54 protein-coding genes (2 of these 54 cut by a window edge) are annotated in these 57671 nt (G+C 71.8%); 32 read left to right on the forward strand and 22 right to left on the reverse strand.

From position 1 onward, the window contains the following. On the reverse strand, positions 1-45 hold the 5' end (the start) of the coding sequence (locus tag ABD366_RS06215; RefSeq protein ID WP_324772058.1) for a Cof-type HAD-IIB family hydrolase. 789 nt of this gene lie to the left of the window's left edge; 45 of the gene's 834 nt are visible here — the first part of the coding sequence; the start codon lies at positions 43-45; its stop codon lies beyond the left edge, outside the window. 168 nt (positions 46-213) lie between these two features. On the opposite strand from ABD366_RS06215, the gene ABD366_RS06220 reads away from it, so the two are divergent. The 5 genes from ABD366_RS06220 (at position 214) to ABD366_RS06240 (ending at position 4080) form a co-directional block, all read left to right on the forward strand. After that, a complete protein-coding gene (locus ABD366_RS06220) occupies positions 214-1026 on the forward strand; it encodes an alpha/beta fold hydrolase (RefSeq protein WP_324772057.1) in 813 nt (270 codons plus the stop codon). Positions 1027-1036: 10 nt separating this feature from the next. Next, a complete protein-coding gene (locus tag ABD366_RS06225; protein ID WP_324772056.1) occupies positions 1037-1804 on the forward strand; it encodes an IclR family transcriptional regulator in 768 nt (255 codons plus the stop codon). A gap of 94 nt (positions 1805-1898) precedes the next feature. After that, complete coding sequence (locus ABD366_RS06230) at positions 1899-2921, forward strand: aromatic ring-hydroxylating dioxygenase subunit alpha (RefSeq protein ID WP_324772055.1); 1023 nt, start codon at positions 1899-1901, stop codon at positions 2919-2921. Continuing rightward, entirely contained in the window at positions 2918-3157 is a 240-nt protein-coding gene (locus tag ABD366_RS06235; RefSeq protein ID WP_324772054.1) for a hypothetical protein, read from the forward strand. Before ABD366_RS06230 ends, ABD366_RS06235 begins: the two co-directional genes overlap by 4 nt. Next, on the forward strand, positions 3154-4080 hold the full coding sequence (locus tag ABD366_RS06240; protein WP_324772053.1) for a PDR/VanB family oxidoreductase: 927 nt from the start codon (positions 3154-3156) through the stop codon (positions 4078-4080). Before ABD366_RS06235 ends, ABD366_RS06240 begins: the two co-directional genes overlap by 4 nt. Here the strand turns inward: ABD366_RS06240 and ABD366_RS06245 are convergent. The 3 genes from ABD366_RS06245 to ABD366_RS06255 form a co-directional block, all read right to left on the reverse strand. Beyond that, the gene (locus ABD366_RS06245) at positions 4064-5599 is read right to left on the reverse strand and encodes an MFS transporter (RefSeq protein ID WP_324772052.1); all 1536 of its coding nucleotides are present in this window, start codon (positions 5597-5599) and stop codon (positions 4064-4066) included. The genes ABD366_RS06240 and ABD366_RS06245 overlap by 17 nt on opposite strands. 115 nt (positions 5600-5714) lie before the next feature. Continuing rightward, on the reverse strand, positions 5715-6197 hold the full coding sequence (locus tag ABD366_RS06250; RefSeq protein WP_324772051.1) for a GNAT family N-acetyltransferase: 483 nt from the start codon (positions 6195-6197) through the stop codon (positions 5715-5717). A gap of 65 nt (positions 6198-6262) precedes the next feature. Continuing rightward, positions 6263-6472, reverse strand: coding sequence for a hypothetical protein (locus ABD366_RS06255; RefSeq protein ID WP_324772050.1), 210 nt, complete (start codon positions 6470-6472; stop codon positions 6263-6265). A 421-nt stretch (positions 6473-6893) separates the two neighbouring features. Between ABD366_RS06255 and ABD366_RS06260 the strand changes: the two genes are divergently transcribed. After that, positions 6894-7052, forward strand: coding sequence for a hypothetical protein (locus ABD366_RS06260; protein WP_324772049.1), 159 nt, complete (start codon positions 6894-6896; stop codon positions 7050-7052). Between the two features lie 165 nt (positions 7053-7217). Then, positions 7218-8093, forward strand: a complete 876-nt coding sequence (locus ABD366_RS06265) for an SGNH/GDSL hydrolase family protein (protein ID WP_324772048.1) — start codon at positions 7218-7220, stop codon at positions 8091-8093. 150 nt (positions 8094-8243) lie between these two features. Here ABD366_RS06265 and ABD366_RS06270 read toward each other — a convergent pair whose 3' ends face one another. Further along, positions 8244-8390 (reverse strand): hypothetical protein, encoded by a 147-nt coding sequence (locus ABD366_RS06270; RefSeq protein WP_324772047.1) that lies wholly within the window; start codon positions 8388-8390, stop codon positions 8244-8246. 206 nt (positions 8391-8596) lie between these two features. On the opposite strand from ABD366_RS06270, the gene ABD366_RS06275 reads away from it, so the two are divergent. Continuing rightward, the gene (locus ABD366_RS06275; protein ID WP_344441242.1) at positions 8597-10222 is read left to right on the forward strand and encodes a penicillin-binding transpeptidase domain-containing protein; all 1626 of its coding nucleotides are present in this window, start codon (positions 8597-8599) and stop codon (positions 10220-10222) included. Positions 10223-10259: 37 nt separating this feature from the next. On the opposite strand, the gene ABD366_RS06280 is transcribed toward ABD366_RS06275, so the two are convergent. Beyond that, positions 10260-10703: a glycoside hydrolase family 88 protein gene (locus ABD366_RS06280; RefSeq protein ID WP_324769837.1), complete on the reverse strand. Its 444-nt coding sequence runs from the start codon at positions 10701-10703 to the stop codon at positions 10260-10262. Between the two features lie 197 nt (positions 10704-10900). Between ABD366_RS06280 and ABD366_RS06285 the strand changes: the two genes are divergently transcribed. Further along, entirely contained in the window at positions 10901-13183 is a 2283-nt protein-coding gene (locus ABD366_RS06285) for an FUSC family protein (protein ID WP_425576944.1), read from the forward strand. Between the two features lie 6 nt (positions 13184-13189). Here ABD366_RS06285 and ABD366_RS06290 read toward each other — a convergent pair whose 3' ends face one another. Further along, entirely contained in the window at positions 13190-14518 is a 1329-nt protein-coding gene (locus ABD366_RS06290) for a S28 family serine protease (protein WP_324769833.1), read from the reverse strand. 200 nt (positions 14519-14718) lie between these two features. After that, positions 14719-15216, reverse strand: coding sequence for a peptidylprolyl isomerase (locus ABD366_RS06295; protein ID WP_324769834.1), 498 nt, complete (start codon positions 15214-15216; stop codon positions 14719-14721). Positions 15217-15415: 199 nt separating this feature from the next. Here ABD366_RS06295 and ABD366_RS06300 point away from each other — a divergent pair, with 199 nt between their 5' ends. Further along, positions 15416-15697, forward strand: a complete 282-nt coding sequence (locus ABD366_RS06300) for a zinc ribbon domain-containing protein (protein ID WP_324769835.1) — start codon at positions 15416-15418, stop codon at positions 15695-15697. Positions 15698-15716: 19 nt separating this feature from the next. Here ABD366_RS06300 and ABD366_RS06305 read toward each other — a convergent pair whose 3' ends face one another. Beyond that, positions 15717-16919, reverse strand: a complete 1203-nt coding sequence (locus ABD366_RS06305; RefSeq protein ID WP_324769836.1) for a Gfo/Idh/MocA family protein — start codon at positions 16917-16919, stop codon at positions 15717-15719. A 626-nt stretch (positions 16920-17545) separates the two neighbouring features. Here ABD366_RS06305 and ABD366_RS06310 point away from each other — a divergent pair. The 5 genes from ABD366_RS06310 (at position 17546) to ABD366_RS06330 (ending at position 21942) form a co-directional block, all read left to right on the forward strand. Beyond that, the gene (locus tag ABD366_RS06310) at positions 17546-19222 is read left to right on the forward strand and encodes a sensor histidine kinase (protein WP_344441245.1); all 1677 of its coding nucleotides are present in this window, start codon (positions 17546-17548) and stop codon (positions 19220-19222) included. Positions 19223-19327: 105 nt separating this feature from the next. Then, a complete protein-coding gene (locus ABD366_RS06315; RefSeq protein WP_324768285.1) occupies positions 19328-19747 on the forward strand; it encodes a roadblock/LC7 domain-containing protein in 420 nt (139 codons plus the stop codon). After that, complete coding sequence (locus ABD366_RS06320) at positions 19744-20100, forward strand: DUF742 domain-containing protein (RefSeq protein ID WP_324768286.1); 357 nt, start codon at positions 19744-19746, stop codon at positions 20098-20100. The genes ABD366_RS06315 and ABD366_RS06320 overlap by 4 nt, the downstream gene beginning before the upstream one ends. Continuing rightward, the gene (locus tag ABD366_RS06325; protein ID WP_324768287.1) at positions 20081-20695 is read left to right on the forward strand and encodes a GTP-binding protein; all 615 of its coding nucleotides are present in this window, start codon (positions 20081-20083) and stop codon (positions 20693-20695) included. Before ABD366_RS06320 ends, ABD366_RS06325 begins: the two co-directional genes overlap by 20 nt. Next, positions 20692-21942: a cytochrome P450 gene (locus ABD366_RS06330; protein ID WP_324768288.1), complete on the forward strand. Its 1251-nt coding sequence runs from the start codon at positions 20692-20694 to the stop codon at positions 21940-21942. Before ABD366_RS06325 ends, ABD366_RS06330 begins: the two co-directional genes overlap by 4 nt. A 42-nt stretch (positions 21943-21984) precedes the next feature. On the opposite strand, the gene trpS is transcribed toward ABD366_RS06330, so the two are convergent. The 3 genes from trpS to ABD366_RS06345 form a co-directional block, all read right to left on the reverse strand. Continuing rightward, a complete protein-coding gene (gene trpS / locus ABD366_RS06335) occupies positions 21985-23052 on the reverse strand; it encodes a tryptophan--tRNA ligase (protein ID WP_324768290.1) in 1068 nt (355 codons plus the stop codon). A gap of 182 nt (positions 23053-23234) precedes the next feature. Next, on the reverse strand, positions 23235-24458 hold the full coding sequence (locus ABD366_RS06340) for a cytochrome P450 (protein ID WP_324768291.1): 1224 nt from the start codon (positions 24456-24458) through the stop codon (positions 23235-23237). 138 nt (positions 24459-24596) lie between these two features. Continuing rightward, a complete protein-coding gene (locus ABD366_RS06345) occupies positions 24597-25637 on the reverse strand; it encodes an NAD(P)-dependent alcohol dehydrogenase (RefSeq protein WP_324768292.1) in 1041 nt (346 codons plus the stop codon). A gap of 529 nt (positions 25638-26166) precedes the next feature. Between ABD366_RS06345 and ABD366_RS06350 the strand changes: the two genes are divergently transcribed. Together ABD366_RS06350 and ABD366_RS06355 are read left to right on the forward strand one after the other, a co-directional pair. Then, positions 26167-27420 carry a cytochrome P450 gene (locus ABD366_RS06350; protein ID WP_324768297.1) on the forward strand — a complete coding sequence of 418 codons (1254 nt, stop codon included), beginning with the start codon at positions 26167-26169 and terminating at the stop codon, positions 27418-27420. A 5-nt stretch (positions 27421-27425) separates the two neighbouring features. Then, positions 27426-27623: a ferredoxin gene (locus tag ABD366_RS06355; RefSeq protein ID WP_411293681.1), complete on the forward strand. Its 198-nt coding sequence runs from the start codon at positions 27426-27428 to the stop codon at positions 27621-27623. A gap of 64 nt (positions 27624-27687) precedes the next feature. On the opposite strand, the gene ABD366_RS06360 is transcribed toward ABD366_RS06355, so the two are convergent. From ABD366_RS06360 to ABD366_RS06370, 3 genes are all read right to left on the reverse strand, one after another. Further along, on the reverse strand, positions 27688-28563 hold the full coding sequence (locus ABD366_RS06360; protein WP_324768294.1) for a universal stress protein: 876 nt from the start codon (positions 28561-28563) through the stop codon (positions 27688-27690). A gap of 62 nt (positions 28564-28625) precedes the next feature. Beyond that, positions 28626-29978: a polysaccharide deacetylase family protein gene (locus ABD366_RS06365; RefSeq protein ID WP_324768295.1), complete on the reverse strand. Its 1353-nt coding sequence runs from the start codon at positions 29976-29978 to the stop codon at positions 28626-28628. 182 nt (positions 29979-30160) lie between these two features. After that, on the reverse strand, positions 30161-31546 hold the full coding sequence (locus tag ABD366_RS06370; protein WP_411293679.1) for an FAD-binding oxidoreductase: 1386 nt from the start codon (positions 31544-31546) through the stop codon (positions 30161-30163). A gap of 143 nt (positions 31547-31689) precedes the next feature. On the opposite strand from ABD366_RS06370, the gene ABD366_RS06375 reads away from it, so the two are divergent. After that, positions 31690-32559, forward strand: coding sequence for a SigB/SigF/SigG family RNA polymerase sigma factor (locus ABD366_RS06375; RefSeq protein WP_411293680.1), 870 nt, complete (start codon positions 31690-31692; stop codon positions 32557-32559). A 65-nt stretch (positions 32560-32624) separates the two neighbouring features. On the opposite strand, the gene ABD366_RS06380 is transcribed toward ABD366_RS06375, so the two are convergent. Further along, complete coding sequence (locus ABD366_RS06380; protein WP_324768296.1) at positions 32625-33068, reverse strand: ATP-binding protein; 444 nt, start codon at positions 33066-33068, stop codon at positions 32625-32627. Positions 33069-33234: 166 nt separating this feature from the next. Between ABD366_RS06380 and ABD366_RS06385 the strand changes: the two genes are divergently transcribed. Both ABD366_RS06385 and ABD366_RS06390 read left to right on the forward strand, forming a co-directional pair. Next, positions 33235-35184, forward strand: a complete 1950-nt coding sequence (locus tag ABD366_RS06385) for a hypothetical protein (RefSeq protein ID WP_344441249.1) — start codon at positions 33235-33237, stop codon at positions 35182-35184. A gap of 490 nt (positions 35185-35674) precedes the next feature. Then, complete coding sequence (locus ABD366_RS06390; protein ID WP_324774465.1) at positions 35675-37048, forward strand: cryptochrome/photolyase family protein; 1374 nt, start codon at positions 35675-35677, stop codon at positions 37046-37048. Here ABD366_RS06390 and ABD366_RS06395 read toward each other — a convergent pair. After that, a complete protein-coding gene (locus tag ABD366_RS06395; RefSeq protein ID WP_324774467.1) occupies positions 37023-38027 on the reverse strand; it encodes a MerR family transcriptional regulator in 1005 nt (334 codons plus the stop codon). The two genes, ABD366_RS06390 and ABD366_RS06395, sit on opposite strands and share 26 nt — an antisense overlap. 156 nt (positions 38028-38183) lie before the next feature. On the opposite strand from ABD366_RS06395, the gene ABD366_RS06400 reads away from it, so the two are divergent. Together ABD366_RS06400 and ABD366_RS06405 are read left to right on the forward strand one after the other, a co-directional pair. Next, positions 38184-38819: an RNA polymerase sigma factor gene (locus ABD366_RS06400; protein WP_324774469.1), complete on the forward strand. Its 636-nt coding sequence runs from the start codon at positions 38184-38186 to the stop codon at positions 38817-38819. Between the two features lie 162 nt (positions 38820-38981). Continuing rightward, on the forward strand, positions 38982-40214 hold the full coding sequence (locus ABD366_RS06405) for a GNAT family N-acetyltransferase (RefSeq protein ID WP_324774471.1): 1233 nt from the start codon (positions 38982-38984) through the stop codon (positions 40212-40214). An 11-nt stretch (positions 40215-40225) separates the two neighbouring features. Here ABD366_RS06405 and ABD366_RS06410 read toward each other — a convergent pair whose 3' ends face one another. Further along, a complete protein-coding gene (locus ABD366_RS06410; RefSeq protein WP_324774473.1) occupies positions 40226-40639 on the reverse strand; it encodes a hypothetical protein in 414 nt (137 codons plus the stop codon). A 246-nt stretch (positions 40640-40885) separates the two neighbouring features. Between ABD366_RS06410 and ABD366_RS06415 the strand changes: the two genes are divergently transcribed. The 4 genes from ABD366_RS06415 (at position 40886) to ABD366_RS06430 (ending at position 45080) form a co-directional block, all read left to right on the forward strand. Further along, positions 40886-41386 (forward strand): mycothiol transferase, encoded by a 501-nt coding sequence (locus ABD366_RS06415; RefSeq protein ID WP_324774475.1) that lies wholly within the window; start codon positions 40886-40888, stop codon positions 41384-41386. 198 nt (positions 41387-41584) lie between these two features. After that, entirely contained in the window at positions 41585-43294 is a 1710-nt protein-coding gene (locus tag ABD366_RS06420) for a chitinase (protein ID WP_324774477.1), read from the forward strand. A 146-nt stretch (positions 43295-43440) separates the two neighbouring features. After that, the gene (locus tag ABD366_RS06425) at positions 43441-44103 is read left to right on the forward strand and encodes an HD domain-containing protein (protein WP_411293860.1); all 663 of its coding nucleotides are present in this window, start codon (positions 43441-43443) and stop codon (positions 44101-44103) included. Next, positions 44100-45080 carry a GlxA family transcriptional regulator gene (locus ABD366_RS06430; RefSeq protein ID WP_324774479.1) on the forward strand — a complete coding sequence of 327 codons (981 nt, stop codon included), beginning with the start codon at positions 44100-44102 and terminating at the stop codon, positions 45078-45080. Before ABD366_RS06425 ends, ABD366_RS06430 begins: the two co-directional genes overlap by 4 nt. 74 nt (positions 45081-45154) lie before the next feature. On the opposite strand, the gene ABD366_RS06435 is transcribed toward ABD366_RS06430, so the two are convergent. Together ABD366_RS06435 and ABD366_RS06440 are read right to left on the reverse strand one after the other, a co-directional pair. Further along, a complete protein-coding gene (locus tag ABD366_RS06435; protein ID WP_324774481.1) occupies positions 45155-45595 on the reverse strand; it encodes an OsmC family protein in 441 nt (146 codons plus the stop codon). A 99-nt stretch (positions 45596-45694) separates the two neighbouring features. After that, positions 45695-46555, reverse strand: coding sequence for a GntR family transcriptional regulator (locus ABD366_RS06440; RefSeq protein WP_324774483.1), 861 nt, complete (start codon positions 46553-46555; stop codon positions 45695-45697). A gap of 184 nt (positions 46556-46739) precedes the next feature. Between ABD366_RS06440 and ABD366_RS06445 the strand changes: the two genes are divergently transcribed. From ABD366_RS06445 to ABD366_RS06465, 5 genes are read left to right on the forward strand one after another with little or no spacing between them, the layout of a single operon-like run. Then, the gene (locus ABD366_RS06445; protein WP_324774485.1) at positions 46740-48008 is read left to right on the forward strand and encodes an extracellular solute-binding protein; all 1269 of its coding nucleotides are present in this window, start codon (positions 46740-46742) and stop codon (positions 48006-48008) included. 49 nt (positions 48009-48057) lie between these two features. Continuing rightward, on the forward strand, positions 48058-49026 hold the full coding sequence (locus ABD366_RS06450) for a carbohydrate ABC transporter permease (RefSeq protein WP_324774487.1): 969 nt from the start codon (positions 48058-48060) through the stop codon (positions 49024-49026). After that, entirely contained in the window at positions 49023-49859 is an 837-nt protein-coding gene (locus ABD366_RS06455) for a carbohydrate ABC transporter permease (RefSeq protein ID WP_324774490.1), read from the forward strand. Before ABD366_RS06450 ends, ABD366_RS06455 begins: the two co-directional genes overlap by 4 nt. A 35-nt stretch (positions 49860-49894) precedes the next feature. After that, positions 49895-51460, forward strand: a complete 1566-nt coding sequence (locus tag ABD366_RS06460; RefSeq protein WP_324774492.1) for a beta-N-acetylhexosaminidase — start codon at positions 49895-49897, stop codon at positions 51458-51460. Beyond that, the gene (locus ABD366_RS06465) at positions 51457-52890 is read left to right on the forward strand and encodes a cellulose binding domain-containing protein (protein ID WP_324774494.1); all 1434 of its coding nucleotides are present in this window, start codon (positions 51457-51459) and stop codon (positions 52888-52890) included. The genes ABD366_RS06460 and ABD366_RS06465 overlap by 4 nt, the downstream gene beginning before the upstream one ends. A gap of 291 nt (positions 52891-53181) precedes the next feature. Here ABD366_RS06465 and ABD366_RS06470 read toward each other — a convergent pair whose 3' ends face one another. Both ABD366_RS06470 and ABD366_RS06475 read right to left on the reverse strand, forming a co-directional pair. Next, on the reverse strand, positions 53182-53679 hold the full coding sequence (locus ABD366_RS06470) for a hypothetical protein (protein ID WP_324774496.1): 498 nt from the start codon (positions 53677-53679) through the stop codon (positions 53182-53184). 47 nt (positions 53680-53726) lie between these two features. Then, positions 53727-54524, reverse strand: coding sequence for an alpha/beta fold hydrolase (locus tag ABD366_RS06475; RefSeq protein ID WP_324774498.1), 798 nt, complete (start codon positions 54522-54524; stop codon positions 53727-53729). Positions 54525-54690: 166 nt separating this feature from the next. Here ABD366_RS06475 and ABD366_RS06480 point away from each other — a divergent pair, with 166 nt between their 5' ends. Next, positions 54691-57671: the 5' portion of a discoidin domain-containing protein gene (locus ABD366_RS06480; protein WP_324774500.1), read on the forward strand. 1339 nt of this gene lie beyond the right edge of the window; 2981 of the gene's 4320 nt are visible here — the first part of the coding sequence; the start codon lies at positions 54691-54693; its stop codon lies off the right edge, out of view.

Here is a 57671-nt window from a genome sequence, read left to right on the forward strand (position 1 = left end):
GTCGGTGACGACGAGGCGGATGTCGGGCCGGTGGTGCGTGTTCAAGGTCGTTCCTCAGTACGGGTGCCGTCCAGTTTAGTGAGGACGCCCGCCGGAGGAGAAAGGCGGTCCCAGGGACTCGATCGGGCCGGTAATCCTCTTGATCGGAACACGGCGCTCGGCCTAGCGTGCCGCCACCGACCCAGCGGCGAACGATCACGTCAGGAGTGTCCGATGGATCAGCTCACGGTGGCCGGCGCCGTCCTGCGCCACGACGACCACGGGCCGTCGGCGGGGGTCGCGGTCGTCCTGGTCCACGGCCATCCGTTCGACCGGACGCTGTGGCGTCCGCAGGTGGAGGCGCTGGTCGCGGCCGGGTACCGCGTGATCACGCCGGACTTGCGGGGCTACGGCGCGAGCGACGTCACGCCGGGCAGTGTCCCGCTGTCCCGCTTCGCCGACGACGTCGCCGCCCTGCTCGACCACCTCGGGATCGGGCGCGCGGTGGTCGGCGGCGTCTCGATGGGCGGGCAGATCGCCATGGAGTTCCATCTGCGCCACCCGCGGCGGACCCGCGCCCTCGTCCTGTCCGACACGTCGGCGCCCGCCGAGACCGCCGAGGGCAGGGCGCTGCGCAACCGGCTCGCCGACCGGCTCCTCGCCGAGGGCATGAACGGGTACGCCGACGAGGTCATCGACAAGATGCTCGCCGACTACAACGTGACCGCGCTGCCGGACGTCGCCGCGCACGTCCTCGCCATGATGCGCGCCACCGATCCGCGGGGTGCGGCCGCCGCGCTGCGCGGGCGGGCCGAGCGGCCCGACTACCGGGACAGTCTCGCCGCCGCCCGGGTGCCCGCGCTGGTCGTGGTCGGCGCCGACGACGCCTACACACCGGTCGCCGAGGCGGAGTCGATCGCCCGGCTCGTCCCGGACGCGACGCTCGCCGTCATCGACAAGGCCGGGCATCTGCCGGGCGCCGAGCAGCCCGAGCGGTTCAACAGCGTGCTGCTGGACTTCCTGCGTACCCACTGCCCGACCCCGTAGGACGGCTGCCGTGCACCGCTCCGCGGCCGACCGCCTGCTCGACGTGCTCGGCGCGTTCGACCAGGACTCACCGGCCCTCACGCTCACCGAGGTCGCGTTCCGCGCCGATCTGCCGCTGCCCACCGCGCACCGGCTCGTCGGCGCCCTGACCCGGTGGGGCGCCCTCGAACGCGACGACGCAGGCCGCTACCACGTGGGGCTGCGGCTGTGGGAGATCGCCGCGCTCGCCCCGCGCGGTCTCGGCCTGCGGCAGGCCGCGCTGCCGTACTTGGAGGACCTGTACGAGGCGACGCACGAGAACGTGCATCTCGCCGTGCGCGACGGCCAGGAGGTCGTCTACATCGAGCGCCTGTCGGGCCGTTCGGCGGTCGGCGTGCACTCGCGGGTCGGTGCGCGCTGGCCGCTGCACGCCACGGGAGTGGGTCTGGTGCTGCTCGCCCACGGAGACCTGGTGCTCCAGGAGCGTTACCTGGCAGCCGAGTTGACCGCCTTCACCCCGTACACCGTCACCGATCCGGAGCCGCTGCGGCGGATCCTGGCCGACGTGCGGCGCGGTGGCGTCGCGGTGAGCGACCGTCAGATCACCGACGACGCGGTCTCGGTGGCCGCGCCGGTGCGCGGGCCGCGCGGGGACGTCGTCGCGGCGGTCTCCGTCGTCGTCCCGGTCACCGGCCCCCGGACACCCGTCCTGATTCCGGCGGTCCAGCTGGCCGGACGCGGCATCTCCCGGGCCCTGGGCTGGCAGCCCGTCTCGCCCCGCCCCTCGGCTTCCGCCTGACGGAAGTGCCGTTGAGGGCTGTGACGCGGGTCACCACTGTGGTGGGCGACGCGCGGCGACGGTGCCGCGCGCGGTGACAGGAGGGACACCTGCCATGGCCGCACACCCGTCTCATTCGGCCTTCGCCCGCGACCACTGGTACGTCGCCGCCTGGGCCTCGGAGGTCGGGCGCGAGCTGCTCGGCCGGACCGTGCTCGGCGAGCCGATCGCCCTGTACCGCACGGAGGCGGGCGATCCTGTCGCCCTCGCCGACCGGTGCGTGCACCGCAGGTACCCGCTCTCGGCGAGCGGCCTCGACGGCGACCGGGTGGTGTGCGGGTATCACGGCTTCACCTACGACACGAGCGGTACGTGTGTGTACGTACCAGGGCAGAAACGTGTGCCGCGTACGGCGCGGGTGCGTGCGTACCCGGTGGCCGAGGTCGACGCGATGGTGTGGGTGTGGCTCGGCGATCCGGCGGCGGCCGACGTCGCGGCGATCCCCCGCGCCCCGCATCTCGCGCAGGACGGCTGGGTCACCGTGCAGGGCATGGAGCCGATCGACGCCGACTACATGCTCCTCGTCGACAACCTGATGGACCTCTCGCACGAGACGTACCTGCACGGCGGCTACATCGGTACGCCCGAGGTCGCCGAGACGCCGATCACGACGGAGGTCGACGAGGCGGCCGGGATCGTCCGCGTCTCGCGGCACATGGCCGACGCCGAGTGCCCGCCGTTCTACGCCCGGTCCACCGGGATCGAGGGACGGATCCAGCGCCTCCAGGACATCGAGTACCACGCGCCGTGCCTGTACCTGCTGCACAGCCGCATCAGCCCGGCGGGCGCCGACAGTCCGCAGTTCCGTACGGAGATCACGTACGCCATCACGCCGTCTGCGCCCGGCAAGGTCTACGACTTCTGGGCGGTCTCCCGGAACTTCGCCGTGGAGAACGACGAAGTCACCACCTTCCTGCGGGACTTCAACCACACGGTCGTCATGCAGGACGTGGACGCGCTCAACCTGCTTCAGCGCACCCTGGACACCGAGCCCGCCGGTTATCAGGAGCTCAGCATCAACATCGACACCGGTGGTCTCGCGGCGCGCCGCATCCTCGGGAAGCTGGCCGCCGGATGAGTGCGCGTACGGGGTCCCAGGTCTTCCGCGTCGCATGGCTGCCCGGCACGGACCAGTTGAGCGGGCGCTGCCATTGCGGTGCGCTCCACACCTGCCAGGACCCGGTGGCGATGTGGGAGTGGATGCTCGCCCACCCCGACCACCCAGACCAGCCCGGTACGGAGAGCCACCCCGGCACGGGAGTCTGCCCCGGTACGGAAGATCGACTCAGCGCAGAAGAGGACCGCACCCCGTGACCGACTCGCTCACCACACTCGCCACGTTCGACCTCCTTGTCGCCGAACGCCGCCAGGAGACCGCCGACGTCGTCTCCCTGCTCCTGCGCCGCCCGGACGGCGCGCCCCTGCCCGCATGGGAGCCGGGCGCGCACATCGATCTGCTGCTGGGCGAGGGCCTCGAGCGGCAGTATTCGCTGTGCGGCGGCGACGACCGCTCCTGGCGGATCGCCGTGCTGCGGGAGCCGGCCGGCCGGGGCGGCTCGGCGCATGTGCACGACGCACTCCGGCCCGGCAGCCGTGTCCCGGTACGCGGGCCGCGCAACCACTTCCCGCTCGAGCCCGCGCCCGCGTACCGGTTCGTCGCGGGCGGCATCGGCATCACCCCGATCGTGCCGATGCTGGCGGCGGCCCCGCAGTGGTCGCTGTTCTACGGCGGCCGGTCGCTGGACTCCATGGCGTTCGCCGAGGAGTTGGCCGCCCTGTACCCCGCCGAGCGGCTCCACCTGTGCGAGGGGCCGCTGGATCTGGCGGCCCGGCTGGCCGGACTGCGGCCCGGTGAACTCGTCTACGCCTGCGGCCCCGAGTCGCTGCTCCGCGCGGTCGAGGCGCTGGTGCCGACCGGGGCGCTGCGTACGGAACGCTTCACACCCACGGCGGCGGACACCGGCGGCGACCGGCCCTTCGAGGTGGAACTGGCCCGGTCGGGGCGGACGGTGACGGTGCCGGCCGACCGGACGATCCTCGCCACGGTGCGGGACGCCGGGATCGAGGTCCTCTACTCCTGCACCGAGGGCACGTGCGGCACCTGCGAGACCGAGGTGCTGGCCGGCGAGGTCGAGCACCGCGACAGCGTGCTGAGCGAGCAGGAGAAGGCCCGCAACGACACGTTGATGGTGTGCGTGTCCCGCGCGAAGGGGGTCAGGATCACGCTGGATCTGTGACGGGGACGGCCACCGGCGCAGCTCCGCGTTCGGCGCGGCGCAGCAGCGTCGCCGCGACCAGACCGCCGATCAACACGGCTGCCGCGCCCACGAGTTGACCGGTCTCGAGCGCCGAGCCGAACGCCCGCGTCACCGTGGCGCGTTCGGCGCCGGAGTCCGCCGCCGCGAGGGCGGCCGGGAGCGAGGCGGCGGTCACCGGGACCAGCGCGGAGAAGCGGGCGCTGAGCACCGCGCCGAGGACGGCCACGCCGAGGCCGCTGCCGAACTCGGTGACCGTGCCCTCGATGCCCGCACCGGCGCCGGCCTTCTCGCGCGGCATGGAGCCGAGGACGGCGACGGCCATCGCCGGGTTGGCGAAGGCGCAGCCCACCCCCATCAGGACGAGCCCGGCGAGCAGTCCGCCGTACCCGTCGACGAGGCGTCCGGCGACGGCGACCGCTGCCAGTCCGCAGGCCAGCAGCGTCATGCCGAGAGCGACGGCGCCGGGGATGCCGAGGCGTGTACTGAACCGGGCCGATATGCCGGTGAAGTTGAGCAGGACGACGGTCAGGGCGAACGGGGCGGTCCGCAGCCCCGCCTCCAACGGGCCGTATCCGAGGACGAACTGGAGCTGCTGCGTCAGCAGGAACAGGGCGCCGCCGCTGCCGAACGTGATGAGCAGCGCGCCGAACACGGCTCCGGTGAAGGTCCGGTTGCTGAAGAAGCTCATGTCCAGCATCGGGTGCGGGAAGTGGCGTTCCCAGGCGACGAAGGCGGCCAGGGCGCAGGCGCCGACGACCGCGCCGAGCAGGACCTGGGCCGAGCTCCAGCCGTGTTCGGGCCCGGAGACGACGGCGTACACGAGCGCGGTCATGGCGACCGTGGAGAGCAGGGCGCCGGGCAGGTCGGGGCGGTGGCTCTGCTCGGCCCGGCTCTCCGGCACGAGGACGGCGACGGCGCACAGGCCGAGGACGACCACGGGCAGGTTGACGAGGAAGAGGGCGCCCCACCAGAAGTGGTCGAGGAGGACGCCGCCGACGAGCGGTCCCGCGGCGAAGCCGAGGGCGTTGACCGCGGCCCAGATGCCGATGGCCCGCACCCGTTCGTCCTCGTCGAAGACCTGGACGGCGACGGCGAGCGTGGTGGTCAGGAGCAGGGCGCCGCCGACGCCCATGCCGGCGCGGGCGGCGATCAACTGGGCGGTGCTGTGGGCGAGTCCGGCCGCCAGGGATCCGGCGCCGAAGACGGCGAGTCCGGCGAGGAGCAGCCGCCTGCGGCCGTAGCGGTCGGCGGCGGCGCCCGCCGCGAGCAGGAGCCCGGCCTGCACGAGGACGTAGGCGTTGATGATCCACTGGATGTCGGCCGTCGTCGCGCCGAGGTCGTCGGTGAGGGTGGGGACGGCGACGTTCAGGATCGTGTTGTCGAGGATGACGACGAGTTGCGCGAGGCAGATCACGCCCAGGATCAGCCAGCGGCGCGGATCCCGGGGCCGGGCGGGCGCGAGGGCGGGCGGCTGCTCGGCGGCGGGCGTCGCCGTCATGCGGGCTCCTTCGGTGCAGGCGCGGGGAGAACGACGGGGACGCCCCGCGAAACCACGAGGACACCCCTTAAGTTAGGCAAGCCTAACCCGACGGGGTGTCCTCGGTGGAGGGGCCCTACAGCGCGCGGTGCATGATGTGCAGCCCGACGCGGCCGTGGCGCGGGTGGTCATAGGCGTCCGGCACGGTGCCGAGGATCGTGAAGCCGAGCGAAGTCCACAGGCCCACGGCCGGGTTGGTCTCCACGACCGCGTTGAACACCATCGCGCGGTAGCCGTCCGCCGCGGCCTCGGCCAGGACGTGCTCGGCCAGGGCCCGGCCGTAGCCGTGCCCGCCGTGCGCCGGGTCGACCATGAACCCGGCGTTCGCGACGGCCGCCGCCGGCCCGCCGTAGTTGGCCTTGACGTACGCGCTGGCGACGACCGTCCCGGCGTCGTCCGTCACGACGAACACCCGTCGGCCCGGGCCCGTCCACAGCGCACGGGCCTCGGGCTCGGTGGTCTCCGGGTCCCAGGTGTAGGTCTCACCGGCGCGGACGATCCGCTGCCAGAACGGCCATATCCGCTCCCAGTCGCCGTCCCGGGCATCTCTGATCTTCATGCGTCCGAGTCTGGCACGGCCCGGTGACAGGGCCGTGAGCTGCGGTCATGGGCGGGACCGCGCGTTCACCCGCCCCACGAGGAGATGCTGGTCGCGAGCTGGTTGACCCCACTGGTGATGGCCTGTCCGAACGAGGTCGGAGCGATGAGCACACCGAGTATGAGGACGAGCGCCATCACGAGAGCGGTGTCCCCGCGGCCTCTCGCGGCGACCGGTCGGCGCAGCAGCATGATGGCGATGATGATGAGTATCAGGGTGACGCTGAGTGTGACCATCCGACGGCCCTCCCCTGTCCACCGCGGGGCCTCGCTTCCACCTTTCTTATGTAGCGGGAACACGGATTCGTGTCCGGGGGACGGACACACTTGGCCCGAAGCGGCCCCGGACGCGGGCATCCTCCGGGCGTCCGCGCTACTCGTCCGCCACTCCGGTACGCGTACGGACCAGACCTCCACGCGCGCCGGCGTGTTTTGGCCAGCCCTCCCCCGGCCCGGGCTCAAGCTGCGCCGACGCGCGAGCGCGTCGGCGCAGCCGGGCCAGTCCGTACCTACTAGTGGTTACAGTTCCGGCGGCCCGGGACGCACCCCGGCTGATCGTGGCTCGTCACGGACGCGTAGGGTCCCCCTTTGTCCCGAACCACCAGGTGGGACCGATGTCGCAGGGACATCGGAGCCGCAAGACCAGGAGCCTCGCACCGTGCCCGCACCGTCCACCGCCCCGGCGCCCATCTACGACCGTCTCGTCGACGAGCACGGCGACGTCCTCGCCGACGTACGCGAAGCGGCGCAGCACACCGAGCGCACCGCGGAGGACGTCCTCGACTTCGCCCTGCCGCAGGACGCGCCGGCAGGCTGAGCGCGGCCCTTTTTGCTCCGTGGCCCCGTGCTTCCCAGGTCACGACTGCGTGCACGCCTATTGACTCGAATTCGAACTCGTCGGTAGCTTCAACTATCAGCGCTGAAATCCCCTGCCTCACACGGAACTTGGCCTTGCGCCGAGCGGGTTTCGAAGGAGCAACAGATGGCGATTCGCGCGTTCCGGAAGCAGCTGGCGGCCCTGGCCGTGACCACGGCGGTGGCGGGCCTCGGCCTGACCGCCCCGGCGCAGGCGGCACCGCAGCCGCTCCCCTACGTCGCGCTCGGCGACAGCTACAGCGCCGCTTCCGGCGTCCTCCCGCTCGATCCGACGGCGAGCCTGCTGTGCGCCCGCTCCACCGCCAACTACCCGCACGTCATGGCGGAGCGCATCGGCGCCGCCCTGAAGGACGTCACCTGCGGCGGAGCCCAGACGAAGGACTTCGCCGGGTCGCAGTACCCGGGCGTCGCCCCGCAGCTGGACGCGCTCTCCGCGGACACCCGCCTCGTGACCATGACGATCGGCGGCAACGACAACAGCACGTTCATCAACACGATCCTGGCCTGCGCGACGGCCGGGATCGCCTCGGCCGGCCAGGGACATCCGTGTACGTCCTTGTACGGGGACAAGTTCACCGACGACATCGACACCAAGACGTATCCGGCGGTGAAGGCTGCGCTACAGGCGGCCAGGAACAAGGCGCCGGGGGCCCGCGTCGCGATCCTCGGCTACCCGTGGATCATGCCCGCGAAGGCGCAGGCGGGCTGCTTCCTGAAGATGCCGATCGCGTCCGGCGACGTACCGTACGTACGCGACATCCAGATCCACCTCAACCGTGCGGTGGAGCGAGCCGCGGCGGAGACCGGGGCGACCTACGTCGATCTGTCCCGGGCGTCCGAGGGGCACGACGCGTGCCAGTCGAGCGGTACGCGCTGGGTGGAGCCCGCGTTGTTCGGTACGAACTTCGTGCCGGTGCACCCGAACGCGCGCGGTGAGGCGGCGATGGCGGACCTCACGATCGGCGCACTCGGCCTCGGCTGACCGGCCCGGCACCCGCCGGACATCGATCGCCGGACATCGATCGCCGGACATCGGTCGGTCGCTATATGAAGCCGACCTCGGGGAAGCGTGCCGAGGGGCCGTCCAGGAGGCCGCTGTCCCGGCCCCGTAGACGGCGGTCGAAGAACGCGGTCACGTAGGCCCGTTGCGCCGCGACCGCGCGGGCCGGGGGCACGTGCCGACCCAGCCGGTGAGGGTCGCGCGGGGCAGGCCGAGGCGGGCGGCGACCTGTGGGAGCAGGGTCGCCGCGTCCGTGGCGGTGATCTCGTGATCGTCCATGGCCCAAGGCCGGCCGGTCGCGGGTGTGCCGCACCATCCGGCAGACCCGCCACGGCAGCTGGGGGCCATCCCCCGGAAGGGGGTCCGGAGGACTGCCGCCGCCACACCGGCACGCCCCTGAACGGCGCATTCCGACAGGGAGCGGGGCTGCCGTCCGCCCTAGTGTGAGGCGTCGGGGATCAACCGGGCGGCAGGGCGGAGGCCCCGTGGGCGGCGAGCGCAGGAGACGGCACCTCTGGGTCGCGGGCGCGGTCGCGCTCGGCCTGGCCGGAGCGGGGGCGGGCGCGTGGGCGGCGTTCGGCGGTGCCGAGGCTCCGCGGACCGGGCCGCTGTCGGCGTCGGAGGTCCGCTCGGCGGCCGACGGTTTCCTCGGCGCCTGGGCCGATGGCGACACCGGCGGCGCCGCGGACCGCACGGACGACGCGCGGGCGGCCGGTGCCGCACTGCGCGACTACAAGGAGCGTGCCCATCTCGTGGCGCGGAACCTGCGGCCGGGCACGCCGGCCGGGGCCCGGGTGCCGTTCTCGGTGCGCGCCGAGTTCGCGTACGAGGGTGCCCGTGCGCCGCTGACGTACGGAACCGCGCTCACCGTGGTGCGCCGGGACGGGGACGGGAAGCCGGTCGTGCGCTGGGAGCCCCAGGTGCTGCACCCGGGACTCACCAGAAGGAAGCGGCTGCTCGTGCGGCGGGCCGGGACCGCGCCGGTCCGCGCGGAGGACCGTACGGGCAAGCCCATCGACACCCGGGCACTCCCCTCACTCGGTTCCGTCGTGGACGGGCTGCGGCGGACGTACGGGAAGACGGCGGGCGGGCGGCCGGGCGTCGAACTGCGCCTGGCGTCCCCGGCGGCGGCCGGGGCGGACGCGCAGCCGCCCGGCGGCACTGCGCTGCTGTCCGTCCCCGAGGGCGCGCCCGGACGGCTGCGCACCACGCTCGACGCGCGGGTGCAGAAGGTGGCCGAGCGGGAGGTCGCGCGGCGCGCCGATGCCTCGATCGTGGTGCTCGAGCCGTCGACCGGGGAGATCCTCGCGGTCGCCAACTCCCGTTCCAGCGGCCCCGACACTGCCCTGGAGGGCCGGCTCGCGCCGGGCTCGACGATGAAGATGGTCACGGGTTCGCTGCTCCTGGAGAAGAAGCTGGCGGACCCGGACAAGCCGCATCCGTGCCCGAAGACCGCCTCGTACGGCGGCTGGCAGTTCCACAACGTCGACGACTTCGACATCGCAGGCGGTACGTTCCGCGCCAGTTTCGCGGCGTCCTGCAACACCGCGTTCATCACGCAGGCGGGCAAGCTGGCGGACGAGGACCTGTCCCGGCAGGCCCGGGACGTCTTCGGCATCGGTGCGCACTGGTCGGTCGGCGTCGCCGCGTTCGACGGACAGGTGCCGGTCGAGCACGCCGCGTCGAAGGCGGCGTCGATGATCGGGCAGGGCGGCGTGCGGATGAACCCGCTGACCATGGCCTCGGTCGTCTCGACGGCCCGGACGGGACGGTTCAGGCAGCCGTATCTCGTCGCGCCCTCCGTCGACCACCGGGCGCTTGCCACGGCGCGGCGGCCGCTGGATCCCGCCGCGCACGAGCAGCTGCGGGATCTGCTGCACACGACGGCGACGTCCGGTTCGGCTGCGGGCCCCATGGCGGGCCTGAGCGGGGACATCGGGGCGAAGACCGGTTCCGCGGAGGTCGCGGGACAGGAGAAGACCAACGGCTGGTTCGCGGCCTGGCACGGTGACCTCGCCGCGGCCGCCGTGATGCAGCGCGGCGGCCGGGGCGGGGAGTCGTCGGGTCCGCTCGTGGCGGCGGTCCTGAAGGCGGCCGGCGAGAAGCACTGAGCGGTCCCCCGGGCCGCTGCGCCGGCCGGGCCCGGCGCTACGCCAGTGCGGCGAGCTCCGTGCCGGCCAGGAGGAAGCCGCCCACGGCGAAGTCCGCCGTGCTGTCGTACGTGACCGGCCGGCTGGACTCGGGGCGGTCCCCCACCTTCTGGACGTAGCCGAGGAACCCGTCGGGGTGTACGGCGGTGCCGGCCAGGCCGTTCCAGGCGCGGGCGGCGACCGGCAGCAGCGCGCTCCGGTCGACGAGTCCGGCGCGGATGGCGTACGCGGTGCCGTACAGGTGGAAGCTGGTGCCGCTGGTCTCGGGGCCCGGCAGGTGCGCGGGGTCGGCGAGGTTCACGTTCCAGAAGCCGTCGGGGCGCTGGACCGCGGCGACCGCTTTGACCAGGCGCGCGAGCGCGGCCCGGTACTCGGCGGCGTCGGGGTGCGAGGCGGCCAGCGCCTTCAGGGTCTTGACGTGGCCGCCGCCATCGTCAAGCAGATACGTCGCTTCATCGACATGTGTGCAGACATCTGCGCCTCACATCCTGTGGGGGGTCAACTCGGCTCGGCAGAGCCGCAATTCAGGTCTGTGAACCGCGTATCAATATGAACCTCGGCAGGAGCCGTAAAAGACCAGGCCATGCTCACGTCAGGGCTTTGTTCGCATCCTCGTATGCTCGGAGGCACGTACGACGGATGGATCTTGGAGTGACACAGGTGACCCAGGTGGCACGACGGCCGAGCCCGGCCGGGACGTGGGACCGTTTCGTGGCGTCCGACCCGGGCCTGCTGCGGCTGATGGCCGGCCTGCGCACGGTCGCCGCGATCGGCCTGGCCCTCGCCGTGCTCGCGCTGGCCGGGACCGATGTCACGCACATGGTCGCGGGCGCGATGGCGGCGATGGTCGGCACGTTCGCGATCCGGGAGAAGACGGTGCGCGGGCAGGCCCTCACCCTCGCGCTCGGGCTGCCCGTGGCGCTCGCGGCGATGGCGCTCGGCGCGCTGCTGCACAGCCGGGTCGTCGCCGGTGACCTGTTCTTCATCGCGCTGATCTTCGGCGCGGTCTACAGCCGCAGATTCGGCGACCGGGGCACGGCGCTGGGGCTCATCGGTTTCCAGGTCTATTTCGTGTCCCTGTTCGTGAACGCGACGGTGGATCAACTGCCGCGCCTCTTCGCCACGCTGGCGGTCGCCTTCGTGTGCAGCGCGGTGGCTCGTTTCCTCCTGGTGCCGGAGACGCCGCAGCGGGTACTCGGGCGGCTGCGCGAGGCGTTCCGGGCGCGGCTCGCCCAGCTGGTGACCGCCCAGACCCGGCTCCTCGACGCCCCGCCCGGGGAGCTCGACGACGTCCTCGACGATCTGCGCCGGTACACGGCGCGGCTGCACGAGACGGCGCTGATGATCCAGGCCCGCCTCGAGGACGGCACCCGGGACGAGGCCACGGCCGCGCTGATCCAGCGCCGCGTCGCGGACGCCGAGGTCTCCGCCGAGCGCCTCGGCATGCTGCTTCTGAACGCGCGCAGCGCCGAGCGCGCCGACACCCTGACGCTGCACCTGCCCGGGGCGCCGGTGCCGGCCGCGGGCCCGCTGCTACCCCGCGAGGACGAGACGACGGCCACGCTCCGCCGCGACCTGGGCGCCCTGCACCTGATGGTGTCGCGCCCCGCCGACGCCAACCGCGGCACGGCCGTCGCCCACGTCCGCAACCGGCTGCTCGGCTACCGCGACGAGGAGGCGATCCCGCCGGGCGCCACGCTGGCCGCACAGGACGTGTTCCGCGGTATCGGTGAGGCGGCCCGCGCGGTCATGGGCCTGCGGCTCGCGCTCGACGGGCCGCAGGACGAGTCCGACGACTCGCCCGCCACGACGCGCTCGCGCGAGGAGTTCGACGCGGAGGACGTCTCGATAACGGCGGAGAAGGAAGCGCCCGCGAAGGAGGAGTCCGAGGAGCCCAAGGGGCTGCGGCGGCCCACCACGCGCGCCGCGTTCCAGGTCGCCGTCGGCTCGTCCCTGGCCATCGTCGGCGGCGAGTTCCTGTCCACCCAGCGCTGGTACTGGGCCGTGCTGACCTGCTGGGTCGTCTTCCTGAACACGGCGTCCACGGGCGAGATCGTCGTCAAGGGCTACCGGCGCCTGCTGGGCACGGTGCTCGGTGTCGTCGCCGGTGTGGCGCTGGCCGGAGCCGTGGGCAACCACACCTGGCTCGCGTTCGTGCTGGTCCTGCTCTGCGTGTTCGCGATGTTCTTCACCGCTCCGCTGTCGTACGCGCTGATGTCGTTCTTCGTGACGGCGATGCTGGGCCTGCTGTACACACTCCTGAACACCTACAGCTTCGACGTGCTGATCCTGCGCATCGAGGAGACCGCCCTCGGCGCGGCGTGCGGGATCATCGCGGCGATGCTGGTGCTGCCCGTCAAGACCGACCGCCGCACCGACGAGCTGCTCGGCACCGTCCTGGAGCGGCTCGGGGAGGTCGTGGCGGGCGCGGTGGAGCAGCTCAGCGGCGGCCCGGCCATGGATCTGCTGGACAAGGCGCGGGATCTGGACACCGCACTCGACGATCTGCGGGCGTCCACCGGGCCGCTGACCCATCCGATCACGCCGCTGCGCGAGCGACGCCAGAACGTGCGCTATCTGGTGGCGCTCCTGGAGACGTCCGCGTACCACGCCCGCTCGCTGGCCGCGACGGCCGAACTCGTCCCGTACAGCAAGCGGGTGGGCGCCGATCCGCGCCTGGGCCGGGCCGCGCGCCGTATCGACCACAACATCGACGTGCTCGTCGCGCACGTGAACGAGACGGACACGACGGGCAGCGTCGAATCGGGCGCGAGCATCGCGGCGATGCTGGAGACCGACGGCCTCGGTGTCCCGGCCGCGAACACCGTCACGTTCCGCGTCCTGCGCCATCTGCAACGCCTCGACGAAGGCATCACGGGTCTGGCCAGGCCGCTGAACGTGCCGGTGGGGCCGCGCAAGTAGGAGCCGTTATCGACCGGCCCACCGCTGGATGGTCGCGGTGGCCGCGTCCCGCTGGTCCGCGGGGAGCGCGGAGATCCGGGCACCGTGGTTGGAGCCCGGCACGACGTACTTGTACGAGTCACGCTTGCTCGGCGTGAACTGCTCGGCGCTCCACGGGTCGTTCTGCCCGTACACGAACAGCATGCGCCGCGACGCGGTCCGCACCCACTTGTCGACGCCCTTGATGACGGCGCCGTCGTAGTGAGTGCGCATCTCGGCGGGGAGCACGGAGTTCGGCTGGTAGATGTCGGGGTAGTGGCGCACGCCCTTGAGGTTCTTGAAGGCGAGATCGGCCCAGCCGAGCTGGGCGGCGGCCTGGCGGTAGTAGGGGCCGGATCCGTTGGCGCCGAGCGTGGAGTCCTCGTAGACGGACAGGCCGTGGTCGAGCGACCACTGATAGAGCGTGTCGTCGGAGGCGGTCTTCGCGTCGGGCACGGTCGGGCAGTCGGCGATGGTGCCGGACTGCCAGAAGTTCCACACCTGGTCCAGGACGGCGAACTCGTAGGCGCGGTCGGTGGTGCCGAGCGTGTTCGTGAAGGTGTAGCCGGCGTCCTTCGCGGTCTTCTCGAACTTCGGCAGGAGCGCGTCGCGGCGCAGAAGCATCTCGCGCTGGACGGCGTCGAGCGCCTCGCGGCACTCCTTCGTACCGACCGTCCTGAAGAAGCGGTCGTACGTGCTGTCGTCCTTGTTGTCCGCGTCGTTCGGGGCGACGTAGGCGACGACGCCGTCGTAGTCCCGCGGGTAGAAGCGGTAGTGGTAGGTCGCGGTCATGCCGCCCTTGCTGCCGCCGGTGGCGAGCCACTTCGAGGACTTCTCGTACAGCGGTCTGACGGCCCGCACGATGGCGTGCTCGTCGGCGGCCTCCTGCTGGACGGTCATCTTCTTCCACGGGGTGGCGCCGGCCGGGACGGACGGGCCGAAGAAGCGGTGCTCGACGCTGAGCTGGTTGGCGTCGAGGATCGTGGTGGGCTCCCGGGTGGCCGAGGACAGGGTGTAGCCGCCGGTGTAGAGGACGACGGGCTTCGCCGTCGACTTGTGCCAGAGCGTGAACCGCTGCTGAAAGATGCCCGAGCGGGGCTTGTCGTGGTCGATCGGCTGGATGATCGACAGGGAGTAGAGGGGGAAGCCCTCCTTGTCCGTGACGCCGGTGACGGTGACACCGGGTATCGCGCGCAACTGGTCCTCGAAGGACGCGTGCGCCACGGTCGAGGCGGTGGCCGGCGCCGCGGTGGCGGCCAGGGCTCCCGCCGTGAGGGCGGCGGACAACAGCAGCGTGGGCAGGGTACGCAGACGCACGGAGGCCTCCCGGGGTCGGGGAAACGAGGAGTTGGATCACTGATCCGGTGCCCGAGACCTTAACCCCTGCCGCCTGTCCGGGAGTTGGGTCTGCGTCCCGCACATGAAAAAACCGGGGCCCCGCCTGTGTGGCGGGGCCCCGGCCCGTGTGCCGGCCGGGCCGATCGGTCAGAGCCGGCCGGGCCGATCGGTCCGTTCGGTCAGAGCTGGCCGGACTCGGAGATCGTGATCTTGGCCGAGGTGGCGCCGCTGCGCGAGCCGAGGGCCTCGATCTTCTGCACGAGCTTCATGCTCTCGTCGTCCGCGACCTCGCCGAAGACGACGTGCTTGCCGTCGAGCCAGTCGGTGACGATGGTCGTGATGAAGAACTGCGAGCCGTTGGTGTTCGGGCCCGCGTTGGCCATCGAGAGCTGGCCCGGCTTGGTGTGCTTGAGCGTGAAGTTCTCGTCGGCGAACTTCTCGCCGTAGATGCTCTTGCCACCCGTGCCGTTACCGGCGGTGAAGTCACCACCCTGCAGCATGAACTGCGGGATGACGCGGTGGAAGGACGAACCGGCGTAGCCGAAGCCCTTCTCGCCCGTGCACAGGGCGCGGAAGTTCTCCGCGGTCTTCGGGACGACGTCCTCGAAGAGGTTGAACGTGATCCGCCCGGCGGGCTCGTCGTTGATCGTGATGTCGAAGTAGGTCTTGATTGCCATGCCGCAATCCTTGCATCACGACACCCGGAACGCCGACTCGACCCGGTCGCACGGCCGTGTCCGTACGTTGCGTGACGCCATCGGTGCGCAAAGCGACGGAACCTGCTCCACCGGGCGTGGCCGGGCGGCGGGCGCGCTGCCTACGATGGCGTCCTGGCCCCGGCCGCCCGGCGGTGGCCATGGACCGGGAGGGGCCAGCATGATCATCTTCGGTACGCGGGGGTACGCCTACCAGCTCGCGATACTCACCTTCGTCTGCGGGAACTGCGGCAACCCCGCGGCGCACACCCTGCGCAAGTACGTCACCAAGTTCACGCTGTTCTTCATCCCGCTGTTCCCGGTCTCGACGAAGTTCCGGACGCAGTGCACGTTCTGCGGGGGCGAGCACCAGGTGCCCAAGGAGCAGGCCGAGGCGATGCTCGCGCAGCCCGCCGCGCAGCAGTCGGGCGCGGCGCAGCAGCACCACCATCACCAGGGCTGACCCGTTCGAAGGCAGGTTCTCAGCGCGCGGGAGCGTCGCCGAAGTCGGGGACGGGCAGGCGTTCGCCGTCGCGCAGCGCCGAGGCGTGGGCGGCGATGCCGGGCAGGGTGTAGCGGGCGGCGACCCAGGCGTTGACCGGCGGGTGCCCGCCGCCCGCCACCGCGGTGACGAAGTCGTCGACGAGGAAGTGGTGACTGCCTTCGTGCCCGTTCGGCAGCAGGTCGAAGGCGCGGGGCAGCCGGTCGCGGTCGTGCACGGGGGCCGAGCCGGAGGTGAACGCGGCGCGCAGCGTGGGCGCGATGCGCGCGAGCGAGGGGTCGTCGGGCGGCAGCGTCGGCTTGGGCCGCAGAAGATCGGAGATGTCCGTCACCCCCTTCTTGTCCTGCCAGAAGCTGACGGTGGCGAGCTGCTCCATGCTGGCGTCCGTACCGAAGAAGCGGAAGCGGGACTCCCGGATGTGGGACGGGTAGCCGACCCTGCGGAACTCGTTGGTGCGGAACGAGCCACCGCCCGCGACCTCGAACAGCGCGGTCGCGTTCGACAGGTCGTTGCCGAACCGACTGACCGCCTTGTCGAAGACGCCGTCGCCGCGTTCGTCGGGCACCCCGATCGCGGAGACGCTCACCGCGTGCGTGTCCCAGGCCCCGAGCACGCCGCCGACGGAGTGCGTGGGGTAGAGCAGCGGCGGATAGCTCGCGGTGGTCTTCCAGTCGGCGCCGCCGCTGTACTGGTAGGCCTCGTAGAACCCCAGGTCCATGTCGTGGACGTAGTCGCCCTCGGCGTAGAACAGCCGCCCGAACGCGCCGTCGGCGATCCGGTCGCGGGCGTGCACGGTCGCCGGGTTGTACTGACTGGTCTCGCCCATCATGTACGTCAGTCCGGTCTCCCGTACGGCGTCGATGATCGCGCCGATCTCCTCCTCGGTGACCGCCATCGGCACCGCCGAGTAGACGTGCTTGCCGGCCCGGAGCGCGCGCAGGACGAGCGGGCCGTGGGTCCAGCGCTGGGTGAAGATCGCGACGGCGTCGACGTCCGGGGAACCCAGCATCGTGTCGTACGAGTCGAAGCCGCCGGTCAGCCGCTCGGCGGCGATGAGCTGCTCGGCCCGGTCGGGGATCAGATCGGTGGCATACATGGAGCCGACCCCGGGATGCGCCCGGAACAGCTTCGCGAACTGGCCTGCGAACTGTCCTGCGCCGACGATGCCGAGCGAGAAGGTCACGGAGGGACCCCTTTCCAGTAACGGCGGACCACGTGCGGACATGAGAAGGCCCCGACGCCTCACAAGGGGGGGAGAGGAGGCGGCGGGGCCACAGACTCGAGCGCCCGGGGGGGTGGGCTGCTTGAGCTGCTCTCCCTGCTGGTGCCCGCGATCCGCCGGAGCATGCCTACCCCGTTCCAACTTTCTTTCGGCGCCCTGCGACGGCTCCGCGGCCTACGGCTCCCCGCATACGGAAGTGAGGCGTCGGCGGATCGTGAAAGCCGGCCTACGATGGCCGAAATCATTCGGTCCCGCGGGAGTCGAGGCTTTGTCGGACAGAGATCGAGACCGCCGTCGGGTGCTCCCCCGGCCACGAGGAGCCCCTCGCCCGCGCATTTTCCGCGGCTGGAACGGCTCATGAGAGGATTAGCACGCTCTCCTGGGACGACGGCGAGTTCACGACGAAGTTACGGACGGGGCCAACTGCCCGGCTTGTCCGGTCTTCTCGGCGCGCGGGATGACTAGCATGAACGCTCGTACGGTCCGGAAGATCGGCGTCCCCTTCGAACGCCCGCAGACCGGATCCGCAGCCGACATGACCGGTCGGCTCGTCGCTTCCCGCACTCAAGGACCGAGGGACCCGCGGAATGTCAGTGCCTGCACCCCCCAGCCCGCACGCGATGGCCAGGACGGGGCGCTCCTCGCTCGGCTCGGCGCTCGCCGTGCTCGTGGTGGCAGCCGCCGCCGCGGGCGCCGCGGCGGCCCTCGCCCCGGCGGCAGCCCGCACCTGGGCCGTGTGGACGGCCGTGATCGCGTGGGTGTGCCTGGCCGTCGCCGTCGTGGCGGGCACCGTCCGGCTCGGCCGCGCCCGGCGGACCGCCACCCGCGCCCAGCAGGAACTGGCGCAGGCCCAGGGCCGGTTGACCCAGCAGGCGGCCGAGGCGGCGCAGCTGGTGAACGTGACGCTGCCCGGTGTCGTGCGGCAGCTGCGGGAGACCGCGAGCGCCGGCCCTGCGACGGCGCCGTCCGACCCTCAACTGCGGCGCATTTTGGAGGAGTTCACGGCCACCGTGGAGACCTCCGTACGGGAAGCCGTGCACGCCGCCGCGGAGCGCGACGCCGCCCGGGGTGAACTGGAGCGCGCCGGCGCGGAGTTGGACCGCCTCATGGCGGAAACGTTTCCTGCCGCGGTGGCCCGGCTGCGCGAGGGCTCGTCCGCCGAGACCGTGCTCGCCGAACTGGACTGGCCCCAGAACCCCTTGCTGAAGGTTCCGGCCGAGGGTTTCCTGCGCGAACTCGCCCTCAGCGAGCGCCGGGCGGCCGCCGCCCAGGCCGCCTCGGCCAAGGCGCTCAGCCGGGTCCAGGCGAAGTCCGTCAGCATGCTGGCCGACCTGCGCGGCATGCAGGAGCGCCACGGCGAGGAGGTCTTCGGTGATCTGCTGCGCCTGGACCACGCGACGTCCCAGCTCGGCCTGATGACGGACCGGCTCGCGCTGCTCATGGGCGGCCGCTCCAGCCGCGCCTGGAACAAGCCGATCGTGATGGAGAGCGTGCTGCGCGGCGCCGTCGGCCGGATCGCCGCCTACCAGCGGGTGCGGCTGCACTGCGCCACGGACGCGGCGATCGCCGGGTTCGCCGCCGAGGGCGTCATGCACCTGCTGGCCGAGCTGATGGACAACGCGGCGAACTTCTCGCCGCCCATCGACGAGGTGCACGTCTACGTCGAGGAGCGCTCCGCCGGGCTCGTCGTCACCATCGAGGACAGCGGCCTGAAGATGGCCGCCGCGGCGATGCGCCACGCGGAGCAGGCGGTGTCGGGGCAGGTCACCGACCTGGCGTCGCTCCAGGGCACCCGGCTCGGGCTCGCCGTCGTCGGCCGCCTCGCCTCGAAGTACCGCGTCGACGTGAACTTCCGCCCGTCCTCGCGCGGCGGCACCGGCGTCGTCGTCCTGCTGCCGCCCCAGCTCCTGGCCCAGCAGCGCGACGTGGTCCAGCCGCTGGCGGTGCCCGCGCCGCGCCCGGCCCCGGCGGAGACCCACGAGCGCGCCGACGTCGGCGCACCCACCGAGTACGCCGGCAGCGCCGCCACCGCGGACGCAGGCGCCGGCGCGGGCGAACCCAAGCCCGCGAAGCCGGCCGCGGCCACCCCGAACGGGCTGCCGGTGCGTCCGCCCGGCCGCACGATGGCCGCCGCCGAACAGGACCGCGGCAGGCCTGCCACCCCACCCGCCGACCGGCCCGCACAGCCCGGCCGGGACGCGGGCGCCCGCTTCGGTGCCTTCCACCGCGGCCGCAAGGCCAAGGACGGCGACCGGCCCGAGTAGGCCGTGGCGCCCTCCGAGGACCCCTCAACCCCCCGCTCGACACCGTGAGATTGGAGGCACGGGCGGTGCCCGGCAGAGCCGGACCCCTCTCCGCCCGACCCCACCATGCAGACCACTGACACCAGCCTGACCTGGCTCCTGGAGAGCCTGCTCGAGCGCACCCCCGGCACGCGGCACGCCCTCGTCCTGTCCCGGGACGGGCTGAAGCTGTGCTGGAGCGAGCATCTCTCGCTCGACCAGGCCGACCAGCTCGCGGCGATCTGCTCCGGCATCCAGGCCCTCGCCCAGGGCGCGTCGGTGGAGTTCGGCGACGGGACCGGCGGCGTACGGCATTCCATGACCGAGTTCCACGGCGGGCTGCTGTTCATCGTGGACGCCGGTGACGGCGCGCACCTGGCGGTCGTCGCCGACGAGGACGCCGATCCGGGCGTGGTCGGCCATCAGATGACGGAACTGGTGGAGCAGATCGGCGAGCACCTGCGGGCCGAACCGCGCCAGTATCCCGCCGGGGGCGGCGCCTCGTGACGCGCCGGCCGGTGGACACCGGCGACCCGGACCGGCTCTATACGGTCACGGGCGGCCGCAGCCGCACCGACGACACCTCGTTCGACCTCGTGACGCTGGTGGTCAGCGAGTGCGAGCCGACGGCGGGGATGCAGTCCGAGCACGTACGGATCCTCGAACTGTGCCGGCAGCCCGCGGCCGTCGTGGAGATCGCCGCCGAGCTGAAGCTGCCGATCACCGTCGTGCGCATCCTGCTCGGTGATCTGCTGGCCGGCGGCAAGGTCACCGCACGTCATCCGCGTGCGGCCGCCGCCGCCTCCCTTCCCGATTCCGACCTTCTCAAGGAGGTGCTCAGTGGGCTCCGCAACCTCTGAACTGCCCGCACGCACGCCGCTCGGCGCTCTCGCGGACACCGGACTGAAGATCGTCGTGGTCGGCGGGTTCGGGGTCGGCAAGACGACGCTGGTGCGCTCCGTCAGCGAGATCCGGCCGCTGAACACCGAAGAGGTGATGACGCAGGCCGGCGTCGGCGTCGACGAGACGACGGGCGTCGCGGCGAAGACCACGACCACGGTCGCCTTCGACTTCGGCCGGATCAGCCTCAACGACCGCATGGTGCTGTACTTGTTCGGGGCACCGGGCCAGGAGCGGTTCTGGTTCCTGTGGGACCGGCTGTTCTCCGGGACGCTCGGCGCCGTCGTCCTCGTCGACACCCGCCGCATGGACGACTCCTGGTACGCGATCGACCGTCTGGAGCACCACGGCACACCGTTCGTGGTGGCGGTCAACCGGTTCGACGACGAGCCCGTGCGCCACTCCCTCGACGAGATACGGCAGGCCCTCGCGCTGCCGGAGCATGTGCCGATGGTCGACTGCGACGCCCGCGTCAGGTCGTCGGGCAAGGACGTGCTCATCACCCTCGTGGACCACCTCTACGCCATGGCCATGGCCCAGGAGACGACACCGTGACCGAGCAGAGCCCGACCCCTCCCGCCGGCTGCCCCGCGCACGCGGGCGCGGTCCCGCTCAGCGGCCTGGAGTACCAGCAGACGCCGTCGCAGCTGTACCGCTCGCTGCGCCGTGAGCACGGCCCGGTGGCGCCGGTGCTGCTCGACGGGGACGTGCCCGCGTGGCTGGTCCTCGGGTACTCCGAGGTGAGCTACGTGACCGCGCACGACGAGCTGTTCGCGCGGGACTCGCGGCGCTGGAACCAGTGGGAGCACATCCCCGAGGACTGGCCGCTGCTGCCGTTCGTCGGCTACCAGCCCTCGGTGCTGTTCGCGGAGGGCGCGGAGCACCAGCGGCGTGCGGGGGTGATCACGCACGCCCTGGAGCAGGTCGACCAGTTCGAGCTGGCCCGGGACTGCGGGCTCATCGCCGACCGGCTGATCTCCGCGTTCGCGGGCAGCGGCCAGGCCGAGCTGATGGACGCGTTCGCGCACGCCCTGGCGATGACCGCCGCGGTGCAGATGTGCGGGATGCCGCACACGGGCACGGACACCCAGGACCTGGTGGACGACCTGAAGATCTCGCTGGACGCGGCCGAGGGCGACGATCCGGTGGCCGCGTACGTGCGGGTCGGCGAGCGGATCCAGCAACTGGTCAAGGAGAAGCGGGAGCGGCCCGGCCCCGATGTCACCTCCCGGATGATCCAGGACCCGGCGGGGCTGACCGACGAGGAGATCGTGCAGGACCTGATCTCGGTGATCGCCGCGGCCCAGCAGCCGACGGCGAACTGGATCTGCAACACCCTGCGGCTGCTCCTCACCGACGAGCGGTTCGCGCTGAACGTGTCGGGCGGGCGGCTCAGCGTCGGCGAGGCGCTGAACGAGGTGCTGTGGCTGGACACGCCGACGCAGAACTTCATCGGCCGCTGGGCGGTGCGCGACACGCAGCTGGGCGGCCGGCAGATCCGGGCGGGCGACTGCCTGGTCCTCGGGCTCGCGGCGGCCAACACCGATCCGCAGATCTGGCCGGAGTCCCATGTGGGGGCGGAGAACGCGGCGCACCTGTCGTTCAGCAACGGCGAGCACCGCTGCCCCTACCCGGCTCCCCTGCTGGCCGACGTGATCGCGCGGACGGCCGTGGAGACGCTGCTCGACCGGCTGCCGGACCTGGTTCTGGCGGTGGACCCCTCCGAGCTGACGTGGCGTGACTCGATCTGGATGCGGGGGCTCACGACGCTGCCGGTCAGTTTCACACCGGTCGTGCAGTAGCCGCTGTGCACCCGTGCCCCGGGTGCACAGCCCGTGCCCTCTTCAGTAGTCGGCGCCCATCGCGGCGCGCACGTCCCGCAGGGTCTCTTCGGCGATCGCGTCGGCCCGCTCGTTGCCCGCCCGCAGGATGTCCCTGACCAGACGGCGGTCCTGCGCGTAGGCCTCGCGGCGGGCCCGGATCGGCGCGAGGTAGGTGTTGACGGCGTCGGTGACGCGCCGCTTGAGAGCGGCGCCGCCGCCGTCGCCGATCTCCTCGGCCACCTGTCGCGGGTCCTTCTCCTCGCACAGGGCGGCGAGCAGGACGAGCGAGGAGACCTCCGGGCGGATGGCCGGGTCGTAGGTGATGCGGCGCTCGGCGTCGGTCTTGGCGCCGCGGACGAGACGGGCGGTCTCATCCGCGTCCGCGGACAGCGCGACCGCGTTGCCGCGGCTCTTGCTCATCTTCGTGCCGTCGGTGCCGAGCAGCAGCGGCGCCGTCGACAGCAGCGCCTCGGGCAGCGGGAAGACCGGCTCCCCGGCGCCGTAGCGCTCGTTGAAGCGGCGGGCGACGGTGCGGGTGACCTCCAGGTGGGGCAGCTGGTCCTGGCCGACCGGCACCAGGTTCGCCTTGCAGAAGAGGATGTCGGCGGCCTGGTGCACGGGGTAGGTGAACATCAGGCCGCTGACGGCCGCCTGCCGGGAGTGGGCGATCTCGTCCTTGACCGTGGGGTTGCGGCCCAGCTCGGCCACGGAGACGAGGCTGAGGAACGGCAGCAGCAGCTGGTTGAGCGCGGGCACGGCGCTGTGCGTGAAGATCGTGGACCGGTCCGGGTCGATGCCGATGGCGAGGTGGTCGAGGACCAGTTCCTCGACGTGTTCCGTGAGGTTCTCGGCGATGTCGCGGTCGGTCAGGACCTGGTAGTCGGCGATGAGGACGAACGTCTCGACGCCGAGGTCCTGGAGTCTGACGCGGTTGTGCAGTGTGCCGAAGTAGTGGCCGAGATGGAGCCGGCCGGTGGGCCGGTCGCCGGTCAGGACCCGGTAGCGGCCGGGTTCTTTCCGGATCTCTCGCTCCAGCTCGGCGCTGCGCAGCTGCGCACCGGAGATGCCGGGACTTTCGGTGGTGCTCATGGTCTCTCCCTGGGGTCATGGGCGCCCTCGGGACGGCATGACTTCCACGGGAAGCAAGAAGGGCCGTCCGGGGACGGCCCTTTTGTTCGTGCATGGCTGTGGCCGCCTCTAAGTGAGGCGCCACCAGCTGAGACACGAGAAGCGATGCATACGGCGATTTTACCACCCGCCGGTGGGGCGGTTCAGGGTGCCGACGGCGTGAACCGCACCGGCAGCGACTGCGGACCGCGCGTGAACACACCCTCCTCGACCGGGTCGAAGCCGTCGGCGAAGCGGACGTCCGGCATCGCGTCGAGCAGCTGGTCCACCCCGATCTCCACCTCCGCCTTGGCGAGCAGCGCGCCGACGCAGAAGTGCCGCCCGAGGGCGAAGGCGAGGTGGTCGGCGGCGGCCGAGAACGCCGTCGTGGCCGTGAGGTCCTCGCGGAAGAGGTCGAAGCGGTCGGGGTCCTTGTAGCGGTTCTCGTCGCGGTTGGCGGCCCCGATGAGGCAGGTGACGGTGGCTCCGGCGGGGATGGTGCCGCCGCTGACCTCCACGTCGACCGCCGACTGACGCATGATCATGTGGACGGGCGGGGTGTAGCGCAGCGTCTCGGCGAAGGCCCGCGGGATCAGCGAGCGGTCCTCGCGGACGGCGGCCAACTGCTCGGGGTTCATCAGCAGGTTGGCGAAGATGCTGGCGATCGCCTTGTCGGTGGTCTCACCGCCGGCGGCGAGCAGCAGGCTGCAGAACGCCTTGATGTCCTCGTCGCTCATCCGCACGCCGTCGACCTCGGCGGCGCACAGCGTGGACAGAAGGTCGTCGCCGAGGTTCTCTCGGCGCGCCCGGATGATCGGGATCATGTACTCGGCGAACTCGACGCGGGTGCGCTCCCCCGCCGCCGCGACCTCCTGGTCCCCCGCCAGGTTGCCGAGGAAGGCGATGACGGCGGTGTACCAGCCGTGGAAGCGGCCGTGATCCGCCTTGTCGAGGCCGAGCATGTCGGCGATGACGTTGACCGGGAAGCGCGTGGCGTAGTCGTGGACGATGTCGGCGCTGCCGGTGGCGCGGAACTGGTCTATCAGCGCGCGGGAGTTGCTCTCGATGACCGGCAGGAACTTCTGCTGCAGGTCGCTGCCGCGGAAGGCCGGGGCGACCAGAGCGCGGCGCACCGCGTGCTCACGGCCGCTGAGCTGGAGGATCGTCTTGCCGTGGACGGGTTCCAGCTGCCAGTCGTAGTTGTCGGTGGTGAACTGCGCCTGTTTGTCCTTGAAGACGCGTTCCACATCGGCGTACCGCGAGATGATCCAGCTCTGCGTCGCCTCGTGCCAGAAGAGGGGCGCGGACTCACGCATCACGCGGTACGCGGGGTAGGGGTTCTCGGCGAACTCCGGCGAGAGGATGTCGGGGACCTGCGCGGTGGTCATGGAGCTCCCTGAATGGGTGACGGACGATCCGCCCTCAAGGCTATTGATCACCCGTCACCTGGAACAGCCCCCTCCACGCCGACAGTTGAGCCCTGCACGAAATGCGTGGCCGAAAACCGACGTCCGGTGCGGCTGGTGTCAGCCGTTGGGCAGGATCACCGCGCGTCCGTTGATCTTGCCGTCGTGCAGTCGCTCGTACGCGAGGGGCGCGTCGTCGAGCGAGTACGTCTCGGTGTGCACGGAGACGGCGCCGGCCCGGGCGAGGTCGAGGACCTCGATGAGCTCGCCGCGGCTGCCCCAGTACGGCGCGGTGACGCTGACCTCGAAGTTCTGCTGTCCGAAGCCGACAGGGAGGGTGCCGCCGCCGATGCCGACGATGGTGACGGCGCCCTCGATGGCGGCGATGGCGCCCGCGGTGTCGACGGTGGGCTGGACGCCGACGAAGTCGAAGACGGCCTCGGCGCCGCGCCCGCCGGTCAGTTCCTTGACCTTCCCGGCGGCCTCGGCGTTCGACAGGATCGCCTCGTGCGCACCGACGGTGCGGGCCAGGGCGAGCTTGTCCTCGGAGACGTCGAGGGCGATGACGCGGGCCGCGGTCATGGCGCGGAGCAACTGGATGGCCACGTGGCCGAGGCCGCCGGTGCCGATGACGACGGCGGTGGAGCCGGGTACGAGCTTGGGCAGCGAGCGCTTGATGGCGTGGTACGGGGTGAGGCCGGCGTCGGTGAGCGGGACGGTGGCGACGGGGTCGAGTCCGTTGATCGGCACGAGGTGGCGCGCGTCGTCGACGATCATGTACTCGGCCATGGAGCCGGGGGCGCCGAGTCCGGGCGGGCGGATGCCGAGCTCGTCGGCGCGCAGGCAGTAGTTCTCCTTGCCGTGCGCGCAGTTGGCACAGGTGCCGCAGCCCCAGGGCCCGTAGACGGCGACGGAGTCGCCTTCCTCGAAACCGCTCACGCCCGCGCCGAGGCCGGCGACGGTGCCGACGCCTTCGTGGCCGAGGGTCAGCGGCAGCTCGTACGGGAAGTTCTCGGCGGGCCAGCTCATCACCGCGATGTCGGAGTGGCAGACACCGGCGGCGGTGACCTTGAGCAGGACCTGGCCGGGGCCGGGCTCCGGATCGGGAACGGTGACGACCTCGGGTGCTGCTCCGACGGTCCGGTACTGCAGTGCCTTCATGGCTCGACTCCTTCGTCGCTCTCGCTGCCCCCGCCCCTCCACCGTAACTCGCTCGCGTCCCAATGGGACACATGTCTCGATGGGACATGCACCATGACAAAAAAGGACCCCGACCGTACGGGGGAGAACGGTCGGGGCCTTCGTACAAAGTTTAACAGCCAACCAACCGTGCTCCGCCCACAGCTCCCGGTCGGCCGCGTGAGGTCGGACACACCGGGCCAACAGCCGCACATACCGCGTTTCGGCCGACCCGCCGTTCGGATGGCACGTTTCCGGTCGTCGTCACGTCCGGATCCGGCCGCGGCCGGGGATCATCCGCAGCCACCCCCGCACCCCGATCGCCGCCCCGAGCTGAGCGAACGCGGCTCCGGCTCGAACATGTGCGAAAGGCACCGGCCAGATACCCCGCTCGGCGGAACTGGCCGGTCTTGCCGTGGACCCGATAGATGCCTTGGGCATCCAATGGTGGATGAGCGCGGAACGCCCCAGCTCCGCGCGCACGGACAAGCACTGCGAGGCGATCCGATCCATGACGGAATCCACGACGGAACCGGCCCGCCAGGACCTCCACCCCCACACCCCCACCCCTCCTCCCGCCCCGGCGCCCGTCTCCTTCCCCCAGGACCGGGGCTGCCCCTACCACCCGCCCACCGCCTACGAGCCGCTGCGCGAGGCAGGCCCGCTCGGCCGGGTCACGCTCTACGACGGCCGCACGGTCCGCGTCGTCACCGGGCACGCCCTCGCCCGTGACCTGCTCGCCGACCCGAGGCTGTCCAGCGACCGGGACCGGGCCGGTTTCCCGGCGACATCGGAACGGCTCGCGAAGGTGCGGGCGCGGCGCGTGGCGCTGCTCGGCGTGGACGATCCCGAGCACAACACCCAGCGCCGCATGCTGATCCCGAACTTCTCGCTGAAGCGGATCTCCGCGCTGCGCCCGCAGATCCAGCAGACCGTGGACCGGCTGCTCGACGCGATGGAGCGGCAGGGACCGCCGGCCGAGCTCGTCGGGGCGTTCGCGCTGCCGGTGCCCTCCATGGTGATCTGCGCACTGCTCGGCGTGCCCTACGCCGACCACGAGTTCTTCGAGGAGCGCTCCCGGATCCTGCTGCGCGGGCCGGGGGTGACCGATGTGGAGCGGGCGAGGGACGAACTGGAGACGTATCTGGGCGACCTGATCGACCGGAAACGGCGCGAACCCGGCGACGGACTGCTGGACGAGCTGATTCACCGCGAGCACCCGGACGGGCCGCCCGACCGTGACCAGCTGATCGCGTTCGCGGTGATCCTGCTCATCGCCGGGCACGAGACGACGGCGAACATGATCTCCCTCGGTACGTTCACCCTGCTGCGCCATCCCGAACAGCTCGACGCGCTGCGGTCCGGGCGGACGACGACGGCCGTCGCCGTGGAGGAGCTGCTGCGCTACCTGTCGATCGCCGACGGGCTGCTGCGGGTGGCGCGCGAGGACATCGAGGTGGCCGGGGAGACGATCCGGGCCGGTGAGGGCCTGATCTTCTCCACCTCGCTCGTCAACCGGGACGAGTCCGCCTTCGCGGAACCCGAAGCCCTCGACTGGGACCGCTCGGCCCGCCACCATCTCGCGTTCGGCTTCGGCATCCACCAGTGTCTCGGCCAGAACCTCGCCCGCGCCGAACTGGAGATCGCGCTGCACACCCTCTTCGAACGGCTGCCGGGGCTGCGGCTCGCCGCGCCCGCCGAGGAGATCCCCTTCAAGCCGGGCGACACGATCCAGGGCATGCTCGAACTGCCCGTGGCCTGGTGAGCGCCGTGGGGATCGAGGTCGACAAGGACCGCTGCGTCGGCGCGGGCATGTGCGCGCTGACCGCGCCGGACGTGTTCACGCAGGACGACGACGGCTTCAGCGAAGTGCTCCCCGGCGGCGCCGAGCGGGCCGGGGACCACCCCATGGTGAAGGAGGCGGTACGGGCCTGCCCGGTGGGGGCGGTGTCGCTCACCGGACCCTGACGCCCGCCCTATTTCGGGGGCTGTATTCGCACCCCTTTGGGCGCTGTCTTCGCACCCCGTCCGCTCAGCTGTGCGGCACCACCGTCACCGGGCACGGCGCGTGGTGCAGCACCGCGTGGGCGACCGAGCCGATCCGGGCGCCGACGGCGGTGCGGCGGGCGCGCCGCCCGACCACCAGGAGCTGCGCCCGCGGCGCCACAGAGAGCAGCACCTGACCCGCGCTGCCGATCTCGACATGCTCGGTGACGGACACCTCGGGAAAGCGCTCGCGCCACGGGGCGAGCGCCTCCCCGAGCGCCTTCTTCTCGTACGGTTCCATGCCGCCGGACTCGTCGAGGAGTTCCAGCGAGGCGGGGCTGTAGGCGAACACCGGCGGCAGGCTCCAGGCGCGTACCGCCCGGACGGCCGCGCCGCGGGCCGCCGCCGTACGGAAGGCGAACTCCAGGGCGTCGGCACTGTCCTGCGGCGAGCCCTCCTGTCCGACGACCACCTCGCGCCCGGCCGCCTCGGCGGACGCCCGGTCGTCCGAGCGGACCAGCACCACGGGCCGCTCGGCCCGGGCGATGACCTGCTGACCGACCGAGCCGAGCAGGAACCCGACGAGCGGGCCGTGGCCGCGCGAGCCGAGGGCGAGGAGTTCCGCGTCCCGGGCCGCGGCGACGAGCGCCTCGGCGGCGCCCTCGTCGTCGAGGACGTCGGTGGTGACCGCGAGCTCCGGATGGCGCTCGGCGATCTCCCGCCGGGTCCCTGCCAGGAGGTCACCGGCCCACCGTGCCTGCGCGTCCTCGTCGGCGGCGAGCGCCAGCGCCTCCGGCGCGGGGGTGCCCACGTGCACCAGACGCAGCGGCCGTGCGCGCCGCACCGCCTCGCGTGCCGCCCATGCGGCCGCGGCCGCGCTCTCGGGTGATCCGTCCACTCCCGCGGTGATCGGCCGGGTCATGGGCCCTCCTCCTGGTCCGTCGCTGCGCCGGCTGCCGCCTCAGCGCCTGTGCCGATCTTGCCTCACTCCCCCGGCTGCCCGCCGGTGGCCTTTGCAGGCCGCTCGGCGTTCTCGTGCCGACCGCCGTGTACGTGCTTGTCGGACTTGTCGTGCTTCTCCTGCTTCTCGTGCTTGTCGGGGCGCAGGAAGCGGGTCCAGCCTCCCGGCGGCCGCTCCCCCACGTCCAGACCGCGCAGTCTGGCGAGGACGGCGGGGTCCTGCGCGTCGAGCCAGTCGACGAACTGCCGGAAGGAGACGAGCCGTACGTCCTTCTTGTCGGCGATCTGCTTGAGCGTCGCCTCGACGGCGTCCATGTAGATGCCGCCGTTCCACTCCTCGAAGTGGTTGCCGATGAAGAACGGGGCCCGGTTCGTCTCGTAGGCGCGCTGGAAACCGGCGAGATAGGACTGCGTGGCCTGGGTGCGCCAGCCCGGGTAGTTGTGGGCCGGGGCGCGCGTCGAGGCCTTCGACTGGTTGGCGAGGATGTTGTAGTCCATCGACAGGACCTCGAAGCGGTGCCCGGGGAACGGGATGCCTTGCAGCGGCAGGTCCCACACGCCCTGCTTCTTCTCCGGCCAGCGCTGTCGGCCGCCGGGGGACGACGAGTCGTAGCGCCAGCCGAGTTCCCTGGCGACCGGCAGCAGGTTCTCCTGGCCCAGCAGGCAGGGGGTGCGTCCGCCGATGAGTTCCTGGTCGTAGTCGAAGGGCAGCGACGGGTGGTCGTGCCAACCGGTGTTGCTCCGCCAGGTCTTGACGAACGCGCGGGCCTGCTCGATCTCGCTGCGCCACTGCGCGGCGCTCCAGTTGCCGACGGAGCCGGAGCCGGAGCAGAAGTGCCCGTTGAAGTGCGTGCCGATCTCGTGGCCCTCCAGCCAGGCCTGATGGACGTACTTCAGGGTCTCCTTGACGTGCCCGTCGGTCAGGTAGCCGATGTCGGAGGCGCCGACGGGGTTGTTCGGCGGGCGGTACAGGCGCTTCTTCGACTCGGGCAGGACGTAGAGGCCCGAGAGGAAGAAGGTCATGTGGGCGTCGTGCTCGCGGGCCAGTTCCAGGAAGCGGGGGAACAGTCCGTTGCCGACCTCGCCCGCGCCGTCCCACGAGAAGATCACGAACTGCGGTGGCTTCTGGCCCGCTTCGAGCGGGGTCGCCGCGCCCGGCTGGCGGGGCTGCTTCCCGGTGTACGCGGTCGAGCCGTCGCCGATCAGCACGGGCGCGGCCTTCTTCGGGCCCGCGGGCTGTTCCGGGCGGCGGCCCGGGCCCGCCGGGGGCTGTCCCCCGTCCTCGCCGCGGCCGCATCCCGCGAGGGTCGCGGCGGCGGCTCCCAGACCGATCCCGAGCCCCAGGCGTGCCGCGCCTCTGCGGCTGATTCCACTCATGGACATCCCCATCCGCGCCGCGTGCGGGCGCGTTGTGTGTCCCCCCTGACGGACACCAGCCTCCGCACCGTAAGTCCGATAAACAGACAAATCACACATTTAGCGCGGCGTGCCGTATAAAAGGCCCGTCAGAGGGCAGGGGATGAACCGGCCGCCTCCGTGGGCGGCCCCTGGCCGGCAGGTCAGTCCTCGCCGACGACCTTCCCGGGGTTGAACAGGTCCAGCGGGTCGAGCGTCTGCTTCACGGCACGCTGCATCGAGCAGACGGCCGGTCCCAGTTCGCTGCGCATGCCGTCGCGCTTGAGCAGGCCGACGCCGTGCTCGCCCGTGACGGTGCCGCCCGCGGCAATCGCCGCCTGGAGCAGTTCCTCGAAGGCGGCCTGCGCGGCGACGCGGGCCGCCTCGTCGCCGGGCTCGGTGATCAGCAGCGGGTGCAGATTGCCGTCCCCCGCGTGCGCGATGGTGGCGATCCGCACGCCGTGCCGGCGGCCGATCTTCTCGATCGTGGCGAGCATCTCGGGCACGGCCGAGCGGGGCACGCAGAGGTCCTCGGTGAGGACGGGGCCGAGCCGCTCCAGGGCGGGATAGGCGAGGCGCCGTACGTCGAAGAGGGCCTCGGCCTCGACGGCGTCGGTGGACTGCTCGGCCCACAGCGCCCCGGCCTCCTGGAAGGCCGCTGTCACCGCGTCGGCCTCGGCGCTGCCCGCGTCGCCCGCCGCGTCGATCCGGGCGAGCAGCATGGCCTCGGCGCCCGGCTCGATGCCCAGGTGCTTCCAGTCCTCGACGGCCTCCATGCAGGCGCGGTCGAGGAGTTCGAGGGCCGCGGGCTCGAGGCCCCGGCGCGTGAGGAGAGCGACCGCGGCACCGGCGGCGACCAGGCTGTCGAACGCTCCGACCGCCGTGCGCGGTGCGGCGACGGGCGCCGGCCGCAGCCGCAGTGTGATCTCCGTGATGACGCCGAAGGTGCCCTCGGAACCGACGAACAGGCTCGTCAGGTCGTAGCCGCTGACGCCCTTGGTGGTGCGCCTGCCGAGCCGGACGCGGCTGCCGTACTCGCCCGCCGGGCCGCCCATGACGACCTCGAGGCCGAGGACGTAGTCGCGGGTGACGCCGTACTTGAGACAGCACAGGCCGCCCGCGTTCGTCGACACGTTGCCGCCGATCGTGGACCAGGGGGCGCTGGCCGGGTCCGGCGGGTACCAGAGGCCGTGCTCGGCGACCGCGGCCTTCAGGTCGTTGTTGACGACGCCGGGCTCGACGACGGCGAGCAGGTTCTCGGTGTCGATCTCCAGGACGCGGTTCATCCGGGAGACGTCGAGGACGACGCAGCCGTCGACCGCGTTGGCGCCGCCCGACAGGCCGGTGCCCGCGCCACGCGTCACGACGGGTATCCGCCGCTCGGCGCACGCCCGCACCACCGCCTGTACCTCCTCGGCCGAGCCGGCCCGGACCGCCGCGAGCGGGCGGCCCACGGGCGCCCACTCGGCGTCGTCGCGGCCCAGCGTCGCGAGGACGTCGGCGTCGGTGACGAGGGTGCTGCCGGGCAGCGCGTCCACGAGTTCGCGCACCGTGCCTGCTGTTTCTGCCGTGTTGATGTCGTACCTCCAGTGCCTGTCCGCATGACCGGCGGGTTCGCGGGTAACCCCCGGACACCATGATGGAACAACGCTTCGCGGCGCCGCACAGCGCGGGAGGGACGGTGGTGTCCACCATGAGCAGGACGAACGTCATCGGGGGCGGGACCCGGACCACGGACGGGCGGACCTCGATGCGCTCCTTCCCCGACCCGGCCCGGGTGGCGCCGCTGGACGCGCGGGAGCTGTCCCGGCACTTCTTCCGGCGGCTCGCGGACCTGGAGGAAGGGACGCGGGAGTACCAGTACACCCGTAACACCCTGATCGAGATGAACATGTCGCTGGTCCGCTTCGCCGCGAGGCGCTTTCGCCATCGCAGTGACGACATGGAGGACATCGTCCAGGTCGGCATGATCGGCCTGATCAAGGCGATCGACCGGTTCGAGATCTCGCGCGAGGTCGAGTTCACCTCGTTCGTACTGCCGTACATCAGCGGCGAGATCAAGCGGTTCTTCCGCGACACCACCTGGGCCGTGCATGTACCGCGGCGCCTCCAGGAGCTCCGCCAGGAACTGGCCAAGGCGCGTGAGGAGCTGTGCACCCGGCTGGGCCGGGAGCCGACGACCGCCGAGCTGGCCACGCTGATGGACCTGCCGGAGGCCGAGGTACGAGAGGCCCGGCTGGCCTCGAACGGCTATACGTCCGCTTCCCTCGACGCCGCTCTGACCGGAGACGACGGCCAGGACGGCGAGTCCGTGCTCGCCGATTTCATCGGGGTCGAGGACGAGGCGATGGAGCTGGTGGAGGACTTCCAGACCCTCGCCCCGCTGGTGGCACAGCTGCCGGAGCGCGACCGCCGCCTGCTGCATCTGCGGTTCGTGGAGGAGCTGACGCAGGCGGAGATCGGCGAGCGGCTCGGCTACTCGCAGATGCACGTCTCACGGCTCATCACCCGGCTCATCGCACGGCTGAAGACCGGGATGCTCGCGGGCACGGACCTCGTGTAGGACGTCCGGAGCCGGGCCCGCGCCGGAAGCGGGGCAGGAACGGGGGCAGAAACCGCCTCGGCCGGTCAGAGGGTGAGCACGGCCTTGACGCGTTTGCCGACCGGCACCCGCTCGACGCTGACATCGGCGAGCATGTCCACGATCTCCAGGCCGTGACCGCCGATCCGGCCCGGATCCCTGGGGTAGCGCCGCGGCACGGCGGCGCTGCTGTCGTAGACGGCGACGGTGATCTGCGTCGTGGTCCCCTCCAGTTCCAGGACGTACGGCCCCGAGCTGTGCCGGTCCGCATTGGTGACCAGCTCGCTGACGACGAGGAGCACATCGCCCGCGACGCGGCGGTCGACGTCGACGCACCACTCCTGGGTCAGCTGCGCCAGAAACGTCTCTGCGAAGGCCCGCGCCTGCGCTATGCAGCCCGCCTCACCTGAGTAGTGGGTCATCCGCCGCAGCGGCTCGACAGGTGTGTCGAAGCCAATTGGGATCACTGCCCCGTCCAAATACTCGGTCATCCGCGTCTCTCTCCACCGGGCCCGTGTTGGTCGGTCAGGCCCCCGCAGGCATGCGGATACCCCAAGTGGGGCAGTGCAGTCCTACGGGATCGTGGTGTGACCGTCACACGGCCCCGTCGTTTGAAGAGCGAAGCACATCACGCTCTTCGACGCGGGAGACCCGACCATGCCGATCCTTCGCCACGGCCGACCGGCCAAGCGCGCCCGGATAGCCGCCGACCGGGCCGAAGCCGCCCTCGTCGAGCAGTACACCGCGCTCGTCCGCCTCGCCTATCTGACCCTTCCCGCCACCCTGTCCCGGCACCGCCGGGTACTCATGGCGCATGCGGCGGCCCAGCGCGCCCTGCCCGGCGCACGGCCGGTCCGGGTGCCGGGCCCACGGGCCGGCGGCGAAGGCCCCGGCAGCGCGGAGGACGCCCTGCGGGTGCGGGTGCTGCGATCCGCCCTGGCAGGGGCGCACCGCCCGTCCGGCTGGCCCGCCGCGCTGCCGCCGCCCCGGGCGCTGCTGCCACGGCTGCCCCTGGTGTGGGGGCTGCGCCTGTTCCCGCGGGCCGGCGGCGCCGAGGAGATCGCCCTCGCTCAAGCGCTCGCCGGGGCATCGGCACCGGCCAGGGCCGCGTTCGTGCTCCGCCGGGTCGACGGCTTCTCCCCCGCCCGCGCGGCCGGCCTGCTGGGCGCGGCCGGAGTCACGGATCCCGAGGCCGTCGTCCGGGACGCCGCGGGTCTCGACGCCGGAGCCGGCGCCGCCGCCGAAGCGCTGCTGCGCTCCCAGGAGTTCGACGCCTGCTCGGTGCAGACGCGGCCGACGGACCTGGTCCGGCGCGCCCGCCGCAGACGGCTCGCCTGGGTCGCGGGCGCCCTCGCCATGATCACCGCGGTCGTCCTCGCCGGGGCCGGTTCCGTACAGCGCCCGGCGGCCCCGCAGACCGCGGCGAGCACCGGCGCCCTGGACGCCGGCCGCCTGTCGCGCGCCGCGGCGCAGGAGTGGGCCGACACATCCCGGGTCGACTTCACGGTCTGGCCCGCACGAGGCGGCCGGACCGACGACGAGGCGCTGTTGGCGCGAGCACTCGATGCCTGGGCGGCGCCCTCGGACACCGTCGCGGTGAGCACGACGACCGGCACCCCGGCGGACGCGCCACCGCGCACCCCGCAACTGCTGTTCGCCGGGGACGTCGACGGACACGGTGTGGTGCTGCTGCACGACGGCGACCGGCTCGCCCGGTACGGCGATCCTGTCGGCGACGCACGCGCCACGCTCGACCTGGCCCGGGTGGACGACGCGGATGTGACCACGGCGGCCGCGGTGGTGCTGACCCGCGACGACGGCACCGCCCGCTATCTCACCGCGCCCTGGGTCTCGGAGGCGACCAGGCGCGATCTGCTGCGGCCCGATACCCCGGCCGAGCCGGTGCACGTGTCCGGGGACGGCGTGACCGAGGCCGTGCCGGTCGCTGCGGCAACGGGCTGCGACCGGCGCCCTGTGCTGCAACTGCGTTCCTCGGCACGGATCGTGGAGCACCACGCGTTCCTCGTCGCGGATCTCGGCGGGCTCTCGCCGGTGCACCTCACCTACACCCCGCTGCCCGGTCACGGCACTCCCCCGCCCCGCCAGCCGCGTGAGGCGACCAGCAGCCGGGCGCTGCTGGCATGGGCGCGCATTGCCTGCGGACTCGGGCCGTGGCACGGCGGCGCGGTGCGCGCCGTGAACGCGTGGGACTTCGCCGAGCAGGAGCTGCCGGAGAGCGGGGGCCACGCGGTGTGGTCGTGTGCCCGCGCGTCGACCTGGCGCGGCCCCGGTGACGTGGCCCTCCTGCTGCGCGCGCCCGCCTCCTCCGTCACGGCTCCCGCCCGGGTCGTCGGGCGGGCGGAGAACACGGCGGCCTGCAGCCGGTTCGGCCAGCACGTGGTGGCCTCCGCCCGGTGGAAGTCGCCGAAGGGGCACTGGTACGTCGTGGCGGCGGGCAGCCGCGCGGTCACCCGGATCACCGTGAGCGGCACGGTGGACACCGCCCGCCCCGGGCGCGTACTGGCCGTGCGGGCACCCGAGCGGGGCGCCGTGCAGGTCACGGCGCGGCTGGACAACGGGGAGCGGCTGCCGGAGGTCGGCTCCTGACAGCGCTGGGCCCCCGTCCGCGTGGACGGGGGCCCAGTGTGGGGTTCGCCGGCTCGCCGCGCTGACCGGGCGCGGGCCGGCGCCCGGTCAGCCGGGTACGTCACCTTCCCCGGCGACCACCAGGAACGCGTCCGAATCCAGGTCCATCACCACCCTTGCGGACCGTCCCTGAGCACGCAGCCGCGCGGCGTACTCCTCCGCCGGCCAGGATCCACGGGGCGCCCCCGCGGGAAATCGTCGCAACACCGTGGTCCGCATATCGCCGACACCTCCGCACCCGTCCGCACGGACGGTTCGCACCCGGTCACCGTCCGTTCTCCCTTGAGCTGCGCATGCCCGCTCCGGGGGAGACCATGCACGAGATGCCCTCGGTGGCCCGGAATCCATGCATCCGTGCACGTCCTGGGGCGGGAAAGGAGGACGGGAGCGCCGTGCGCGATCAGTCGGATCAGCAGGCCCCCGCTCTCTCACACCAGCCGGGAGTACTTCAGTGCGCGTCCGTGTCGTTCTGTTCACCGCCGACCTGCGGGTCCATGATCATCCGCCGCTGCGGGCCGCTCTGGACGCCTCCGACGCGGTGGTGCCGCTGTTCGTCCGGGACACGGGGATCGCGGCGAACGGTTTCCTCGTGCCGAACCGGGAGGCGTTCCTCGCCGACTGCCTGCGCGATCTCGACGCGGGACTGCGGCAGCGCGGCGGCCGGCTGGTGGTCCGGTACGGGGACGTGGCGGAGGAGGTCGCGAAGGTGGTGACCGAGACGGACGCGTGTGCGGTGCATCTGGCGGGCGACGTGAGCGCCTACGCACGGCGCCGTGAGGACCGGCTGCGGACGGCCCTGCACGGCATCGGCTGCGAGGTCGTCGTCCATGACGCGGTGGTGACCTGTGTGCCGCCCGGCGCGGTCACCCCGGCGGCCCGGGACCACTTCGCCGTGTTCACGCCGTACCACCGGCAGTGGGCGCGGCAGCACACGCGTCCGGTGGGCCGCGCCCCGCGCGCCGTCACCGTTCCCGACGGGGTGGGCTCGGAGCCGGTGCCCGAACGTTCCTCCGTGCCCGGTGTGTCACCGGGGCTCGCCGAGGGCGGCGAGCGGGCCGGCCGGGCGCGCCTGACGGCCTGGCTGCGTTCGGGGATCGCCGCGTACGAGGACCGGCACGACGACATGGCGGGCGACGCGACCTCGCGGCTCTCCCCCGATCTGCACTTCGGGACGGTGAGTCCCGTCGAGGCGGTCCAGCGGTCCCGGTCGGCGGGCGGCCCCGGCGCCGAGGCGTTCGTACGGCAGCTGGCCTGGCGGGACTTCCACCACCAGGTGCTGGCCGCCCGCCCGGCCGCCTCGCACGCGGACTACCGCACCCGCCACGACCAGTGGCGCTCCGAGCGGTCCGCGCGCCGGGAGATCGAGGCGTGGCGGCAGGGGTGCACGGGATATCCGGTGGTCGACGCGGCGATGCGGCAGTTGCGCCACGAGGGGTGGATGCACAACCGGGGCCGTCTGCTGGCGGCGAGTTTCCTGACCAAGACGCTGTACGTCGACTGGCGGGTCGGTGCCCGGCATTTCCTGGACCTGCTCGTGGACGGGGACATCTCCAACAACCAGATGAACTGGCAGTGGGCGGCGGGCACCGGAACGGACAGCCGGCCCAACCGGGTACTGAATCCGGTGACCCAGGGCAAGCGCTACGACCCGGACGGGGCGTACGTCCGGCGCTGGGTGCCGGAGCTGGCGGGGCTGTCCGGGTCCGCGGTGCACGAACCGTGGAAGCTGACGGGCAAGGACCGTGCGGCGTACGACTATCCGGATCCGCTGATCGAACTGCCCGACGCGCTGGACCGGTTCAGGCAGGCGCGGGGCCTGCGGTGACCTCGGGGTAGATGCGCTCGATGCGGGTCAGCGCCTCCGGCAGCGTGGTGGGGCGCAGCGCACCGCGCACCGTGTGCCCCGCCCAGCCGGGTCCGCCGAGCAGGATGGTGGGGCCGCCGCGGGCGCCGCGCACGCCCCACCGGGCTTCGGCGAGGTGCCGGGCGAGCGGCAGACTCGCGGTCGACCGGGCTTGTGCCCACAGCACGACGACCCGGGGTCCCGTCCGGCGCACGGCCGCGGCGACCGCCTCTACGGGCACGGCCGCCCCGAACATGCGCTGCGGCAGGCCGAGTTCGTCGAGCGCGGCGCTGAGCGCCTCCAGGGGCAGCGAGTGCTCCTCGGCCGGTACGCAGGCGAGGACGAGCGGCGGCACGGCCGCGGTGACGGATGCGACGGGGCCCCGGTGCAGGGCGCGCGAGACGTGGCAGGACAGGAGGTGCTCGACCTCGACGTACCGGTCGCCGGCCTCCTCCCATTTGCGGCCGATCGCGTGCAGCACCGGCACCATCACGTCCTGCCAGGCGCCGACCAGCCCGTACCGCGCCACCGCCTCGGCCAGGAGGTCCCGTACGGCGGGCGCGTCGAGGCGGGTGGCCGCCCGGGCCAGGCCGCGGCGCTGTCGTTCGAGCGTGGCCTCCGAAGGCCGTCCCGGTGCGCGGCGCGGCCGCGGCACGGCGACGGGGCGGTCGGTCTCCCGGCGCTTGCGGGCCAGGTGCGCGGCCTCGGCGGGCGGCAGGCCCGTGGCGGCGAGGCGGCACATCTCCTCGACGACCGCGACGTCCTGGGCCGACCAGCGCCGGTGATGTCCCTCGGCGCGCTCGGCGGGGCCGAGGCCGTAGCGCCGGTCCCAGGTGCGCAGGGTCGTCGGCGAGACCCCCAGACGCCGGGCGAGAGCGCCGGTGGTGACCCCCGGCTCCGCGGCAGCCACCGGACCGGGCCCGTCCGGTTGCCCGTCCTGCCCGTCGTGTTGCTCATCCATCGGCTCACGATACGACGCACAAACGATGCGAGTTGCGGCTCGACCGCAAGGGTTCCAAGGATGACCGGTCCGTGGACGGGAACGCGGCCCCTCCGTCCGCTTCCGTTCGGAAAACAGACAAGTCCGAGGGCGCGTCGAGGAGTTGACGAGGCACTGATGAGCGCAGCGGTTCAATCGGTCGCGCGCGCTGCGCACGCGCCGGCGGAGACGGTGGCCCGGGCGGACGCGACGCACCTCGCCGACCTCTACCTGCGGTGGGCGCCGCTGGTGCAGCGGCTCGCACGGCGGGCGCTGGGCGACGGCCGGGACGCGGAGGACGTCACGCAGCAGGTGTTCCTCGCGGCGTGGCGCGGGCGGGACGGCTACCGGCCCGAACTGGGCTCCGCCGCGGCCTGGTTGACCGGTATCACCCGCCATCACATCGCGGACGCGCTCGCTTCGCGCACCCGCAGGACGGCCCTGTTCGACGGTCTTGCCGCGCGGCGGGCTGTGGCCGTGGAGGACACGGAGGGGGTGCTCGACCGGGTGCTGGTGGCCAGGGAGCTGGCACGGCTGCCGGTGCAGCAGCGCACGGTCCTGTGGCTCGCCTTCTACGAGGACCTGACCCAGCCGCAGATCGCGGACCGCACGGGGTGGCCGCTGGGCACCGTCAAGAGCCATGCCCGGCGCGGGATGGGGCGGCTGCGTACACGGTTGTGGGAGTACGGCGCCCGCCCCGGGCGCAGTGCATCCGTGCGGGGCTCCGCGCCGGAAGTACCCGAAGTCCTCGGAGTCCCCCGCCCTCGCGGATGACCCCCCTCACGGTGGGCGGGCAGCCCGGACCCCGCTGCCCGCAGGGCCTCGGCGGTGTCGCTGCCGCCGAGGCCCGTCCCCGTGGACGGCGGCCGACCGGGTGCCGCCCACGGGGACACCCCCACGGGCGCGGGGCGCCGCTCCCGGCTAGGGTTTGTGATCATGAATGCCCGATCCGTCCAGATCCGTGAGCTGCCCGAGTCCGATATCGAGCGCGCCCTCGCGCTCGCCTACCTGGCCTTCCACGAGTCACCGCCGGAGGAGCGACGGGGGCACCATCGCGAAACGCTGGCCGGCCTCCTGCGCATCGGCGCCTACGACGGTGAGGAGCTGGTCGGCTTCGCCGCCGCGCACCCGTTCACGGTGTCCGTGCCCGGCGGCGGTGAACTGTCCTGCCCCGGGCTGACGTTCGTGTCGGTGGCGCCGACCCACCGGCGTCGCGGCGTGCTCTCCGGGATGGTGTCCGAGCTGTTCGCCCGCTGTGCGCGCCAGGGCGCGCCGCTCGTCGCGCTGTGGGCGTCGGAGGCCTCGATCTACGGCCGGTTCGGCTTCGGCCCGGGCGGCTACGGCGCGAGCGTGGAGATCGACTCCCGGCGTCCGCTGGCGCTGCGCCTGGCGCCGGACCCGCGCCCCCTGCGCCTGGTCGACCCGGCGGACGCACCCGCGCTGCTCGGCCCCTACTTCGAACAGACGCGCGCCCACCGGGCGGGCCGGCCGGCGCGAACGGAGGCCTGGTGGCGCGAGGAGTGGCTGGTCGAGAAGGACGAGGACGACGACGACCTGTCGCCGCCGCGGATCGTGGCTCTCGGTGACCCCCTCGCCGGATACGCGATCTACCGCACCAAGTCGGGCGACGAGGAAGCACGTACGCCGGGTGTGGTCCGGGTGGACGAGCTGGAGGCCGACGGTCCCGAGGCGGCGGCCGCGCTGTGGAGCTATCTGACCGCGATCGACCTGACCGGGAAGGTGACGTCCTGGGGCCGGCCGGTGGACGACCCGCTGCCGCTGATCGCGGCCGACCCGGACCAGGTGCGGGTGACGTCGTCGTTCCCGGCGCAGTGGGTGCGGCTCGTCGATGTACGAGCGGCCCTCGAGGCCCGTACGTGGGCGGCGCCGGTGGACGTGGTGCTCGCGATCCGCGACGAGCGGGTACCGGCGAACGCGGGCCGGTACCGGCTGATCGCGTCCCCGGACGGGTTCTCGTACGCGCCGACCGGGGACGACCCGGATCTGTCGCTCGAGGCGCGCGATCTGGCGACGGTCTACATGGGCGCGACGTCCGTGCGGGCGATGGTGCGGGCGGGGCTGGTCGCCGAGCACAAGCAGGACGCGGCGTCGATGCTCGACGCCGCGCTCTACACGGACCTGCGGCCCCATACGGTCGACGGGTTCTGAACCACCGCACCTCATACAGAGGCGTGCGCCCGGGAGCGCGCCGCCGTACGGGCCATGCGCAGGGCGTCCACGGACTCGGCGAGAAGCTCGTACTCGGTGGTGTCGTCCCGGGTGGCTACGCGGACGAGCCGGCCGCCCGCCAGCTCCTCGGCGACGCGCTCCTGCTGTCCGGTATCCGCGCACCAGGCACGCAGCTGCCCGGGCACGTCGGGTGTGTCGTCGCCCACCGGCATCAGGGCGCCCTCCGGTACGTGCGGCAGGCCGGGGCGCGGGTCGAGGCGTTCGGCGATCCAGGTGGCCCGGTCACGCAGCCACCACAGGGCGAGCGGCAGGGTGGGGGCGCGGTAGGTGCCGAGCGGAACTCCGACGCGCCGTCCGCCGCAGATTCCGTACGCGGTGACATGGCACAGGAATTCGTCGTGCACGATCTCCCCCATTGCCTGGCGCCATTGATCATTGACTGACCGGTAATTGATCGGCGATCGACCCCAACGGCGCGGGAGATCAAGATTGTCGATCTCCCGGACGCCGTCTTCGGACAGAATTCAACTGTCTCTCCTGTCGAGTATCGGCACTTCGAACGCACTGTCACCATGCTTTTCGAGCCAGTCTCCTGGCATATTCCGCCGCTCCGTTGGCCGAAATCCGTGCGGTCGACGAAACTGCACCTCATGCGCTCCCATGAGGTACTCATCGAAGGCTACGGCCGTATTCAGGAAGAAGTGCACGCGGCGGTCGAGGGCCTTTCCCCCGACGATCTCCACGCACGGTCCGGCGGAGAGGCGAATTCCATCGCCTGGCTGATCTGGCATCTTGCGCGCGTGCAGGACGACCACATCGCCGACGCCGCGGGTCTCGAACAGGTCTGGCTCGCGAAGGGCTGGGCCGACCGCTTCGCCCTGCCCCTTCCGGAGTCGGACACCGGATACGGTCATACGTCGAAACAGGTCGGCCAGGTGAAGGTCGAATCCGGCGAACTGCTGCTCGGCTACTACGACGCGGTGCACGAGCAGACGCTGGGCTTTCTCGGCGGCCTGGAGGACGCCGCGCTCGACCGGATCGTCGACGAGAACTGGGACCCGCCCGTGACGCTGGGAGCGCGGCTGGTCAGCGTGCTGTCGGACGATCTCCAGCACGTGGGGCAGGCCGCGTACGCACGCGGCCTGCTCTGACCCTCCCGACTCCCTCAGGACGGCGCTGAACTGCCTGTTCAGCGCCGTTTTCGCATCCACCCGCCCCCGTGCGGAGCAGGACGGCGGAAGTCACGTGCGCCAGAGGTCTTGACAACTCGATTGGTCTGGACCAACTTTGGCGCACAGCGGTGGCCACCGTTCACATCCGCTCTTCACCTCTCCCCCGGAGGCACCCCCGTGGACCGTGCACGTCATGGCAGACCCGGCCCCCGTCGCCTGCTCGGCGGCGCGCTCGCCGTCACCTCGGCCGCAGCGCTGAGCATCACCGCGCTGGCCGCTCCCGCGCAGGCCGCGGACGTCAACGTGGCCAAGAACGCCGGCTTCGAATCGGACCTGTCCAACTGGACCTGCACCGCGGGCAGCGGCGCGGCCGTCTCCTCGCCCGTGCACGGCGGCGCCAAGGCGCTGCGGGGCACCCCGGCCGGCCAGGACAACGCCAAGTGCACCCAGACCGTCGCGGTCAAGCCCAACTCGACGTACACGCTGAGCAGTTACGCACAGGGCGGCTACGCCTACCTCGGCGCGAGCGGCACCGGCACCACCGACGTGTCCACCTGGACGCCGGGCAGCTCGTCCTGGCAGCAGCTCACCACCAGTTTCAAGACCGGCGCGAACACGACGTCGGTGACGGTCTACACGCACGGCTGGTACGGGCAGAGCGCCTACTACGTCGACGATGTGAACGTCTTCGGGCCCGACGGGGGCGGCGGCAGCGACCCGGTGGTGATACCGGCCGTGCCGGCGGGCCTCGCCGCGGGCGCGACCACCTCGTCCTCCGTCGACCTGTCCTGGACCCCGGTCTCCACGGCGAGCGGCTACAACGTGTACCGGGACGGCGCGAAGGTCGCCTCGGTCTCGGGTTCCTCGGCGACCGTCTCCGGGCTCGCGGCCAGTACTTCGTACAGCTTCCAGGTCAGTGCGGTGAACGCGGCCGGCGAGTCGGCCAAGTCCGCGGCCGTCACCGCGAAGACCGCCGCCACCGGGGGCAACCCGGGCGGCGGCAACGTTCCCAAGCACGCGCTGACCGGCTACTGGCAGAACTTCGACAACGGGGCGACCGTCCAGAAGCTGCGGGACGTCCAGTCGCAGTACGACATCATCGCGGTGTCGTTCGCCGACGCCACGACCACGCCGGGGCAGATCACCTTCAACCTGGACCCGGCCGTCGGGTACTCCTCCGCCGCCGACTTCAAGGCGGACATCGCGGCCAAGCACGCGGCCGGCAAGTCCGTGATCATCTCGGTCGGCGGTGAGAAGGGCAGCATCTCCGTCAACAGCGACGCCTCGGCGACGGCCTTCGCCAACAGCGCGTACGCGCTCATGCAGGAGTACGGCTTCGACGGCGTCGACATCGACCTGGAGAACGGCCTCAACTCCACGTACATGACGAAGGCCCTGCGTCAGCTGTCCACGAAGGCCGGCTCGAAGCTGGTGCTCACGATGGCGCCGCAGACCATCGACATGCAGTCCACGTCGGGCGAGTACTTCAAGACCGCCCTGAACGTGAAGGACATCCTCACCGTCGTCAACATGCAGTACTACAACAGCGGTTCGATGCTGGGCTGCGACGGCAAGGTGTACAGCCAGGGCTCGGTGGACTTCCTCACCGCGCTCGCCTGCATCCAGCTGGAAGGCGGTCTGGACCCGTCGCAGGTCGGCCTCGGCGTACCGGCGTCGACGCGCGGCGCGGGCAGCGGCTACGTGGCTCCGTCCATCGTGAACAACGCGCTCGACTGCCTCACGCGCGGTACGGGCTGCGGCTCCTTCAAGCCCGCGAAGACCTACCCGGGGCTGCGCGGCGCGATGACCTGGTCGACGAACTGGGACGCGACGGCCGGCAACGCCTGGTCGAACGCGGTCGGCCCCAAGGTGCACAGCCTGCCGTAGCGCGGCCGTGTCCGTATCTGTGGGACACCTGGCCCCACAGCCATGGCGCCCGCCTCCGCGGAGGCGGAGGCTGAGAAGTGCCGCCGGACGATCCGGCGGCACTTCATGGCTATAGGGCGACATGGTGAAAGGTCCAGGTGAGCACGGTGAGCGGTGACAGGGTGAGCAGTGACGCGGTGACGGTCGCGGGCGTGCGGGTGCCCGACACGAAACTGGCGCGTGAGGCGGATGAGCTGGTGCGCGACACGACGAGCGAGCTGATCTACCACCACTCGCGCCGGGTCTTCTTCTTCGGGGCGTTGCAGGGCCGCAACCGCGATCTGTCCTACGACCCCGAACTCCTCTACGTAGGAGCCCTCTTCCATGACCTGGGGCTGAACGAGCGGTTCCACGACAGCGGGCGGCGCTTCGAGGTGGACAGCGCCGACGAGGCCCGCCGTTTCCTCACCGCGCGGGGCGTCCCCGAGGACAGCGTCCGCCGGGTGTGGACGGCGATCGCGCTGCATACGACGCCGGGCGTGCCGGAGTTCCTGGAGCCCGAGGTGGCCCTGGTGACGGCGGGCGTCGAGTACGACGTGCTCGGCATCGGCTTCGACGACGTGGCTCAGTCCGACCGGGCGGACATCGTGTCCCTGCACCCGCGCCCCGACTTCAAGCGGCGCATCCTCGAGGCGTTCACCTACGGGGTGGCGCCGAAACCGGAGACGACGTTCGGGAACGTGAAGGCCGACGTCCTCGCCCACTACGTGCCGGGCTTCGAGCGCGGTGACTTCGTGCGGACCATCCTCGACTCCCAGTGGGAGCAGTGAGCGCACCTGCCTCCCAGGTCGTCGCGATCGTCGCCTTCGACCAGGTGCAGCTGCTCGACGTGACCGGCCCCGCCGAGGTCCTCACCACGGCCAATCTGCACGGCGGCGCCTACGACGTACGGATCGTCTCGCCGGACGGCGCCGATGTGCGGACGTCGTCGGGGGTGCGGGTCGGCGTCGACGGCGGCGGCGACGCGGTGCCGTCGCGTGTGGGCACCGTGCTGGTGCCGGGGCGCTCCGACTGGCGGCGGGCCGTGCACGACGCGGAGCTGATCGCCTTCACGTCCCGCCTCGCCGGGCGGGCCCGGCGGGTGGCGTCCGTCTGCGCGGGCGCGTTCCTGCTGGCGGAGGCCGGGGTCCTCGACGGCCGCCGCGCGGCGACGCACTGGCGGCTCGCGCCGGAGCTGGCGGCGGCCTATCCGGCGGTCACGGTCGAGGACGATCCGGTCTTCGTCCGGGACGGCGGCGTGATCACCTCGGCGGGGGTGACGGCGGGCATCGATCTGGCGCTCGCCCTGGTCGAGGAGGACCACGGCGCCGACGTGGCCCGGGACGTGGCGCGCGAGCTGGTGGTGTTCATGGCCCGGCCGGGCGGTCAGTCGCAGTTCAGCGCACGGCTCGGCCCGGTGTCGGCGCGGCATCCCGCGGTGCGCGCGGCGATGGACGCGGTCGGCGCCGATCCGGGCTCCGCGTCGGACCTGGACGCCGTGGCCCGCGCGGCCGGGGTCAGTGTGCGGCATCTGGCGCGGCTGTTCCGCGCGGAGACCGGGATGACGCCGGGGCAGTACGTCGAGTCGGTGCGGCTGGAGGCGGCCCGGGCCCTGCTGGAAGGGGGCGGCGATCCGGTGGAGTCGGTCGCCAGGTCGGCCGGGTTCGGTTCGTCGGAGTCCATGCGCCGGGCGTTCCAGCAGGCCCTCGGGGTGGCGCCGTCGGAGTACCGGGCGCGGTTCCGTACGACTGCGGGCGGGACGGTCTGAGCCGCCCCGCGGTTCCGTACGACTGCGGGCGGGACGGTCTGAGCCGCCCCCGCACACAGCGAGCCCTCCGGCTCTCAGCCGCCCATGAAGAGCACCGTGCCGTCGGGGCCCCACGCCTCGACGCGGGCGCCGTGCTCGACGGTGCGGCTGACCGTGCAGTACTTCTCGTGCGTGAGGCGGATGCCGTTCTCCAGGATCTCGGCGGTGCGGATGTCTCCCTCGGGCAGGGTGATGTCGTAGAGGACGCGGACGGTGCCGACCCGGCCGTCGTCCTCGGGCCGGGAGACGGACTCGACGACGATGCGCAGGTCGTCGTGGTCGGCGGTGCGCGCCGTGCGGTCGACGACGAGGCCGCCGCAGCCGCCGAGCGCGGCGAGGAGGAGCTCGACGGGGGTGAAGGAGGGTTGCGCGCCCGCGGCGTCGGCGGGGGCGATGCGGACCTCGGCGCCGCGTTCGTTGCGGGCGGTCCAGTCGCGTTCGCCGTTGCGGACGGTTTCGATGCGGTAGTCGGCCATGGCCGAACCGTAACGAGCGCGCCCGCCCGCGCCGCGCAAGCCGCCCCGACGCGTGTCAGACAGGTTCTCAGGACGCCTGTTGGACGTCCGGACAGGTTCTCAAGGCGCCTGTTGGACATCGCCGCGGGTCGAGGAGGCGACGGTGTCGCGGTGGGCGAAGTCGCCGGGCGGGATGCCCGGGTGGTGGCCGGCCGACGGCGCGGCGGCGGTCGCGGCGGGGCCGAGGGTGAGACGGGAGACGATGCGGTAGCGGTCGCCGCGGTACAGCGAGTGGACGTATTCGACGGGCCGTCCGGACGTGTCCGAGGTGAGCCGCTCGAAGAGCAGTGCCGGGGACAGCTCGGGGACATCGAGGAGGTCGGCCTCGGCACGGGTGACGACCGTGGGCTCGATGGCCTGGACGGCTTCGCGGACGTGTACGGCGTGATGTTCGCGCAAATGGGCGTAGAGGTCGCCGCTCTCCAGTTCCTGGGCGCTGAGGCCCGGGACCAGATCGGCGCGGATGTGCAGATGCTCGATGGCCATCGGCGCCCCGTCGACGAGGCGGAGGCGGGCCACGTACACGATCTTCGCCGCGGGTGAGAGGCGCAGCTTGCGGCCGACGCGGGCACCCGCCTGGATGGTGGTGAACTCAAGGAGCCGGCTGGACCAGGCACCGGCGGCCTGCGGCACCGTCAGCGCCTGTTCCTGGGCGACGAGTTCCTGGGTGATCTTCTGCGGGGCGACGAACATCCCGCGCCCGTGTTCGCGGACGAGAAGACCCGCGGCGACGAGTTCGTCGACCGCCGCGCGCAGTGTGGGCCGCGAGACACCGAGACGGGCGCAGAGCGTGCGCTCGGAGGGGATCGCGTCGCCGGGGCGCTGGGACTCGATGAGTTCCAGGATGTGGTCGCGCACCCGCTCGCGCTTGAGCACCGCCCCCGGCGCGTCCGGGTTCTCGATGGTCCCGTCGGCGTTCACATCCGCCCCCTCGTGCCGTAGAACCAGTTGCCTGACCAGTTGACCACGATGCGGCTTTGATCGACAACTCCCCCCAGTTTCCTGGGGGGTTGACGCGCCCAGTGGTCTATGCCAGCTTTCTCCACCACCAGAGGTCACCTGACCAGTTGGTCAACTGGTCAGGTCAGGCGCCCAGAGGTGAACCGTGAAGCTCCGTATGCTCGCCGGTCTGTCCGCGCTCGTCGCGGTCGCCGGGCTCAGTGCCTGCAGTTCGTCCGGCTCCGGTGACGAAGCCGGTGGCGGCGGGCGGTCCGGTATCGATGTGTGGCTGATGCGCGACAGCGTCTCGGCCGATTTCCAGAAGCAGTTCGTCAAGGGGTTCGAGGCCGCACACCCGGACATCGACGTACGGGTGCAGATCCAGGAGTGGGACGGCATCGGCGAGAAGGTCACGGCCGCGCTGGCCAGCAACGACGCGCCCGACGTCATCGAGACCGGGAACACCCAGGTCGCGCAGTTCGCGCAGAGCGGCGGCCTGCTGGACCTGACCGACAAGGTCGGTGCGCTCGGCGGCAAGGACTGGCTGAAGGGCCTCGCCGAGCCGGGCGCGTACGAGGGCAAGCAGTACGGCATCCCGTACTACGCGGCGAACCGGGTCGTCATCTACCGCAAGGACCTGTTCGAGAAGGCCGGCGTCGACGCGGCGTCGATCAAGACGCGTGATCAGTGGGTCGCCGCGACGAAGAAGCTCAACAAGGGCGCGCAGCAGGGCATCTATCTGCCCGGCCAGAACTGGTACACGTACTCCGGGTTCGTCTGGGACGAGGGCGGCGACCTGGCCACCGGGTCCGGCGACAAGTGGCAGGGCACGCTGGACACGCCCGAGGCGCTGCGCGCGATGGCCTTCTACGAGAAGCTGCAAGCCCTCGGCAAGGGCCCCAAGGACTCCGACGAGGCGCAGCCGCCGCAGGCCGAGGTGATGGCCAAGGGGCAGGTGGCCCAGGTCATCAGCGTGCCGGGCGGCGCCAACGTCGTCACCCAGAACAACCCTGATCTCAAGGCCAAGTTGGGCTTCTTCCCGATCCCCGGGAAGACCGCCGACAAGCCCGGCGCGGTGTTCACCGGCGGCTCCGACCTGGTGATCCCGACGGTGTCGCAGCACCACGACGCGGCGTTCACCTTCGTCAAGGAGCTGACCGGCGAGGAGTGGCAGAGGAAGCTCGCCGTCGCCATGAGCTACGTACCGAACAGGACGACGCTCGCCGGCGCGGTCGCCAAGGACCCGGGCGCCTCCGCGATGGCGGTCGGCGCGGCGGTGGGGCACGCGACGCCGAACACGCCCGGCTGGGCCGCCGTCGAGGCCAAGAACCCGATCAAGGACTACATGACGGCCGTCCTCGCGGGCGGCGATCCGGCGCGGGAGGCGAAGAAGGCGTCCGACGCCATCACCTCGGCGATGAACTCCGGGTCCTGACCGCGCCTTTCGAGAAGATCCCCGCGAACCGACGAAAGGAGTGTGCGCCGTGTCGGTCGTCCGCGAGCGGACCGCGCCCCGCCCCCTCACCCGACCGCCCCGGCGCCCGCGGGGCCCGGCCCGCCGCGCCACCATGTCCGGCACCTGGCCGTACCTGCTGGTGGCGCCCGCCGTCCTCGGCATGCTGTACCTGCTTCTCTACCCGCTGGGCCGGGCGGTCCTGATCTCCTTCCAGGACTTCGGTCTACGTCAACTCATCCTGGGTGACGCGCAGTTCACCGGGTTCGACAACTACACGACGCTGCTCTCCGACCCCCGGTTCTGGACCGTCGTGCGCCGCACGTTCCTGTTCATGGCCGTCGACGTCGTCCTGATCATGACGCTGTCGACGCTCGTGGCGCTGATGGTGGAGCGGCTCGGAAGGATCTGGCGGACGGCGGTGCTCAGCGCGCTCGTGCTGACGTGGGCGATGCCGGTGGTCGCGGCGACGACCGTGTTCCAGTGGCTGTTCCACTCGGAGTTCGGGATCGTCAACCACACCCTGACCGGCCTCGGGTTCTCCTCGTTCGAGGGCTATCCGTGGCTGGCGCACGGCCCTGCGGCGTTCGCCATCCTGGTGACGCTCGTGGTGTGGCAGTCGGTGCCGTTCGCCGCGATCACCCTGTACTCGGCGCTGACCACGGTGCCGTCCGAGCTGTACGAGGCCGCGCGTATCGACGGCGCGTCCGGCCCGCGCATCTTCCGCTCGATCACACTGCCCATCGTGCGGCCGATCTTCATGCTGGTGCTGTCGCTCGAGGTGATCTGGACGTTCAAGGCGTTCGTCCAGATCTGGGTGATGACGCGCGGCGGACCGGGCGACGCGACCACCATCCTGCCGGTGTACGCCGTACAGACGGCTCTCTCCGGGCAGCGCTACGACCTGGGCTCGGCGGCGTCGATGGTGACGGTGCTGCTCATGTCCGGCGTGCTCGTCGCCTACTTCCGCCAGATGTTCCGCCAGGAGGGCGAGCTGTGACGACTTCGCGCACGCTGCGCCGCCTCCCGCTCCATGTCGCCGCGACCGTCACGGTGGTCGTCTGTCTCTTCCCCGTCTACTGGATGGTCACGACGGCCTTCAAGCCGAACCGGGACATCCAGTCGGACCACCCCCGACTCCTGCCGCGGAGCTGGACACTCGACCACTTCGAGCGGGCGATCCACGCCGATGGGTTCGGCCTGTTCTGGCGCAACAGCGTGCTCGTGACGCTGGGCGCGGTGCTGCTCGCCCTGGTGGTGGCGCTCGGCGCGTCGTTCGCGGTGGCGCGGATGCGGTGGCGGGGGCGGCGGCAGTTCATGCTGATGGTGTTCGTCGCGCAGATGGCCCCCTGGGAGTCGCTGATCATCCCGGTCTACATCATCTCGCGGGACACCGACATGCTGGACCGGCTGCCGACCCTGACCCTCGTGTACTTCATGATGACGCTGCCGTTCACCATCGTGGTGCTGCGCGGCTTCATCGCGACGATCCCCGCCGAGCTGGAGGAGTCGGCGCAGGTCGACGGCTGCACGCGGACCGGCGCGTTCCGGCACATCGCGTTCCCGCTGCTCGCGCCGGGCCTCATGGCGACCTCGCTGTTCGGCTACATCACGGCGTGGAACGAGTTCGCGTACGCCAACTTCCTCATCATCAAGCAGCAGGACCACCGGACGCTGCCGGTGTGGCTGTCCTCGTTCCACAACACGTTCGGCACCGACTGGGGCGCCACGATGGCCGCCTCCACGCTGTTCGCGCTGCCCGCCCTGGTGATCTTCCTGGTGTTGCAGCGGCACGTCACGTCCGGTTTCGCGGCCGGCGCCGTCAAGGGCTGACCCGCCCGCCCGAGCACCTTGTCCGGAGGTCCGCAGTGCCCGCACACCGCCCCTCTCTGCTCCCGCTGCCCACCCAACTGTCCTACCGTCCGGGCCACTTCACCCTCCGGGCGGACACGACGCTCCGGGTCTCCCCCGGCGCCGAACCCGCCGCCCTTCTGCTCCGTACGCTGCTCGCGCCGGCCGCCGGGCTGCCACTGGCCGCCGCGTCCGACGGGCCGTTCGTACTCGCCCTCGACCCTCAGCTGGGCGGCCTGGGCGAGGAGGGGTACGGCCTGACGGTCGCGCCGGACGCGATCCTGCTGCGGGCCGCCCACCTCACCGGACTGCTGCGCGGCATCCAGACTCTGCGCCAACTCCTGCCGACCGAAGCCCTGTCGAGCACCGCGCAGGCGGGGATCGCCTGGCGTGTGCCCTGCGCGGAGATCACCGATGTGCCGCGGCACCCCTGGCGCGGGTTCATGCTCGATGTGGCACGGCACTTCCAGCCGGTGTCCCTGCTGCGCCGGTACGTCGATCTGCTCGCCCTGCACAAACTGAACGTGCTGCATCTGCATCTCACCGACGACCAGGGCTGGCGGATGCCCGTCGCGGCGTACCCACGCCTGACCGAGGTCGGCGGGCGGCGCGCCGAGTCCATGGTCGGTCCCTCGGGGAGCCGCCACTTCGACGGACGCCCCCATGAAGGGGCTTATACGCGGCGGGAGTTGACGGGCCTCGTCGCCTACGCCGCCGCGCGCGGGATCACTGTCGTGCCGGAGATAGAGATGCCGGGGCACGCACGGGCCGCGCTCGCCGCCCACCCCGAGCTGGGCACGGTGCCCGGGCGGCGCCTGGACGTATGGACCCGATGGGGCGTGTGCGAGACCGTCCTCGGGGTCCACGAGCCGGTGTTCGACTTCTGCCGCACCGTCCTCGACGAGGTCCTCGACGTGTTCCCGTCGCCGCATGTGCACATCGGCGGCGACGAATGCCCCACCACGGAGTGGGCGGCGAGCCCGGCGGCGCGGGAGCGGGCCGCCGCCGAGGGGCTGGCCGGCACGGCCGCGCTGCACGGCTGGTTCCTGGGCCGCGTCGGCGAGTTCCTGGTCGAGCGCGGCCGTATCCCGACGGCGTGGGCGGAGACCGGCGAGGGGCTCCCGCCGCACTTCACGGTCATGACGTGGCGCGACCCCGAGCACACCCGCATCGCCCTCAAGCGCGGCCACGCCGTGATCAGCGGCCAGCACCGGGCGAGCTACCTGGACTACGCGCAGTCCTACGCCCCGACCGAACCGCAGGCACAGCCCGGCGCCGTGGTCGACCTGCGCGCGGTCCACGACCACGAACCGCCGGACGACACCGGCGCGGCCGGCCGGCTCCTCGGTATGCAGGCGCAGTTGTGGACCGAGTTCGCCGCGCGCGCCGAGCACGTCGACCGTCTGGCCTTCCCCCGGCTGTGCGCGCTCGCCGACCGCGCCTGGCACGGCTCCCCGTCCTGGCCCGGCTTCCGTGAGCGGCTCGCCGCGCACATGTCCCGGCTCGCCGCACTCGGTGTGCGGCACGGGCCGCTCGATCCGCACGTCCCCGTCCCCCACCGTTCCGGAAAGGAACCGTCATGAGGAAGAGCGTCGCGAAAAGGACCACCGTCACCAGGGCCGTCACCTGCGCCGCGGCCGCCACGCTCGGCTGCGCGGGCCTGTTCGCGCTCCCGTCGAGCGCGTCCGCGGCCGTCGGCGACCTGACGGTGCAGTACCACACGGGCAGCACCGGCAGCGATCAGGCCGAGCCGTGGCTGAAGGTCCGCAACCCCGGCAGTACGAGCGTCCCGCTCAGCGGAGTGAAGGTCCGCTACTACTTCAAGGCCGATGCGGGGAACCCCAGTTACCGCTTCGCCTGCTCATGGGCCGTCAAGGGCTGCTCCAACATCACCGGCACCTTCGGCACGCTCACCCACCCGACGGCCACCGCCGACCGGTATCTGGAGATCGGCTTCACGTCCGGCGCCGGGTCCCTCGCCGCGGGCGCGGACACGGGCGATCTGCAACTGCGCTTCCACCGCTCCGACTGGCGGCCGCTGAACCAGGCCGACGACTACTCGTTCGGCGCGGCGCAGGCGGCGTACGGGAACTGGTCGAAGGTGACCGCACAGCTCGACGGCGCCGTCGTGTGGGGCACGGCGCCCGAGGGCAACGATCCGACCGATCCCACGGACCCGACCGACCCGACGGATCCGCCCGGGGACGGTGCCACGCTCTTCGACGATTTCAACTACAGCGCCCACAACGACCCGAAGATCGCGGCGCACGGCTGGAGCGTGCGCTCCAACTCCGGCGGCCCCGGTGTACCGGGCGCGACCTGGGCGCCCGAGAACGTGACGTTCCCCTCCTCCGGCGGCAACTCGGTGATGAACCTGGAGACGTCGACGTCCGGTACGGGCAGCAGCACGGAGCAGACCGAGGTCCTCACCAAGGCACTGAAGTTCAAGAACGGGACGTACGCGGCGCGCGTGAAGTTCAGTGACGCGCCCAAGAGCGGGCCCGACGGGGACCACCTGGTGCAGACGTTCTTCACCATCAACGACCTCAAGGCCCCGATGGCGGACGACTACGCCGAGTACGACTTCGAGTATTTGCCGAACGGAGGCTGGGGCGAGCCGTCGAACATCCTGTACACGACGTCCTGGGAGACCTACAACCCGGATCCGTGGCAGGCGGTGAACCAGCACACGGAGAGCCGGCAGAGCTACGCGGGCTGGCACGACCTGGTGCTCACCATCGACAACAGCACCATCCGGTACTACGTCGACGGGCAGCTGTTCGGCACGCACGACGCCGCGTATCTGCCGGAGCGGCCGATGTCGATCAACTTCAACCAGTGGCTGATCGACCTGGCGGGCCAGACGAGCACCAGCCCGCGCGCCTACGACCAGCAGGTCGACTATGTGCTGCACGTCAAGGACCAGGCGCTCACTCCGGCGCAGGTGGCCGCGAAGGTGACCGCGTACCGCTCGGCGGGCACCACGTTCGAGGACACGGTCCCGGCGTCCTGAGCCCGGTGTTCCGAAAGGCAGGCCCTGACGGGGACGGGGAGTCCACGCGCCCCACACGCGCGGACTCCCCCGGTGGTGCTTCCCCTCCCCAAACCGGCCGCCGCGGGAGTCGGCGGCCGTCCGGGCCAGAGTCTGCCGTGGGCGGGCCGGGAACTCATCCCGCACCCCCGCCTTTCAGTAACATTGTGTGTTGAATCAGTGGCGAGAAGTAACGGAAGCGGAGTGCCGGAACCCTTGTGGGAGGCCGGGACCGGGGGTGCGTAACCCGCCGTCTGGCTTGATCCGGCGCTCTCAACTAAGGCCGGATTCCCCCTCCGGCAAGCGCTCTCCGCACCGGCTGCAGAACCGCGCGCCGGGGTCCTCGGCGGCCCGGCCGCACTCCGTGCAGACGCGCGGCAGCAGACAGGGCGCCTCGCCGCCCTCGGCGGTCACCGCGGTGGCGGCCCGGCCGATCGTCATGCCGGGCCGCCTGCGGTGCGCCGTGATGTAGACGAGTCCGTCGTCGCCCGAGGTGACGGCGCGCCGCTCGCCGCGCGGCACGAACACCAGGGTGCCGGGCGCCAGCGCCTCGTCCTGGTCCGCCCGGCGCAGGACGCCGTGGCCCTGGACGACGACGAGCAGGACGTCGAGGTCGTTCTCGACATACGCCTCGCCTCGCACGCCGGGCCGTACCCGGATGACGTTGGCGTCGAGCTGCCGGGCCGCGCCCTCCAGGCGCCACATGGCTCCCGATGCGGCCGGGTCGGCCGACCGCAGGAGCTCCGCGAGCAGGACATGGGCAGCGGGCATCGTGATCGTTCCTTCGTCGGGGGCCGGGCGCACGGCAGTGGCCTCGTTCACCGCACCGTATCCGGCCGTGCGTTCAAGAAGTCGACGACCGGGGGCGTCGCCTCGTCGGCGAACTCCTCGAAATAGGCGTGCCGGCCGCCGGGGATCAGCACGAGGCGCGCGCCGGGGATGCGCTCGGTGAGGAGCGGCGCGTTGGCCGTGGGGTTGAAGTCGTCGTCGGTGCCGTGCACGACGAGGGTGGGCGCGGTGATGCGGGGCAGCGCGCCCCAGGCGTCGTGCCGGGCGCTGGCCCGCAGATGGCGGCGGCGGGCGTGCGCGGGCATCGTCGGGTCGCCGAGGGTGTGGAACGGTCCCGGGTGCGTGGCGACGTACTCGGGCGTGTACATCAGGTCGAGCAGCGCGGCGCGGGAGACGTCCGGGTCCGGGTCGGCGAGCGCCTTGCGGACGGCCGCGCCGCGCTCGACACCGTGCGGCGCGCCCGGGGACGTACAGCCGAGGACGAGGCGGTCGACGCGCGCGGCGTGGTCGGCGGCGAGCCGCTGCGCGACGCGGCCGCCCATGGACGTGCCGTACACATGGGCGCGCTCGATGCCCGCGTGGTCGAGCACGGAGACGACGTCGCGGGCGAAGTTCTCGATGCTGTACGTGTCCGTGTCCGGGCGGTCGCTCCCGCCGGTGCCGCGCCAGTCCGGGACGACCGTCGTGAAGGCCGCGGCGAAACGGTCGAGCACCGGGTTCCACCAGCGGCGGTTGTTCGACTGGCCCGCCAGGAGCAGCAACGGGGCGCCGCTGCCGCGGACTTGGTAGTGGAGCGCGGCGCCGTCGGCCGCCTGTGCGTGGGGCATGATCCACGATTCTCCCTCATCGCAACTACCTCTGCGCAAACGGTGGACTCAACAACATCGTTCTGCAATTCTCCAACAACTGAACGCAAGAACCTGATGTTCGTGTGTGTATCGATTCTTGAGAACACTCGCTTCACTGCGCCAGGGGTGCAGGGACAGGGGCAGCATGATCGGACAGTCATTGCTCAGATCCGGACGGCGGGACGGACGGCGGGACGGACGGCGCGGCCTCGTGGTCGCGTTCCTCGCGCTCGCCCTGGCGTTCCTCGGTCTGCCGGCTCTCTCGGCGCAGGCGGCGGGCGGCCCGAACCTCGCCGCGGGCGCGCCGACCAAGGCGAGCAGCGCGAAATCGGGGTTCGAGGCGGCCAAGGTCGTCGACGGCAACGCCTCGACGTATTGGGAGAGTTCGGGCTCCGACCTGCCGCAGTGGGTGCAAGTCGATCTCGGCGCGGCGGCCCGCGTCGACGAGGTGGTGCTGCGTCTGCCGGGGGCGTGGGAGAGCCGGAACCAGACCCTGTCGGTGCAGGGCGGCGCGGACGGCACGACCTTCGACACGTTGAAGCCGTCGGCGTCCTACGCCTTCGCGCCGGGCTCGGCCAACACCGTGACGGTCTCGTTCGCGGCGACACAGACCCGCTACGTACGGATCGTCGTGAGCGCCAACTCCGGTTGGCAGGCGGCCCAGTTGTCGGAGCTGGAGGTGCACGGCGCCGGCGAGTCCTCGGTGAACCTGGCGCGCGGCAAGACGTTCACGGCGAGCTCGACCACGCAGACGTACTCGGCGGCGAACGCCGGGGACGGTGACGCCGCCAGCTACTGGGAGTCCCGGAACGACGCGCTGCCCCAGTGGGTCCAGGTGGACCTCGGCGCGTCGGTGCGTGTGAACCGCCTGGTGCTGCGGCTGCCGCCGACGTGGGAGACCAGGACGCAGACGCTGACGGTGCGCGGCAGCACGAACGGCACGGACTTCCAGGATCTGGTCGCCTCCAAGGCCTACGAGTTCACCGCGTCGGGCGGGCAGTCGCAGACGCTGTCGCTCGACACGGTCACAACGCGCTATGTGCGGGTGCTCGTCACCGCCAACACGCGTCAACCGGCGGGGCAGTTGTCCGAGTTGGAGGTGTTCGGACCGGCGACCGGCGACACCGAGGCGCCCGGTGCGCCCAGCGGCCTCGCCTACACCGAGCCCGCGACCGGGCAGATCAAACTGACCTGGAATGCGGCCACGGACAATGTGAAGGTCACCGGGTACGACATCTACGCGGACGGGACACTGCGCGCGTCGGTCGACGGTTCCACCCTCACCTACACCGACACCCAGCCGGCGTCGGCGACGCTCACGTACTTCGTGCGCGCCAAGGACGCGGCGGGAAACCAGTCCGCGAACTCCAACTCGGTGACCCGCAAGGGTGATTCGGGTGACACGCAGGCGCCGACCGCACCCGGGAACCTGGCCTTCACCGAGGCGACCAAGGGCCAGGTCAAGCTGACCTGGCAGGCCTCCACGGACAATGTGAAGGTCACGGCCTACGACCTCTACGCGAACGGCACTCTTCTCAAGCCGCTGGCCGGGGACGTCACTTCGTACACCGACACGCAGCCCGCGTCGGCGACGGTGACGTACACGGTGCGCGCCAAGGACGCGGCGGGCAACCAGTCGGCGAACAGCAACGCCGTGACCCGTAACGGCTCCACGACGATCGGGGCGAATCTGGCCGTGGGCAAGCCGGTCACGGCGTCCTCCTCGACGCAGACGTACGTCGCGGAGAACGCGGTCGACGACAGCACCAGCACGTACTGGGAGGGCGGCGGCTACCCGAACACCCTGACCGTGCAGCTCGGTTCGAACGCGGATGTCTCCTCGCTCGTCCTGAAGCTGAACCCGGACGCGGCGTGGGCCACGCGCACCCAGAAGATCGAGGTGCGGGGCCGTGAGCAGGGGGCGTCGGACTTCACGACGCTGGTCGCGGCGAAGGAGTACACGTTCAACCCGTCGAGCGGGAACACCGTGACGGTGCCGGTCACCGCGCGCGTCGCCGACGTACGTCTGGTCCTCACCGCCAACTCGGGCGCTCCGGCGGGCCAGTTGGCGGAGTTCCAGGTGCTGGGCGAGCCCGCGCCCAACCCCGATCTCCAGGTCACGGGCATCACGTCGCAGCCCGTCTCGCCGGTGGAGTCCGACAGGATCACGCTGTCGGCGACGGTGCGCAACGCGGGCAGTGAGGCGAGCGGGGCGACCACGCTGGACTTCAAGCTCGGCTCGGACAAGGTCGGCTCCGCCTCCGTGGGCGCGCTCGCGGCCGGGGCGTCGGCGACCGTGAGTGCCGACATCGGGGCGCGCGACGCGGGCACGTACCAGGTCGGCGCGGTCGTCGATCCGGGCAACAAGGTCATCGAACGCGACGAGGGCAACAACGCCTTCACGAGCCCGACGGGCCTGGTCGTCAAGCCGGTGACCAGCTCCGATCTGGTGGCTGCACCCGTGTCCTGGTCGCCGAGCGCGCCGGGCGAGGGTGACACGGTGACGTTCTCGGCGGTCCTGAAGAACCAGGGCAACCAGGCCAGTGCGGCGGGCGGCCACGGCATCACGCTCACCGTCGCCGACTCCGGCGGCACGGTCGTGAAGACGCTCACCGGCTCCTACGACGGGTCGATCGCGGCCGGTGCCTCGACCGCGCCGGTCAAGCTCGGTACGTGGACGGCGGGCAAGGGCAAGTTCACGGTGAAGACCGTGATCGCCGCCGACGCGAACGAGCTGCCGGTCAAGCGTGACAACAACACGTCGTCGCAGCCGCTCTTCGTGGGACGCGGCGCGAGCATGCCGTACGACACCTATGAGGCGGAGGACGGCACGGTCGGCGGCGGCGCGAAGGTACTCGGCCCCAACCGCACGGTCGGTGACCTGGCGGGCGAGGCCTCGGGCCGCAAGGCCGTCACCCTCGACAGCACCGGCAGCTACGTCGAGTTCACCACCAAGGCGCCGACGAACACGCTCGTCACCCGCTTCTCGATACCGGACGCGGCGGGCGGCGGCGGGCGGAACTCGACGCTGAACGTCTACGTCGACGGCAAGTTCCTCAAGGCCATCGACCTCACGTCGAAGTACGCGTGGCTGTACGGCAACGAGACCGGCCCCGGCAACGCGCC

Source organism: Streptomyces kunmingensis (assembly GCF_039533535.1).
Lineage (GTDB): Bacteria > Actinomycetota > Actinomycetes > Streptomycetales > Streptomycetaceae > Streptomyces > Streptomyces kunmingensis.

Coding starts and splice junctions, on each gene's coding strand:
- ABD366_RS06220 (WP_324772057.1), top strand. CDS start 214: ATGGATCAGCTCACGGTGGCCGGCGCCGTCCTGCGCCACGACGACCAC.
- ABD366_RS06230 (WP_324772055.1), top strand. CDS start 1,899: ATGGCCGCACACCCGTCTCATTCGGCCTTCGCCCGCGACCACTGGTAC.
- ABD366_RS06235 (WP_324772054.1), top strand. CDS start 2,918: ATGAGTGCGCGTACGGGGTCCCAGGTCTTCCGCGTCGCATGGCTGCCC.
- ABD366_RS06245 (WP_324772052.1), bottom strand. CDS start 5,599: ATGACGGCGACGCCCGCCGCCGAGCAGCCGCCCGCCCTCGCGCCCGCC.
- ABD366_RS06250 (WP_324772051.1), bottom strand. CDS start 6,197: ATGAAGATCAGAGATGCCCGGGACGGCGACTGGGAGCGGATATGGCCG.
- ABD366_RS06255 (WP_324772050.1), bottom strand. CDS start 6,472: ATGGTCACACTCAGCGTCACCCTGATACTCATCATCATCGCCATCATG.
- ABD366_RS06265 (WP_324772048.1), top strand. CDS start 7,218: ATGGCGATTCGCGCGTTCCGGAAGCAGCTGGCGGCCCTGGCCGTGACC.
- ABD366_RS06270 (WP_324772047.1), bottom strand. CDS start 8,390: ATGGACGATCACGAGATCACCGCCACGGACGCGGCGACCCTGCTCCCA.
- ABD366_RS06285 (WP_425576944.1), top strand. CDS start 10,901: ATGGATCTTGGAGTGACACAGGTGACCCAGGTGGCACGACGGCCGAGC.
- ABD366_RS06295 (WP_324769834.1), bottom strand. CDS start 15,216: ATGGCAATCAAGACCTACTTCGACATCACGATCAACGACGAGCCCGCC.
- ABD366_RS06300 (WP_324769835.1), top strand. CDS start 15,416: ATGATCATCTTCGGTACGCGGGGGTACGCCTACCAGCTCGCGATACTC.
- ABD366_RS06310 (WP_344441245.1), top strand. CDS start 17,546: ATGTCAGTGCCTGCACCCCCCAGCCCGCACGCGATGGCCAGGACGGGG.
- ABD366_RS06315 (WP_324768285.1), top strand. CDS start 19,328: ATGCAGACCACTGACACCAGCCTGACCTGGCTCCTGGAGAGCCTGCTC.
- trpS (WP_324768290.1), bottom strand. CDS start 23,052: ATGAGCACCACCGAAAGTCCCGGCATCTCCGGTGCGCAGCTGCGCAGC.
- ABD366_RS06340 (WP_324768291.1), bottom strand. CDS start 24,458: ATGACCACCGCGCAGGTCCCCGACATCCTCTCGCCGGAGTTCGCCGAG.
- ABD366_RS06345 (WP_324768292.1), bottom strand. CDS start 25,637: ATGAAGGCACTGCAGTACCGGACCGTCGGAGCAGCACCCGAGGTCGTC.
- ABD366_RS06350 (WP_324768297.1), top strand. CDS start 26,167: ATGACGGAATCCACGACGGAACCGGCCCGCCAGGACCTCCACCCCCAC.
- ABD366_RS06360 (WP_324768294.1), bottom strand. CDS start 28,563: ATGACCCGGCCGATCACCGCGGGAGTGGACGGATCACCCGAGAGCGCG.
- ABD366_RS06365 (WP_324768295.1), bottom strand. CDS start 29,978: ATGAGTGGAATCAGCCGCAGAGGCGCGGCACGCCTGGGGCTCGGGATC.
- ABD366_RS06375 (WP_411293680.1), top strand. CDS start 31,690: ATGAGCAGGACGAACGTCATCGGGGGCGGGACCCGGACCACGGACGGG.
- ABD366_RS06380 (WP_324768296.1), bottom strand. CDS start 33,068: ATGACCGAGTATTTGGACGGGGCAGTGATCCCAATTGGCTTCGACACA.
- ABD366_RS06385 (WP_344441249.1), top strand. CDS start 33,235: ATGCCGATCCTTCGCCACGGCCGACCGGCCAAGCGCGCCCGGATAGCC.
- ABD366_RS06395 (WP_324774467.1), bottom strand. CDS start 38,027: ATGGATGAGCAACACGACGGGCAGGACGGGCAACCGGACGGGCCCGGT.
- ABD366_RS06400 (WP_324774469.1), top strand. CDS start 38,184: ATGAGCGCAGCGGTTCAATCGGTCGCGCGCGCTGCGCACGCGCCGGCG.
- ABD366_RS06405 (WP_324774471.1), top strand. CDS start 38,982: ATGAATGCCCGATCCGTCCAGATCCGTGAGCTGCCCGAGTCCGATATC.
- ABD366_RS06415 (WP_324774475.1), top strand. CDS start 40,886: ATGCGCTCCCATGAGGTACTCATCGAAGGCTACGGCCGTATTCAGGAA.
- ABD366_RS06435 (WP_324774481.1), bottom strand. CDS start 45,595: ATGGCCGACTACCGCATCGAAACCGTCCGCAACGGCGAACGCGACTGG.
- ABD366_RS06465 (WP_324774494.1), top strand. CDS start 51,457: ATGAGGAAGAGCGTCGCGAAAAGGACCACCGTCACCAGGGCCGTCACC.
- ABD366_RS06470 (WP_324774496.1), bottom strand. CDS start 53,679: ATGCCCGCTGCCCATGTCCTGCTCGCGGAGCTCCTGCGGTCGGCCGAC.
- ABD366_RS06475 (WP_324774498.1), bottom strand. CDS start 54,524: ATGCCCCACGCACAGGCGGCCGACGGCGCCGCGCTCCACTACCAAGTC.